We start from the raw sequence: 57404 nt of genomic DNA, 5'->3' as shown, positions 1-57404 counted from the left end.
TGGGCCACCGACCCCGCCAGCCGGGCGCCGGAAGCGCCCAGGGGATGGCCGATCGCGATCGCGCCGCCGCGGGGGTTGACGATGCCGGGGTCGAGGTCGGGCCATTCCGCGAAGCACCCCAGGACCTGCGCGGCGTACGCCTCGTTGAGCTCGAAGTGCGTCAGGTCGGCCAGGGAGCGGCCCGCCTTGGCCAGGGCGCGGCGCACCGCCTCGACCGGGCCGAGCCCGAAGAGGTCCGGCTCGATCCCGGTGGCCGCCGACGCCCGTACGCGCGCCAGCGGCTCGCGGCCCGTCTCGCGCAGCCCCTCCTCGTCGCACAGCAGCAGCGCGGCGGCGCCGTCGTTGAGCGGCGAGGAATTGCCCGCGGTGACCGTGCCGCCCTCCTTGCGGAAGGCCGGCTTCAGCCGGGCGAGCGCCTCGGCGGAGGTGTTGTCGCGGACGGTCTCGTCGCGCGGCAGCTCGATGCCCGGCAGGGGCACGACCTCGGTGTCGTACGCGCCGTCCCGCCACGCCCGCACCGCCTTGCGGTGGCTGGCGAGGGCGTAGGCGTCCTGCTCCTCGCGGGGGATGGCGTACTTGTCGGCGATCAGCTCCGCGCCCTCGCCCAGCGGCACCGTCCAGCGCGGCTCCATCGCGGGGTTGGTCATCCGCCAGCCCAGCGTCGTGGAGTACAGCTGCTGGTGGCCCGCGGGGAAGGCCCGGTCGGCCTTCGGCAGCACATAGGGGGCGCGCGTCATCGACTCCACGCCGCCCGCCACCACGACCGACGCGTCGCCGAGGGCGATGGCCCGGTAGGCGTGCACGACGGCCTCCAGGCCGGAGGCGCACAGCCGGTTGACGGTCACACCGGGCACGGACACCGGCAGCCCCGCCAGCAGCACGGCCATCCGGGCGACGTTGCGGTTGTCCTCGCCGGCGCCGTTGGCGTTGCCCAGCACGACGTCGTCGATCCGGGCCGGGTCGAGAGCGGGCGCCCGGTCGACGACGGCGCGCACCACGTGCGCCGCCAGGTCGTCGGGGCGTACGGAGGCGAGGGCGCCGCCGTACTTGCCGACCGGGGTGCGCACGGCGTCCACGATGTACACAACCCGGATGCGGTCGTTCATGGCTGCTCCCGACTGTTGTTCGCCCAGTGAACTTTCGTTCATAATCGACTCCGTGCCGAGTCTCCGTGTGCCGCCGACCGCTGTCAACGGTGCCGACGCGCCCGCCCTCGTGGGCCCGCTGGTCAGGGGGCTCACGGTGCTGCGCGCCCTCGCCGCCCACGAGGGCCCCGCCCGGCTCCGCCCCGCCGACCTCGTCCGCGCCACCGGCCTGGCCCGCTCCGTCGTCGACCGCGTCCTCGCCACGCTCGAACACCTCGGCCACGTACGGACCGACGGCCGCGACGTCGCCCTCGCCGCGGGTCTGATGGAGCTCGGCAACGCCTATCTGACGTCCGGCGGGCCACCGGCGCTCGCCCCGCACGCGCGGCGGCTGGCGGCCGCGCTGGACGAGCACGTCTCCGTCGCCGTGCCCGACGCCGACGGCGTACGGATCGTCGCCAGGGCCGCCCGCCCCCGGGCCGTGTCCGTCGCCCTCCGCGTCGGCGACCTCCTCCCCGCCGACCGCTGCGCCCCCGGCGCCCTCTTCACCGCCCCGCCGACCGGACAGCCGGTGGACGACTGGGCGGTGGACGACCAGCTCCTCGAACCCGGCCTGGTCGCCGTGGCCGTCCCCGTCCGCGACCCCGCCGGGCGCGTCGCCTGCGCGGTCACCGTCACCAGCCACACCAGCCGCCACACCGCCCGCTCCCTGCGCGAGGCCGCCCTGACGCCGCTGCGCGACGCGGTCCCCGCGATGGAGGCCGCCCTGACCGCCGGTGGCGCGTTGTCGCCCGCACCGGCAGAGGCAGCGGTCCACCGGGACGACGGCGCCCCGCTCCAGTCCCTCGCCCGGGGCCTGACCGTCCTCGCCGCCTTCGGCCGGGCCGGCGAGGCGGGCCGCGGTGCCACGCTCGCCGAGCTCGCCGCGGCCACCGGGCTCCCGCGCGCCACCGCCCGCCGCTCGCTCCGGACGTTCACCGAGCTGGGGTACGTCGCCGCCGACGGCCGTCACTTCCGGCCGCTGCCACGGGTACTGGAGCTGGGCCACGCCCCGCTGGGCGAGCTCACCTTCACCGACCTCGTCCGGCCCCACCTGCGCGCACTCGTCGACCGCGTCGGCGAGTCCGCGTCCATGGCCGTGCTCGACGGCGAGGACATCCGTTACGTCGCCCGCGTCCCCACCGTCCGCATCATGAGCGTCGACATCACCATCGGTACGCGCTTCCCCGCGCACGCCACCTCCATGGGCCGCGTCCTCCTCGCCGGACTGGAGCCGGACGCGCGCCGGGCCTGGCTGGAAGGGGGAGCGGTGCACCGGGCCCCGACCCGGCGCACCGTCACCTCGCCGGCCGAGCTGTCCGCCCTCCTCGACCGGATCGCCGAGGACGGCCACGCCCTCGTCGACCAGGAGCTGGAGGAGGGCCTGCGCTCGATCGCCGTGCCGGTCACGGACCGCGCCGGACGGGTCGTCGCCGCGCTCAACGTCGCCACCCACGCCGGCCGCGGCACCGTCGCGGACATCCGCCGCGACTTCCTGCCCGCCCTCCGCGAGGCCGCCGCCCGCATCGGCTCCGACCTGCGCGCGGCCTCGGCGCACCCGCCCGGCATCGGCCGACCGGCCGGGAGCGGGCCCGAGGGCGTTTGAGAGAGTGGGCCCATGAGCGCAGCGGACACTCCCGGGCACGACACGGCCCGGCACCACGTGGTCGTCATCGGCGGCGGCATCTCCGGGCTGGCGGCGGCCCACCGCCTGGTGGCGGGCGGGGCGCGCGTCACCGTCGTGGAGGGCTCCGGCCGCCTCGGCGGCAAGCTCCACGCGGGCGAGATCGCCGGCGTGCCCGTGGACCTGGGCGCCGAGTCGATGCTGGCCCGGCGGCCCGAGGCGGTCGCCCTGGCCCGCGCCGTCGGCCTGGCCGACCGGCTCCAGCCGCCCGCCACCGGCGGCGCGACGCTGTGGACCCGCGGCGCCCAGCGGCCGATGCCCACGGGCCACATGATGGGCGTGCCCGGCGACCTCACCGCGCTCGCCGCCTCCGGGGTGCTCTCCGCCGAGGGGCTCGCCCGCATCGCCCGCGACGAGGAACTGCCCCCCACCGAGCTCGGCACGGACATCGCCATCGGCCGTTACGTCGCCGCCCGGGTCGGCCACGAGGTCGTGGACCGGCTGGTCGAGCCGCTCCTGGGCGGCGTCTACGCCGGGGACGCCTACCAGATCTCCCTGCGCACGGCGATGCCCCAGCTCTTCGAGGCGGCCCGCACCCACCGCTCGCTGACCGAGGCCGTGCGCGAGCTCCAGGCCCGCTCCGCCGGGCGGCAGCCCGCCGGCCCGGTGTTCATGGGCATCGACGGCGGCATCGGGCGGCTGCCGCTCGCCGTCGCGGACGCCCTGCGCGCGGCGGGCGCCGAGATCCTCCTGAACTCCCCGGTCCACGACCTGCGGTGGACCGGCCGGGTGTGGCGGGCCGCCCTGGCGGACCGGACGCTGGAGGCCGACGCGGTCGTCGTGGCCGTGCCCGCGCCCGAGGCCCGGCGCCTGCTCGCCGACGCGGCCCCCGGCGCCGCCGCCGAGCTGGCCACCGTGCGGTACGCCTCCATGGCCCTGATCACCATGGCCTTCCGCCGCCCCGACGTCGCGGACCTGCCCGTAAGGAGCGGCTTCCTCGTGCCGCCCGTCGAGGGCCGGAAGATCAAGGCGTCGACGTTCTCCAGCCACAAGTGGCGCTGGGTCGCCGACGCGGACCCGGACCTGTTCGTCCTGCGTACCTCGATGGGGCGGTTCGAGGACGAGGAGGATCTGGGGCGCGAGGACGCCGAGCTGGTATCGATGTCGCTCACGGACCTCGGCGACGCCGTGGGCCTCGCCGCGGCCCCCGTGGAGACCCGCGTCACCCGCTGGAACGGCGGACTGCCGCAGTATCCGGTCGGCCACCTCGACCGCGTCGCGCGGATCCGCGAGCACGTCGCCCGCGTCCCCGGGCTGCGGGTGTGCGGCGCGGCCTACGACGGTGTGGGCATCCCGGCCTGTATCGCCGGCGCGCACCGGGCGGCCGACGAGACCCTGGCGACCCTGACGGCGGGCGCCGGAACGAACGAGTGAGAATAGGGACATGACTGACGCCCCCGAGAAGACCCCGAACGCCGGCAAGAAGGCCAAGGACCTCAACGAGGTCATCCGCTACACCCTCTGGTCGGTGTTCAAGCTCCGCGACGTCCTGCCGCAGGACCGCTCCGGCTACGCCGACGAGGTCGAGGAGCTGTTCGCACAGCTCGCAGAGAAGGACGTCACCGTGCGCGGCACGTACGACCTCTCCGGCCTGCGCGCGGACGCCGACGTCATGATCTGGTGGCACTCCGAGACCTCGGACGCCCTCCAGGACGCGTACAACCTCTTCCGCCGCACCAAGCTCGGCCGCGCGCTGGAGCCGGTCTGGTCGAACATGGCGCTGCACCGCCCCGCGGAGTTCAACAAGTCGCACATCCCGGCGTTCCTCGCCGACGAGACCCCGCGCGACTACGTCAGCGTGTACCCGTTCGTGCGCTCGTACGACTGGTACCTGCTGCCCGACGAGGACCGCCGGCGCATGCTCGCGGACCACGGCAAGATGGCGCGCGGTTACCCCGACGTGCGGGCCAACACGGTCGCGTCCTTCTCGCTGGGCGACTACGAGTGGATCCTCGCCTTCGAGGCCAACGATCTCTACCGCATCGTGGACCTCATGCGTCACCTGCGCGCCTCCGAGGCCCGCATGCACGTCCGCGAAGAGGTGCCGTTCTACACCGGTCGCCGCAAGGCCGTCGCCGAGCTGGTCGCCGGTCTGGCGTAACCGCCGAGGCGGCGGGCGCCGCCCCGCGGGGGCGGCGCCCGTGGTCCACCCCGGGCGTCACCCTTCCTCGGTGCCGGCCGTCGCCGCCGGTTCCGCGCGCGGCGCGCACCACGCGCGCCGGGCCGGGACCGCACCGGTCAGCAGATACCTCTCCGTATAAGCGTTGACGCAGGCGTTGGGCCCGAACGCGATGCCGTGGGTGCCCGAGCGCCGCTCGGTGACCAGCGCCGAGCCCGGCAGCCTGCGCTGGAGCTCCAGCGAGCCCGGGTAGGGCGTGGCCGCGTCCCGCTCGGCGGCCAGCACCAGCGTAGGCGGCAGCGCGTGCCGAGCCACCCGGATGTCGAGCGGCTGCTGCCGGGGCGTCGTCCAGAACGCGCACGGCAGGTTCATCCAGGCGTTCGCCCACGTCTCGAACGGCGCCCGGCGGGCGAGCAGGGTGTTGTCCCGGTCCCACACCTCCCACGACCGCGGCCAGGGCGCGTCGTTGCACTCGACCGCGGTGTAGACGGCGTTGGCGTTCTCGTCGGACCGCGCGGACGCCGGGTCGGGCATCGCGAGGGCGCGCAGCGGTTTGTCGTCGCCGCGCAGATACGCCGAGAGGGCGTGCGCGTGGCTCGCCCAGTGGCTGTCGGCGTAGCCGACCTGGAGGAACGCGCTCTGGAGCTGCCCGGGGCCGATCCTGCCGCCGACGGGCCGCGCGGTCAGCCGCCGACGGGCCCGCTCGTAGGAGTCGCGCACCTCGTCCCGGGTGCGGCCGAGGTGGTAGACGCCGTCGTGCCGGGCCACCCAGCGGCGCCAGTCGCTCCACCGCCGCTCGAAGGCCGCGGACTGGTCGAGGTTGCTCCGGTACCAGATCTTGTGCGGCGAGGGGTTGACCACGCTGTCGAACACCATGCGGCGTACGTGCCCGGGGAACAGCGTGGCGTAGAGCGCGCCGAAGTACGTGCCGTAGGACGCCCCCATGTACGTCAGCCGCTTCTCGCCGAGCGCGGCGCGCAGCACGTCGAGGTCGCGGGCGTTGTTCAGGCTGGTGAAGTGCGGCAGGTCCGGGCCGATCCGGCGGGCGCACCCGCGCGCGTACGCCCTCGCCTGCGCGATCCGCCGCTTCTTGTACGCCTCCGAGGGGTGCTCGGGCGCCAGGGTGGGGGCCTTGGTGAAGCGCGCCGGTGACACGCAGGAGATCGGCGCCGAGCGGCCGACGCCGCGGGGCGCGTACCCGACGAAGTCGTACGCCTTGGCCGTCGCCTTGTACCGCTGGACGCCGGCGAGCAGCGGGAAGAACATCCCCGATCCGCCCGGTCCGCCGGGGTTGTAGACGAGCGCCCCCTGGCGCTCGGCGCGGGTGCCGGTCGCGCGGGCGCGGCTGACGGTGAGGGAGATGTGCTTGCCGGAGGGGTGGGCGTAGTCCATCGGCACGGAGACGGTGCCGCACCGGACGGGTGCGGGCAGTTGCTCGGCGGCCGGGCAGGCCGTCCAGCGGATGCCGCGGGCGGCGGCCTGCCGCGCGGCGGTGGCCACGCCCCGGGCCTCCTGGACGCCCGGGGACCCGCCCTCGTCGAGGGCGCCGGCCGGCACGGTGGTGAGCGCGGAGAGGACCAGCGATCCGAGGGCTCCGTACAGGGCTGCTGCTCTCACTGGCCATCCCTTCTCGGCTTATGCGACAAAAGGGATAATTCGCGCGGGGGTTGGCGAAGTAAAGCACCGACGCCCGTGTCGGTCGCAATGGGCTCGTTGGGATCAGCGGGCGGTCAGTACCGGTGGTCGCGCAGATGGGCGCAGAGCGCGGCGCGCAGCTCGGGGTCGGCGAGGGCCTTGCGGCCGCGCACGGCGAGCGCCGTGAGGAAGCCCGTGTCGTCGCCGTCCCGCGCGGGGGAGCGGGGCGACGCGGTGGTGATGCGGTCCAGCAGCTCCTGGCCGGCCGGCGAGGCCCAGGGCGTGTAGGGATAGATCTCGATCCGGGCGATCAGCAGGCATGCGGATGTCAGCAGCAACGGCAGCGCGAACCAGGCCACCGCCTGTCCCCGGCCCGTCGTCTCCGGCGGCACCATCAGCACGGCCGCCGCCGCGGCCACCACCACCAGCGCGCAGGCCCCGCGCACCTGGCGGACCGCCGCCGAGACGTTCGTACGGGCCGGGTCGGGCACCGCGAGCCCGGCCGCGACCAGCCGGTCGGCCAGCGCCCGTACGGCGTCGGCGGCGGCGTGCGCGGCGCGGACGGTGGGCACGGGGGACTGGCCGCCCGGCCCGATCGCGGTGATCAGCGAGCGCTCCAGCTCGTCATGGCCGACCGGGTCGACGACCGTGGCCCACCCGGTGTGCGCCAGCAGCACCCGCCGCTGGCGCCCCATCGTGACCAGCGCGAGGTCGGTGACCCGCTGGGGGCCACCGGCCAGGAACGCCGTCTCGTAGAGGGTCAGGGTGTGGGTGCGGGCGGCGTCCGGGGCGTGCTCCGCCGGCCGGGCCGCGGCGGCCGCGGCGAGACACAGCCGTCCGCAGGTGAGGAACGCCACGGCCCAGGCGACGAGCAGGAAGATGACCCACATGGCGGTTTTCTACTCGATCCGCCCATGATCCCGCCATCGTTTGTTCATAATTCGGACACACGGTCGGCGTGCCGTGAGGCGGCCGTCGGCCGTCCGTCGTCGTGACCGGTCAGCCGCAGCGACGGCCCGCGTTGATGCACCGCACGGCGTCCGCCATGAGGCGGGCCGGCATCACGTTCTCGAAGTCGGCGTGATCCGTGACGGGCTTGCGGAGCTGCTCGGGGAAGCTGTCCACGGCGAACACCGGACCCGGGGGCACGCTGTAGGTGAGCGTCATGCGCAGCTGCGGAACGGCCTTGAGGCCCCGCCCGCAGCGGCCGGTGGCGGCTTCGGGGAAGGCGATGTGGGCGCGGTGGTCGGCGCTGTCCTTGGCGCGCCCGTCCCAGCAGCTGGGGAAGTCCAGCAGGCGCATCACCCGGCTGCCGCGCGGGCACAGCGGGTACGCGTCGCTGAGCAGGCGGTCGGTGAAGCCGGTGCAGGTCCACTGGGCGCGGGCGTTGCCCGGCCCGTTGGTGAACGCCTTGGCGTCGCCGGTGATCACACGCAGCGCCTCGGGCATCGCGGTGACCTTCGCGGCGGGGCTGCCGCGGAAGGTGAGACCGACGCTGTCGGGCAGCAGGACACGCCCGCTGTTGGAGGCGTCGCCGCCCTTTCCCTCGCGCTTCCGGTCGCCCTTCTCGGTGACGACCCGCAGCACGGGCCAGAAGTACGTCGACTTGTCGCCCTGGGAGCAGGTCGTGCCCGCGGCGCGCAGGGAGTCGTCGGTGGAGAAGGCGTCCGTGGAGAGGTTGCCGACGTAGTCGTGGAGGTGGTGGGCGCCGTTGGTCACGCCGGGGGTGACGATGAAGTTGTCGGGATTGTGGTGGCCGTTCTGGTTGCGGCCGCAGCGGGTGGTGAAGGTGCCGGTGGACGCGTCGGGCCCGGGCCGGGGCGTACGGGCGTTGGGCCGGACCCGCCTGATGTCGGTGAAGTCGGCGCGGGCGGGGCCCGCGTGGGCGTGATTGTCAGTGGTGTCTGTCACTGTGGGTGACGGGGTCGGATGGGCGGAGGCGCTGCCGGTGACGGCGGCGAAGGCGCCCGCCGATCCCAGCAGCGCGAGTAAGGCGATCAGGACGAGGTGCTTGGCGCCGAGCCGGCGCCGATGAGCGGGGGGCATGGCGGACTCACTTCTTCTCGGTGGACTGGGTGGGCTGGCCGGACGGGGTGGGTTGCGTGGGCTGGGTGGAGTCGTGCGGTTCGTCGGCGGGTTCGGTGGGTGACGCGCCACGGGTCGCGGCAGGGGGGAGCGCGGGGATGTCGGTGGAACGGGGCCCGGGCACCGGGGCCGTGCCGAACGACGACGGAAGGGAGAGCCGCGGCTTCGTACGGGCCGCGACGGCGTCGAAGTCGACCAGACCGGTGTCCTCCAGCACCTTGATGTGGTCGAGGACCGTCGTGTTGGCGTCGTCGGCCAGCTCCCGCACGGCGGCGTTGCGGGTCGTGGCCCGCACCTGGGCGACGACGGTGAAGACCGCGCCGTGGGCGATCCGCAGGATATTGGTGAACTCCCGGTCGTACGCGCCGCCGTGCGCGCCGCTGAGCCGGGTCAGCCACTGGCGCTGCTGGGCGCTGGGCTGGCTGGGCAGTTCGAGCCCCAGCCGGCTCGCCACGTCGCGGACGTGCCGGTCGAGCGCGGTGTGGCCCTCGACGAGGTGTTCGCCCGCCCGCCGCACGCTCGCGCTGGTGCCGCGCTCCTCGGCCTGCTGCCCGGCGGGCAGCTCCCAGAGACCGGCCAGCCTGACCCGGTCGACGAAGTCGCGGTCGAGCGCGGACAGCGGCCCGTACGCGGTGGTCACGGTGGACGCCGTGAGATCGACGGCTCCCGTGCCCGTGCGGTCGCGGTACGACCACAGGGGGAACAGCAGGGCGGTCACGGTCGCCGCGAGAGCGGTGACGACCAGGCCCGTGCCGGTGAAAGATCGCATGATGCCTCCTCGTGCGGCACCGCACGGTAGGCCCTGCGCGCTGATCCTCGAGGGGCTTCCGGCCGACCGGGCGGCGGGCAGGCTTCCGGATCCAGGGCCTGGCCTGCGCCTCCGCCCCTCCGCGGATTCCTTCTGGGCGCGTGTGGCCTGCGTCACTGCCGGAGGAAGAACGCCCGTGCCGGGTGGGGCCGTTGGTACGTTGGCCGATTTCACCCGCGCCCCCGGGCCGGCTCCGGGCACTGGTGAGGCCCCGCGATCGGGGGGATGTCGCGGGGCCTCGGTCGGTGAACGGCCGGCGGACCGGGTTGGTTCCCGCGCTTATGCGGCAATATGGCGGGTGGGGGTGGTGCGCGTGCGGGACCGGCCGGACGGCAAGATGAGCGCGAACGGTAAGAGCTACGACCCCGAGAGGCTCTTCCTGCCGCCCGACGACGACCTCGCCCCCAACCGGCCGGGCGAGACGCTCCGGGCGCGTCTCGACGCCTCGGGCGCCGGCCGTGCCGCGCTCGCCTTCGCCCGCCTTCTCGGCCGGCGGCCGCCGGAGGACGCCTGGCGTCGCGCGCTGGCCGCCGAACAGGCCGTCGGGGCGGCCCTGGAGGAGCTGACGGCCGGCGGCTGGGATGTGGTCCACTCGATCGTCCTGCCGGGCGACGCGGTCATCTCCCACCTGCTGATAGGTCCCGGCGGCGTCTTCGCCGTCGCCGCGAAGGCCGGCCGCGCCACCCGCGTCCAGGTGGGCGAGACCCTCGTCCGCCTCTCCCGCGAACGGCAGCCGCTCCCGTACGTCCGCGAGATCCGGCACGCCGCGGCCCGCGCCTCGAACGTGCTGACGCGCGGCTGCGGCTTCCTCGTCCAGGTGCGGCCGGTCCTGGTGATCGTGGGGGCGGCGAGCGTGGAGGTGGTCCCGGCGCTGGACGACGTGGAGGTGCTGCGCGAGACGGAGGTGGCCGGCCTCGGCGGGACGGCGGGCGAGCTCCACCCGCGCCGGGCCGACCGCGTCCACACCGTCGCCCGCAATCGCAGGGTGTGGCTCTGGGCGTGACGCGCGGTCGTCCGCGGGGGCCGGGAGCTTCGGCCGCGTACGCCCGCCCGACCCCCGGGCACGTGTCAGGGCAGCGGCTGGCGCGGTGCGGGGAAGGTGCCGGTCAGGAGGGCGCGCAGCAGGGCCTCGTCCGGGGCGGGCAGCTCGGCGACGAAGCGCGCCAGGACGACCTCGCGGTCGGCCGTGCCGTCGAGGATCTTGCGCATCCGGCGGGCGGCCAGCCCGGCCTCGTCGGTCACCGGCGCGTAGGCGTAGGCGCGGCCGCGCGGGGTGCGGGTGAGCACCTCCTTGCCGTGCAGCCGGGAAAGGATCGTCACCACTGTGCTGTAGGTCAGCTCGCCCGCCAGCCGGGCCTGGACCTCGCGGGGCGTCAGCGGTCCCTCGGCCCGCTGCAGCGCGGCGAGCACCTCGCCCTCCAGCGCGCCGTTCGCGCGGCGTCGGCCGTGGCGCGGCACGACGGGGGCCGGTGTGACGGTTTCCATACGGGCGTGTTCCTTCTGCTGTCCCGAGGGGTTTCGCGCAGGCGTGACCCGGGACGTGCGGCATTTACAGGGATGTAGAAACGATACGGTACCCGAACAGACCTCCTGATTCGGAATCCACGGACATCTGCCGTCTCCCATCACCCTTCGCGAGGCCATAGGGTCGAGCGGTGTTCGAACGACGAAATGGGACGCACGCCCGGAACCACGCCGCCCCGGGTCGCCGGAGGCGTGCCGCCCCTCGCAAGCGCAGGCTGCGTCCCGCCTACCCCCGGCCGGGGCGGCAGGGCTTCCGGCGCTGGGTGCCGTCGTGGCGCCAGACACTGGGAGCCTTCCTGTCCGTGGGCGGCATCCTGACCGCCCTGGTGGCGATCATGTACATACGGACCGACATACCCTCCGACCTCAACGCCTTCGCCACCCAGCAGGACAACGTCTACTACTGGGCCGACGGCACCGAGATGGCCCGTACCGGCGAGGTCAACCGCCAGGACACCGACCTGAAGAAGGTCCCCGAGGCGGTCCGCTGGGCGGCGCTGGCGGCCGAGAACGAGACCTTCTACTCCGACAGCGGCATCTCCCCGAGCGGCATGGTGCGCGCCGTCTCGAAGATGGTCACCGGCGGCAGCACCCAGGGCGGCTCGACCATCACGCAGCAGTACGTGAAGAACGCCTATCTCAACCAGCAGCAGACCTTCACGCGCAAGCTCACCGAGATGTTCATCGCGATCAAGCTGGACAACAGGATGAGCAAGGACGACATCCTGGAGGGCTACCTCAACACCAGCTGGTTCGGGCGCGGCACCTACGGCATCCAGCGCGCCTCCCACGCCTACTACGACAAGGACGTCTCGCAGCTGAACGCGAGCGAGGGGGCGTTCCTCGCGTCGCTGCTCAAGGGCGCCGGCATGTACGACCCGGCCCTCGGCGGCAAGAACCACGAGCGCGCCGTGGAACGCTGGAAGTGGATCCTCGACCGGATGGTGAGCATCGGCAAGCTCTCCAAGGAGGAGCGGGCCCGCTACACCACCTTCCCCGAGCCCAAGGCGCCGCCCAAGCCCGCCGGGCTGACCGGCCAGACCGGCTACCTCGTCGAGACGGCGCGGGCCTACGTCAGCGCCCACACCGAAGTCTCCGACCACGACTTCGACCTCGGCGGCTACCAGATCCGCACCACCTTCGAGAAGCCGCGCATGGACGCCCTGAACAAGGCCGTCGAGGAGGTGAGCGGCCGCTTCGACCCGGAGAAGCGGGACAGCGACCGGGACGTGCGCATCGGGGCCGCCTCGGTCACCACCGACGGGCGCATCGTCGCCCTGCACGGCGGCCCGGGCTATCTCAAGCAGGGCTTCAACGACGCCAACTCCTCCGTCGTCCCGGCCGGCACGGCCTTCACGCCGTTCGTGTACGCCGCCGCCCTGCGCGACGGCGTCCAGCTCGAACGCGGCAAGCCCCGCACCCCCGTCTCCCCGGCGACCGTCTACGACGGCGACAACAAGGTGTCGCTGCGCACCCCCGAGGGCCCCTACTGGGACCGCTCCGGGAAGATCGTCAAGGGGGTCAACGACGGCGACAGGTCCTGGGGCAAGATCAGCCTGAAGGAGGCGGTCGCGCAGTCCGTCAACACCCCGATGATGCAGCTGGGCATGGACGTCGGCTTCGACCAGGTCGGTGACACGGCCGTCCGCGCGGGACTGCTGAAGGACAGCCTCGGCACGAAGGTGCCCGCCTTCTCCCTGGGCAACACCACACCCAGCGCCATCCGCATGGCCGGGGCGTACGGCACTTTCGCCGCCCGGGGCCTGCACAGCGAGCCGTACTCCGTGGAGAAGCTGAGCCGCAACGGCAACGCCGTGCCCGTGGAGAAGCCGAGCGCCGAGCGGGCCCTGCCCGCCCGGGTCGCGGCCGCCGTGGACGACGCCCTGCGCGACGCCGTCAAGCGCGGCAGCGCCACCACGGCGCGGGCGGCCGGGGCCGACGCGGCGGGCAAGACGGGGACGGCGCAGGACAACAAGTCGGCCTGGTTCGTCGGCTACCGCGGCAAGCTCTCGACCGCCGTCTCGCTCTCCCGCATCGACCCCCGGACGCAGGAGCTGCGGCCGCTGGACGGCCTCGGCGGCGCCGCGAAGACCACGCCGGCCAGTACGTACCCGATCGACATCTGGACGAAGTACATGACGGCGCGGCAGAACTGACGCCCGCCCGGCGCCGGGTCCGGCGGACCCGGCGCCCGCCGCTACTTCTTGACGAAGGTGGACCAGTCCGGCGCCTGCGCCGGGTCCAGGCCGCGCAGCTTCGTGAGCACCTTCGGGTCCTGGGCGTCCAGCCAGTCGGCGAGCTGCTTGAACGACACGCACCGCACGCCGTCCCGCTTGCACACCGACTTCATGACGTCCTCGATGGCCTTCATATAGATGCCACCGTTCCAGTCCTCGAAGTGGTTGCCGATGAACAGCGGCGCCCGGCTGCCGTTGTAGACGCGCTCGAAACCGTTCAGATAGCCGTCGCGCGTCAGCTTCCGCCACTCGGCGTACTTCGCGGGGTCGCCCTTGGTGTTGTCACCGGACTGGTTGTAGAGGAAGTTGAAGTCCATCGACAGGACCTGCTTCTCGCTCTTGGGGTACGGAAGCAATTGCAGCGGGAAATTCCAGATGCCCTTGGTCTGCGAGGGCCAGATCTGGAAATCGCCGGGCGAGCTCGCGTCGTACCGCCAGCCGTAGGACTTCGCGGCGGTGAGGAGGTTCGGCTGCCCCTCCAGGCACGGGGCGCGGCCGCCCACCAGCTCCTTCTTGAAGTCGAAGGGCAGCGGGGGCAGATGCTTGTAACCGGTGTTCGTCTTCCAGTTCTGCACAAAGGAATACGACTGGTCGATCTCGCTCTTCCACTCCGCCACGCTCCAGTCGCCGCCACCCTTGCCGCCGCAGAAGTGCCCGTTGAAGTGCGTGCCTATCTCATTGCCGTCCAGCCACGCGCCCCGCAGCTGCGTCAGCGTGTCCTTGATGTGCGCGTCGGTCGCGAAGGAGATCGCCGCGTCGCCCGGCTTGTGCTGCGGCGGCTTGTACAGCGTCGCCTTCGACTTCGGCAGCAAATACATGCTGGTGAGGAAGAACGTCATCTGCGCGTTGTTCTGCTTGGCCGCCTCGCGGAAGTGCGAGAAGAGGTGGTCGTCGCCCTCCAGCGCGCCGTCCCAGGAGAAGACCACGAACTGCGGCGGCTTCTCGCCCGGCTTGAGCTTCTCGGCCTTCGGCTGCTTGGGCTGCGGCCCGGTGGAGGACGTCGAGCCGTCCCCGAGCACCCGGACCTTGCCGTCCCACTTCTCCTCGGGCTTCCCGCTCGGCGTCGACGCCTCGTCCGTCTCGCTCTCCGGAGCGTTCTTCGCCTTGTCCTTCGCCGGTGTGGAGGCGGCCCGGGAACCGCCCTTCGCGTCGGCGTCCTCGCCGGAATCGCAAGCCGAGAGCCCGAGCCCGAGGGCGGCCACGGCGCCCACGGTGACCAGAGCCGTCGCGCCGCGTACGGTCCTTATCGACAACTTCTTACCCCCTGGCGCCAAAACAGATGTTCTGACGCCAGTATCACAGGTCGTACTGTCGCTCCGGCTCCCAGTCCGCCTCCCGGTCCGCCCGTCAGCCCGGCAGCCGGTCCCGCGGCGATGCCGGATGACGCCACATCGACCATCGGCGACCCGGAGCCCGACATCTCTGATCGTGGGATTATCGTGAGATCGACTTTTCCATGGAGACCTGGGCCATGATGAGTGCCGACCCTATGGGGGTCAGGACGTGTCTGACCGCTTTGCCCACACGATGTGTAGCGACCAGGCCGCCGTTGCGCAGGGCGGCCACGTGCACCGACGCGGTCCCCGCGCTGACGCCGAGCCGATCGGCCAGGTCACCGGTGCCACAACCGTCGCCGATGTTCAGGAGTGCTGCCGCGCGGCCCCGGCCGAGCAGCGCGCCGAGCCGACCGGGGGCGGCCGCCTCGTTCTCGTCCCACAGCGTGCGGTGCCCGGCCGCGGGGTAGGTGATCAACGTTCCGGCCTCGTTCGCCAGAAGCACCCCCGTCTTCCGGAAGACCGAGGGCACGAGGATCAGCCCGGGCTCCCCGGTTCCCGTCTCGCCCCAGGTGTCGCGGACCGTGAGACCGGGCAGGCGGTCCACGACATGGCGCACTCCGAAGGCGGCCAGGTCGTGTGCACGGAGCGCGACATCCGCCTCCAGAGTGGTTCTGATCCGGGACCAGTCGCCGATGAGGCAGTCCTGGAAGAAGTCGCGCACCGGCTCCTGGAGCGGCCCGAGGGCCGTGAAATCGAGTTGATGGCGATTTGTCGCTTCTCCCTGGTGGCAGAGCAGCTGCTCGGCCACTGAACGAATCCGCTGCCGTACCACGGCCGGAGGCAGACCGGGCGCGTGACGCTGCGCGGATCGCGGGATGCGCCGACGCCGGCTCTGCGGGGCCGGCCACTGCGCTCGAAGGGCTTCGGCTGCTGCCAGCACCTCCAGCATCGGTGAGACGAGGAAACGGCAACCGGACAGAGCGCGCGCCGGGACACTCAATTCCGGCTGTCCGTTGTGCTCCGGCCGAGGACTACGCGCTTCGCTCATGGACGGAAATGACATTCACCAGCTTTTCGAGCTGCTGAATGATCTGCTCCAGGGGACGCCCCGCCACATCGACGACGATGGTCATCTGGGAGATGGCGGGCTCGTCGGCCGGGTTCACCGACAACGAATCGATGTTGAATCCCCGGCGGGAGAAGAGTCCCGCCACCCGCGTGAGGGCGCCGGCCTTGTTCTCGACGCGGACGGAGAGGGTGTGCTTCGGCATGAGTGTTCCTACTCTTCGTCGTCACCGAAGTCGGGACGGAGATCGCGGGCCGCCATGATGTCGTCGTTGGAGGTGCCCGCGGCGACCATCGGCCAGACCATGGCGTCCTCATGGACGATGAAGTCGATGACGACAGGCGCGTCGTCGAGCGCCATCGCCTTCTCGATCGTCGCGTCGAGTTCATCGGGAGATTCGCACCGCAGGCCGTGACAGCCCATGGCTTCGGCGAGTTTGACGAAGTCCGGGACGCGGGTACCGGCGCCGGGACCGCTCCCTGCCGCCTCACCGGAGTGCAGCACGGTGTTGGAGTACCGCTGTCCGTAGAACAGCGTCTGCCACTGGCGCACCATGCCCAGGACGCCGTTGTTGATGATCGCGACCTTGATCGGGATGTTGTTGAGCGCGCAGGTGACGAGTTCCTGATTGGTCATCTGGAAGCAACCGTCGCCGTCGATCGCCCAGACCGCCGCTTCCGGCCGCCCGACCTTGGCGCCCATCGCGGCCGGGACGGCGTAACCCATCGTGCCCAGACCACCGGAGTTGAGCCAGCTATGGGGGCGGTCGTACTCGATGAACTGCGAAGCCCACATCTGGTGTTGGCCCACGCCCGCGGCGACGATCGTGTTGTCGCCGGTCAGCCGGCCGATGCGCTGGATCACCTGCTGAGGAGAGAGCGTGCCGGCCGGTGCTGGTTCATGTCCCAACGGGTATGTCCCGCGCCAGGTGTTCAACTGCCCCCACCAGTTCGCGTAGTCGCAGGCGGACTCGTCGTGTTCGAGTTCGTCACGGACGGCGGTGATGAGGCCGGCCAGCACATCGCGGGCGTCGCCGACGATGGGAACATCCGCGAAGCGGTTCTTGCCGATCTCCGCCGGGTCGATGTCGGCATGCACGACGGTGGCGAGCGGTGCGAAGCTGTCCAGCACGCCGGTGACCCGGTCGTCGAACCGTGCGCCCAGGGCGACGATCAGGTCCGATTTCTGGAGGGCCGTCACAGCGGCGACCGTCCCGTGCATCCCCGGCATGCCCAGGTGTTGCGGATGGCTGTCGGGAAAGGCGCCGATACCCATGAGAGTCGTGGTGACAGGAGCCCCGGTGAGTTCCGCCAGTACCTTCAACTCGTCGGTGGCCCGGGCCTTGAGCACACCGCCACCGACATAGAGCACCGGACGCTCGGCGCGGGCGAGCAGCCGGGCGGCCTCCTGGATCTGTTTGCGGTGCGGCGTGACCGCGGGCCGGTAGCCCGGGAGCCGGTGCTCGACCGGCCGGCGGAAGACGGTGTCCCGCTGCAGCGCGTCCTTGGTGATGTCGACCAGGACCGGCCCGGGGCGGCCGGTGGAGGCGATGTGGAACGCCTCGAAAATCGCACGGGGGATGTCGTCCGGATCAGTGACCAGGAAGCTGTGCTTGGTCACCGGCAGGGTGATGCCGCAGATGTCGGCTTCCTGAAAGGCGTCCGTACCGATCGCCGAGCTGATCACCTGGCCGGTGATCGCCACGAGCGGGACCGAGTCCATATAGGCGTCGGCGATCGGGGTCACCAGGTTTGTCGCTCCTGGTCCACTGGTGGCCATGCAGACGCCGACCTTGCCAGTGGCTTGGGCGTAACCTGTCGCGGCATGGCCGGCACCTTGCTCGTGCCTGACCAGAATGTGCCGCACCTTGGTCGAGTCCATGAGGGCGTCGTACGCCGGCGTGATCGCTCCCCCGGGGATGCCGAACGCGGTGTCGACGCCCACTTCTTCAAGGGATCGGACGAGGGACTGGGCACCCGTCATGGTTTCGGGCGGGCGTGGGGAGGCGGGTGTTCGCGCGGTCTGGGTCATCGGTTCCGGGTTCTCTCGTGGTGTCACCGCGGGCGGGCGGACGGAGTTGTCCGGCGGCGGCGAAGGAAGAGGGTGGCCAACACGCCGCCCAGACGCGGGCACGTGATCCGCGTGCACGTCTCGACGAAGTGCACGAGGGGGAGCCCGTCGATGCACATGATGCATTTCCGCTGGTGAGCGGGTTTTGATCTTAAACACAGGTGTCCGATTATCGAAGCACTCGTCTCAGATGATGAGAGCATCCGCAAAGGTCACAGGGGCGGGCCGACGGCAGGACGCCACGAGGCCCCTGTGCCGTCGACGAGGCTCGGGGCCTCACCGCGGCGGCACAGGGGCCTCGTTGATGGAGCGGCAGATCAGCCGTTGATCAGGTGGTCGGTGCCGGGCACCAGGTGGTCCTGATGGGGCGTCATGTCGTCGACGTTCACCGTCTTGATGATCCAGCGGGTCTGCAGCGCCTCGGGGTCGCCCACGGTCACGACTTCCTTGGCGTGGATCGTGTGGTTGTTGTACGTGATCACGAAGTCTCCGGGCTCGATGAAGACCCGCTGCTTCAGCCTGTGCAGGGTGTCGGCGACCTTGGGGACGATGCCCTTGGCGGCGTCGGTGACTCCCACCGTCCGGTTCTCGAAGAACCGCAGGTCCTCCGGGCCGCGACCGCCGATGATCGGGTGCAGGTCGGCTTCGCCGAGCTCCACCCGCCCGCCGCCCATGGTGCTCAGGTCGTCGAAGGGCGTGTAGAACTCGGGCGAGCGTAGCAGCGCCATCTCCTCGTCGGTGAAGCAGCGGATGACGTCGATGTTCCGGACGAATGAGGTGTAGACCTCGTTCACGGGGTTGCTTCGCATCCCCACCATGTACACCTGGTCGGGGCGCACGAAGTGATTGGCGAGGTCCTTGTGGAAGTGGATCTGGTTGAGGGCCTTCTGCGACTGGCTGCTCTGCAGGCGCCGCTGGGGGTAGATGTCCTGGAAGACATCGCCGTCGTTGACGTTGACGTACCCGATCGCCGGCGTGTTCGCCAGCTGGGCGAACAGCGCGAGGAACCCTTCGGCGACGAACGTCTTCTTCAGCTCGTACTTGGAGCGCACCGGCTGGTCGAAGTCGAACGCCGGGACATCGCGGTCGTGCGGCACGTTCTTCAGGACGACCACGGGCTCGGCGGCGCGGTCGCGGGTCGCCAACGAGTCGACGTAGACGCGGAAGCGCTCGGGGACCGCGCCGTCGGCGATGAGCTGCCCCACCTGGAAGCGGTGGGCCTCGTAAAGACGGTACGGGTTCGCGGTGACGCCGTCGAGCGCGGCCTCCAGGGCCTCGCGCTCCGCATCGGTGAATACGAACTCCGGATTGATGGTCCAGCTGGTTCCGACGGTGACTTCGGCAGTCATGTGCGCCCCCTTGGCTAAATCCCCCACCGCTGTGGGGGTGTTGCTCGATCCAGTGCGCGACGCGATCAGCGCCGCGCACCTCGGCGGGGAGCCAAGCCCACCCCTGGTGCTCTGTCCATGTATTTGAGACAGAGTCAAAAAGTGGGGCGGGCGCGATGTGATTCAAGCCACCCGCTCTTGATCTTCTTTGGGCTTGACTGCTAGCGTCTGAATCCAGCAAGCCCAAAATAGCTTGCGTTTTGGGGCGCACAAGGCCACGACCCGGAAATACGCTCTGATTTCCCTCCCGCTGCGGTATGGAAAAGCGGACCTTTCCTTGCCGATCGCCTGGTCAGCGGAGCGCCGCGCCCCCGAAAGAAGATCGAGAAGTACATGTCGCCAACGACGAGTCGACCGAAACTCTTGTCGCGCACCTACGGTGTCGTGGCCACCGCCTACCTGAGCCTTTTCATGGTCTCCGCGGACAATTCCATCATCAATACCGCGGTGCCCAGAATATCGGCGTCATTGGGGGCGGGAACTCCGGACGTGCAAATGGCGATCGATGCCTACATGCTGGTGTTCGCCTCGTCATTGATCATCGCGGGCAGCTTTGTCGACCGGATGGGCACGCGCCGTTCCTATGCCGTGGGAATCGGCGTTTTCACCACCGCCTCGTTGCTGGGAGCATGTGCCCCCTCGGTTCTCGCGCTGATCCTGTCCCGCGCGGGGATGGGTGTCGGGGCGGCGTTCATCGTGCCGAGCATCTTCGGACTGTTCGCCCAGGAGCTGACCGACAGCGGCCGGCGACGCGTACTGGCGCTGTGGCCGGCGGTCGTCGGTCTCGGCGTGGCCGTCGGACCGGTGCTGGGCGGCCTGCTGTTGACCCGCTTCTGGTACGGATCGATCTTCATGCTCAACGTCCCGGTCGGGGTGCTCGCTCTGATCGGTACCGCCACCCTGATCCGGCGCGGTGATCCGGCGCCCACCGCGAGGCGTCCCGACCCCGTCGGAGCGGTGCTCCTGCTGGCCGGCGTCGCGATGCTCGCCTCGGCGATCATCTTCGCCGTCGACGATCGGATCCCCGGACCGCTGCGCTTCGGTCTCGGCGCCATCGGCCTGCTGACCCTGATCGGGTACACGGCCCATGAACGGCGCACGGACCGACCGCTGTTCGACCTCGGCTACTTTCGCGAGCGGAAGTTCACCGGAGCCGTCGTGGCCATGTCCGGACTCTTCTTCGCACTCTTCGGCACGGTGTTCCTCGCCGGGCAGTTCACCCAGTACGGCTTGGGCTGGAGCCCTCTGCTGGCCGGCGCCGGCCTGCTCCCGCTCGCGGTGGGACTGACGGTCGCCTCGCTGTCCTGCATCCGGGTCAGCGCGCGGATCGGGGTCAAGGCGACCGTGACCGGCGGGCTCGGCCTCGGCGCACTGGGATGCCTGCTCTGCGCGACGGCCGCCGCGGATCTGAGCTACCCCCTGCTCGCCGCGGGGCTGCTGAGCTGCGGACTCGGCATGGGGTGGTCCGTCGGTCCCGCACTGACGCTGATCGTCACCAGTCTCCGGCCGGCCGACACCGGTGTGGGTTCCTCCGTGAACGCCATGTTCCAGCAGATCTTCGGTGCCGGGGGCGTCGCGGTGATGGGTCTGGTGTTCTCGGCCTGTTACGAAGCCGAGGCCGCCTCGACCCCGGGCCTTCCGGCGGCAGCCCGATCGGTCGCCGACGGCCATGCCTTGCTCGCCCATGTGCAGGGGCAGTCCCCGACGTGGTTCGCGGACGGATTGAGTTCCGGCCTCCTCACGGCCTGGATCCTCGGCGCGGTGGTGGCATCGGCCGCCGCGGTCACCGCTCTGGCGGTCCTACCCGCCTCCGCTCCCGCTCCCGTCACGACCACCGCCCCCGCCACTCCCGGCCCGCGAAAGGTGAACGCCTGATGACTTCGGACAAGGGCACCCTGCTGTACTCCGCGATCGCCGCGCATGCGAGCGAACGCCCCCACAAGACCGCTCTGTCTCGCGGCGAGCACCGACTCACCTTCCACGAACTCGCCGGTGCCGCAGACGACCTGGCCCGCCGTCTGGCCGAACTCGGTGTCGCTCCGGAGGCCGTGGTGGTCATTGACCTGCCCGTCGGCTTCGACACCGTGGTCGCGATGGCCGCGGTCAGCCGACTCGGCGCGGCCTTCACCTTGCTGGAGCCGGATCTGCCGGTCTCCCGCAAGCAATTGATCATCGATGACTGCCGCCCGGTCGCGTTGGTCACGGAGTCCGGAGTGACGCCCGGTCCACGACCGGGGACCCGACTGGACGAGCGGCTGGTGCCGCGGACCTCGCCCGCCGCATACGTCGGCTACACCTCGGGATCGACCGGGGTCCCCAAGGGCGCCGTCATCGAGCAGCTCGCGCTGGAGAACCACGTGCGCCGCACCGTCGAGTGGTACGGCCTGACCTCGTCCGACACCCGGTTGTTCTTCTCCTCGATCGCGTTCGACCTGGCGCTCGAACAGATCTGCACATCGATGTTCGTCGGCTGTGAACTCGCCTTCCGCGACGAGACGTTCGTGTACGGCGGAGCCGAGGACTTCCTGTATCACTGCCGTCGACTCGGTGTCACCGTGCTGAGCCTGCCGACGGGCGTGTTCAACGGATTCGGCGCCGAGCTGGCCGAGGTGGCCGATCACCGCGCTCCGGACCTGCGTCTTGTGATGGCCGGTGGGGAAGCGCCGACCCGGGCCGCGGTGGCGGCGTGGGCGACGGTCGCCCCCGGAGGCACCCGCGTGGTGAACGGGTACGGACCGACCGAAACGGCCGTCGTCGTCTGCTACCGGGACCTGATGCCCGGCGACGCCATCGCGATCGGCGACCCGATCGACGGTGTCCGCTTCCGCCTGGAGCCGCTGAGCGACGCGGGCGACGTGGGCGACGCGACCGAGCTGGTCATCCAGGGCGTCGCGGTCGGCCGTGGTTACCTGGGTCATGCGGCGTCGTCCTCGGCGTTCCGCATGCTCGACGGGGTGTGGTCGTACCACACCGGCGATGTGACCACAGCACGGCGTGACGGGGGTTACGACCTGCACGGACGCTTCGACGCACAGGTCAAGGTGCATGGCGGGTTCCGGGTGGAACTCGGTGAGATCGTCTCCCGGCTCCTGGCCGTCGACTTCGTCCTCGACGCGGTGGTCGTCCCGTTCGACGGCGCCGGCAGTCGACTGCTCGCCGCGTTCGTCCGGCTCGACCGGAGCCTCGCGCCGCAGGCGGATGCCGAGGCGGCGATCGTGCGGCGACTCTCGTCCGTTCTGCCCGAGTACATGGTGCCCGCGCGTGTCAGCGTGCTGGACGAGTTCCCGCTGACGTCACGCGGCAAGGTCGATCGCGCCGCGCTGCTCGACCGGGCTCAGGCGCTCCCGGGCGCGGACGGCGAGCAGGACGCCGATCCGGCCGATGTGAGCGCACAGCTTCGGCTCGCCTGGCGACGGGTGCTGGGCACCCCGCCCCCGGACGAGTCGGCGAGTTTCTTCGCGGTCGGCGGCAACTCGATCAGAGCCATCGAGCTCATCACGCAGGTGCGCGGCCGGCTGGGGGTGCGGCTGCGCGCGGCCGAGCTGTACCGGACTCCCCGTTTCGACGCGCTGGCGCGTCTTCTGACCGATCGCCGTGCGGGCATACCCACCGCACACCACACCACCGGCACCACCCTCGTGACGATGCGTCCGGGGGGCAAGGACAGGCTGTGGGTCTTCCTTCCGCCCTTGTCCGGAGCGGTCACCCGATACGCGGCGCTGTCCAGAATGCTGCCCGCCGAGGACACCGTATGGGCCATGGAGACCCCTCCCGAGCTGTCCGGCAAGGGCATGGCCGCACTCGCCGACGGACTGGCCGAGGTCCTGCTGGCCCAGGGCGCCGATCAGTACGGAACCGTCTGCGTGTCCGGGTTCTCCTTGGGTGGTGTGTTCGGTTACGAAGTGGCCCGTCGGCTGCACGACAGCTGCGGCGACGCGGTGCGTGCCCTGCTCATCGACCCGCCGGACCCCGGTGCACACCGCGTGAGCGTGCACGACGCCTTCGACATCTTCGTCCGTGTCGGGTGGTCGATCACCACTCCCGCGCAGCAGTTCGTCGACGAGCACGGCGACTTCGACCTCGCCGCGGTCACCGTGGCGGCCAAGAACGCCGGGACACTGGCCCGGGACGCCGACCAGCAGGAGATCGAGGACGCCTGGGCGGTGTACGAGTCGAACGCGCGGATCCTCGACGGCCTGCTGCTGAGCCCTCCCCAGGGCCTGCGGGTCCGTCTGCTGCAGGGCGACACCGGTGGCGAGATCGACTACGGCCGCCGGGGACCGACCACCGTCACCCTCGACGGCGGCGAACCGTGGTCGGGCGGACGCGCCGTGGGGCAATGGCGGGACATCCTGTCGGACGACGCCGTGGACCGGTTGCCGGTCGATCACTTCGCCCTGCTCGAATCCCCCAACGACGAACTGGTCCGGGACTGGCTCGTCACCCACATGCGGCGCTGACTCGAACCGGCCGCAGGACGAGAGCGGGGATCGCGCCGGGTTCACACCTTCCGACTACTTCCACGTGGCTTGAGGTCTCCCGTCTGCCACAGACGGGAGGCGCGGCATGTTCGTGCGGGTGGGGCGCCCCGGCCGGGTGGCGCGCGACACCATCCGCAGGGGGAGAAGCTGCCCGGCCACGGGCGTCGTAGGCGCGGGAGCGGGCGGTAGCGCCCGCCTCCTGCGACCGCGGGAGTCAGCCCGGCAGCCGGTCCCGCAGCGCCGGGTGGTCCGCTACGACCGTGCACGACCCCGGCGCGATCTCGGTGAACCCCGCGTCCCGCACCACCGGCAGCCCACTGGCCGTCAGGCCGGCCCACCGGCCGGGCTCGGCCGTCCGTACCGCCAGCGCGAAACCGGCCTTCCGCCAGGCGTCCCGCGCCCCGGCGTCCAGCTCCCACCACGCCAGCTGCGCGCCGTGCCCCGCCTGCGCCATGGCCTTGCCGGCCGACATCTCCAGCTCCGGGTTCAGCCACAGCACCGGCACCGACGCGTCAGGCGCCACCGGCGGCCCGGGGTCGTCCAGGTCGGTGCCCGACACCTGGAGCTTCACCAGCTCCTTGGGCCAGCCGTCCAGCGGTACGGGCGGGAAGACCCGCACCTGAGCCCGCTCGCCCTCCACCGTGATGCCCGGCAGCCCCGACGCCTTGCGCCACTCCGCGCCCCGCGCCCGCCGCACCACCTTGCGGATCCTGGCGTCCTGCCAGTCCCGCACGGCCCGCGCCCACTCGCCGTCGCCCTCGCCGTCGGCACCGGAGAGCGACCGCTCGTCCGACAGCAGCGTGAGCACCGCGCGCGCCGCGGTCTCCAGCGCGTCCGTACGAGCGGGCGGCTCGGCCTTTTCCATCCGGACGACGAGCGGCAGGACGAACTGCGGTGCTTCGTCCCGGGGGTCGTCGGTCTCGGTGGCGGGGGCGGAGGAAGTGGTGTCAGGGCTGGTCACCTCCCCAGTCTGCCAGCCGTCCGGTGAGCGCTCGGCCGGGCCCGTTAGGGTGACCGCATGAGACTCAGGGGGGTCGGGCGCCGCTACGGACCGGGTGGCCCGTGGGTACTGCGCGACATCCATCTCGACGTGCCGCGGGGCGCCCTGCTCCGCGTCGAGGGCGCCAACGGCAGCGGCAAGTCCACACTGCTGCGCCTGCTCGCCGGCATCGACGCCCCCACCGCCGGCCGCGTCACCGGCCGGCCGCGCACCGCGTACGTCCCCGAACGCTTCCCCGCGGCCATGCCCTTCACCGCCGCCGGATACCTCACCCACCTCGGCCGCGTCCACGGGCTGAGCCGCTCCGACGCCGCGCGCGCCGCCCGGAGCTGGCTGGAACGTTTCGGCGCGGGGGAGCACGCCCGTACGCCCCTGTCCGAACTGTCCAAGGGCACGAGCCAGAAGGTCGCCGTCGCCCAGGGCCTCCTCGCCGAGTCCGGCCTCCTGGTCCTCGACGAGGCATGGACCGGCCTGGACCGCGCCTCCCGCGCCGTCCTGGACGGCGCGGTCGCCGACCGCGTGGCCGCCGGGGCGACGGTCGTCTTCGTCGACCACGACCCGCGGCGCCTGGCGGGCGCGGCGGACGCGGTCTTCCGGGTGGCGGACGGGCGGGTGGCCGAGGCGGCGCGGGACGCCGGGGCCCTGCCGGGCGGGGTGCCGACCGCCGGGCCGCCCGTCGCGGAGCCGGGTGCCACGGTCCGGCGTGCCGGTGCCGGTGCCGGTCCGCGTCCCGGGGCCGAGGGGGCGCTGGGTGCCACCACCCCGCGAGCCGCCCCCGGGCTCCGTGTCCCGGCGGAGGCCGAGCGGCTGCCCGGCGCCCGCCCGGCCGGGGCGGATCGGGCTGCCGGCTCCCGGCCCCGCGTCCGCGTCGAGGCCGAAGGCCCGCCCGGCGCCCGGCTGCCCGACGCTCTGCCCGGTGATCCGCTGCGGGAACCGGCGCCCTCCGGCGACGGCGCGGCCGCCCGGACGGCCACCGCCCGGCTGACCGTCCCGGCCGCGTACTCCGACGCCTTGCTGCGCGCCCTGCTCGAAGCGGCCTGGCACATCCGAGCCGTGACGCCCGTGCACCCCGAACGTCCCGAAGGAGAGCCGGGCCGATGACCGCACTGTTCCGCTATCAGGCCGCCCTGCTGCTGCGCTCGCACCGATGGCTGCCGCCGCTGCTGCTCTACGGCATCTTCATGGCCGTGGGCGTGCAGGGTGGGCAGCCCGTCCTGGACTGCTTCGGCTGGGCCGCCGCCGCGCTGTTGCCCACGGCCGCCTGGCTGGTGCGCGTCTGTGTGACCAATGAGCCCGCCGCGGCCCGCGACTGCGCCGCCGCGGCGGCCGGGCCCGGGCGCGTGCACCTCGCCGCGATCCTCGCCGCACTGTCCGCCTCGACCGCCCTCGCCGTCGCCGGCACCGCCCTCGTCGCCGCGATCTGCGACCCCCGCGGCGCCGATCACCAGGTGGCGGTGGACCTCTGGCCGGCGACCGCCGCGGGCCTGCTGGCCGCCGTCGCGTGCGTGCTGCTCGGCACGGCCGTCGGCGCGCTGTGCAACCGGCCCCTGCTGCGCAGCACCGCCTGGGCCGTGCCCGCCACGATGCTCGCGGCGTTCCTGGTGCTCTTCGCCGGGGTGTCGCCCGCGAACGCCGCCGTGACGGGCCTGGTCACGGGCTCCCGCAGCGGCACGGTGTCGCTGTCGCCGCTGCCGGTCCTGGAGGCGGGGCTGCTGGCGGGGGTGGCGGTGGGGGTGGCCTGCCGGGTCGCCTCGCGGCGGGCGTGAGCACGGGGCTCCGCCCCGGACCCGGGTCCTCGATCGCCGGGCCGGGCTTGATGTGGTGCGGGTCCGCTTGCAGCGGTGGCCTGCCGGTGGCGGGGCGGCGGGCCTGAGAACACGGGGCTCCGCCCCGGACCCCGGTCCTCAAACGCCGGACGGGCTGGTTTGGCATGGGCCCGCTCGTAGCGGACGGAGGGCGGGTCGGCAGTTCCCTGGCGACGGGTCCTGGGGTCGCACCCTGGGCCGACCCGCGGCGAACGCGCGCCCCCGACGGCCGTCAGGCGAGCGCCGGACAGGCCGTACACCAGGCCCGTCCGGCGTTTGAGGACACCACCAGGTGCGGGCCGCCGCTCCGCGCGCCCCGGCCGGTCGTCGGGCAGGCGCGGACAGGCCGTACATCAAGCCCGTCCGGCGATTGAGGACACCACCTCGGTGCGGGTCAACGACTCCGCCTAGTCAGCGACCAGCGACTTCGCGTCGCGCGCCAGCGCCGTCAGCCGCGAGATCGCCCGGAAGTACTTCTTGCGGTAGCCGCCGTTCAGCATCTCCTCGCTGAACAGCTCGTCGAACGGCCGCCCCGACGCCAGCACCGGCACCTCGCGGTCGTACAGCCGGTCGGCGAGGACCACCAGCCGCAGGGCCGTGGACTGGTCGGCGACCGGCGTCACACCGGTCAGGCACACGGCCCGCACGGAGTCGCACATCGCGCCGTAGCGGCTCGGGTGGACCTTGGAGAGGTGGTCGAGCAGCGCGGGGAAGCCGTCCAGGGAGGCGCCGGGCGTCGCGTGCGCCGTACGGGTGACGGTGTCGTCGTCGTACGGGGCCGGCGCCTCCGGCAGGCCGCGGTGGCGGTAGTCCTCGCCGTCGATGCGCAGCGAGCGGAAGTGCGCGGACAGGCCCTGGATCTCGCGCAGGAAGTCGGCCGACGCGAAGCGGCCCTCGCCGAGCTTGCCCGGCAGCGTGTTGGAGGTCGCGGCGAGCGCCACGCCCGCCTCGACGAGCTTGCCCAGCAGGGTCGAGACGAGCACGGTGTCGCCCGGGTCGTCCAGTTCGAATTCGTCGATGCACAGCAGCCGGTGGTCGCTGAGGGTCCGTACGGTCTGCTGGAAGCCCAGCGCCCCGACGAGGTTGGTCAGCTCCACGAAGGTGCCGAACGCCTTGTGCTCCGGCGCGGCCGGCGTGGCGTGCCACAGGGAGGCCAGCAGGTGGGTCTTGCCGACGCCGTAGCCGCCGTCGAGATAGACGCCGCGCGGACCGGTGGCGGCGGGCTTGGCCTCGCGCCGGAACCAGCGCTTGCGGCCGGTGCCGCTCGCGCTCGCGCCGCCGAGTCCGGCGGCGAAGTCGCCCAGCACCCGTACGGCCTCGGCCTGGCTGGGCTGATCGGCGGCCGGGATGTAGTTGTCGAAGCGCACCGAGTCGAAGCGCGGCGGCGGCACCATCTCGGCGACCAGGCGGTCGGCGGGGACGTGCGGGGCGCGCGAGGTGAGCGCGATCGGCGCACCGGGCACGGGCCCGGCCGTGGGCTCGGCTATGGGACCGGAGCCGTCGGCGGACGGCGAGACGCTGGAGGCGGAGGCGGTGGAGGACGACACAGCGCTCCAGCCTAGCCGCTGTCCGCGCACCGCCGGGCCCGGGAACAGCGAGCCATGTCACACTGCCGCTTATGCGACGCCTGTTCCCCCTTCCTGTTGACCCGCTCGACCCGTCCGACACCGAAGACCGCACCTGGGACCTGGCCGAACTGGCCGAGGCCTACGCCTACCCCGAGACACCGGGCGGCGCCGCGGGGCAGGGCGGACACGGATGGCTGCGGGCCAACATGGTCTCCTCCCTCGACGGCGCGGCCCATCACGAGGGGCGCTCCCAGCCGCTTTCCTCCGACGCCGACATGCGCATCTTCGGCACGCTGCGGGGCCTCGCCGACGCCGTGGTGGTGGGGGCCGAGACCGTACGGCAGGAGGGGTACCGCCCCGCGCGGGCCCGCGCGGCGTTCGCGGCGCGCCGGGCGGCGCTCGGTCAGGGCCCGGCGCCGGCGATCGCGGTGGTGAGCGCCGGGCTCGATCTGGACTTCACGCTTCCACTGTTCACCGAGCCGCTCGTGCCGACCATCGTGCTGACCGGTGACGGCGCGCCCGAGGACCAGGTCGCGGCGGCGCGCGCGGCGGGCGCCGAGGTGATCGTCGCGGGCGAGGGCCGACGGGTCGACCCCGGGCTCGTACCGCAGGTCCTGGCCGAACGGGGCCTGACGCGGCTGCTGACCGAGGGCGGTCCGCGGCTGCTGGGTCAGTTCGTGGCGGCGGGGGTGCTGGACGAGATGTGTCTGTCGCTGGCACCGGTGGCGGTCGCGGGAACGGCGGCACGGATCGTGAACGGCCCTTCGATCGCGGTGCCGGAACGATTCACCCTGGCGTCGGTCATAGAAGAATCGGGTTTCCTCTTCACCAGGTACCACCGGATCTGACAATCGGCGGAATTCCCCGTTCCGGTTGCCGGTCGATGGGCAGAATTGAGTCAGACGCGCCCCCAGGGGCACGAGGTCAGAACAGGCGGGCCCAGGGGGGCACGCGCAGGATGGTTTCTGTTGGGCCCGGTGGCCCACGTAGGAGAAGGGCTCCCACCGTGTTCACGAGCGTATTGATGATCGAACAGGCGCTGTCCGCCGAGGACGTCGACTTCGTCACCAGCCTCCACGACGACCAGATGTCCTTCGTGGTGCTCATGCAGCCCAGAGGCGCCGAGGACCGGCTGCTGCGCGCCATCGACGACGTCGCCCTCGGCGAGCTGGAGCAGGCCGTCCACGAGGCCGACGAGCCCGAGGGCGAGCAGGCCCGCCGGCCCGCGGCGATGGCGCTGGAGCACTCGCTGCGCCTGCTCCGCGACGCCGGCAACGAGGCCGTCGGCCAGCTCATCGACGGGCACCCGCTCGACCTGCTGAGGTCGGTGGTCGAACAGACTCACGCGGACGAGGTGATCGTGCTGACCGCCCCGCACCTGGTCGAGGAGTTCTTCCACCGCGACTGGGCCTCCCGGGCCCGCCACAAGGTCGGGGTGCCCGTCCTGAAGCTCTACGCCCACAACGACGCCGACGAGGAGTGATCCCTCGACAGTCGCCCCCTCAAGGGCCTCAGGCCCCGCCCAGGCGGCCGTCGCCCATCGCCAGCACCCGGTCGGCACGGCCGAGCAGCCCCCGGTCGTGCGTGACCAGCACCGTCCCCGTGCGATGCCGCCGCGTCACCTCCGCCAGCAGGTCCACCACCCGCTCACCGCGCTCGTGATCGAGCGCCGAGGTCGGTTCGTCCACCAGGAGGACGGACGGGCCGCCGAACAGCGCGCGGGCGATGTTCACGCGCTGCCGTTCACCACCGGACAACCGGTGCGGGCGGCGGCGCCGCTTCGCCGCGTCCAGACCGACCGACTCCAGCAGCTCGGTGGCGCGCCCCCGCGCGGCCCGCACGCTCCCGCCGCGCAGATGCGCCACGGCCAGCAGCTGTTCCTCGGCCGTCAGCGACGGCAGCAGATTCGGCTGCTGGAACACGATGCCGATCCGCTCGCGGCGCAGCGCCGCGCGCTCCTTCTCGCCCATCCGCGCCGTGTCCCGCCCGGCCACCAGCACCCGGCCGCGGTCCGGCCGCAGCAGCGTCGCCGCGACCGCCAGCAGGCTCGACTTCCCCGAGCCCGACGGGCCGACGACCGCCACCAGCTCGCCCGGCGCCACGGTCAGGGACACCGCGTCCAGGGCCGTCAGCCGGCGGTCACCGTCCGGATAGGTGAGTCCGACGTCCTCCAACGCCAGGACAGCGGTCGCAGCGGTGGTCATCGGTTCGCTCCCAGCGCGGTCAGCGGGTCGACGGACGTGATGCGGCGTACGGCCAGCGCGGAGCCGGCCAGCCCCAGCACCACCATCGCCACCAGCGGTACGGCCACCGTGGCCGCGCCCAGCTCGAACGGAACCGCCGCCGACGCCAGCGCGCCGCCGCCCGCCCCCACGGCGGCGCCCAGCGCGGCCCCGCCGACCAGCACGGCGGCCGCCTGCCCGAGGGCGTCGCGCACCAGATAGCCGCCGCTCGCCCCCAGCGCCTTGAGCACCGCCACCTCCGGGCGCCGCTGCACCGTCCACACGGTGAAGAAGGCCCCCACCACCAGCGCGCTCACCACGAACAGGAAGCCCTGGACGAGCCGGAGCGTGCCGTGCTCGGCCGCGTAGCCGTCGATCCCGTCGAGCGCCGCGTCGGTCCGCACCGCCTTCGTGGACCGCGCGACGGCACCGACAGGGCTGCCCCCGCCGGTCACGGCGAGCGCGGTCGGCCCCGCCTGATGACCGACCCGCTGCCAGGTCGCGAGCGTCGTCCACACGCTCGGGGCGTGCCCGTGGCTCCGGTCGGCGGTGATGCCCGAGACGGTCAGCTCCTCGGTACCGAGGGTGACCCGGTCGCCCACCCGGATGCGGCCCTCCCGTGCGACGCACTCGCTCACCGCCAGCCCGCCGTCGCCGGGCCCGGAGCCCGACACCAGGCCGGGCCGCAGCCACTCGGACGTACCGAACGCGCTCACCGACGCGGCCCTGCCGTGCGCCGTCAGCCGGGTCATCGCCACACCCAGCGGCTCGGCCCGGCCGACCCCCGGCGCCTCCCGCCACGCCCGCAGCTGACGGCCGTCGACGGTGCTGTTGGAGAACGACACCTCGGGCTCGGCCCCGGCGGGCGCCCCGAAGACGATCCGGTCCGCCCGCAACCCGGCCACGGCCGACGTCGCCTCCCGGGACAGACCGTCGGTCAGGCCGTAGAGGAAGACCACGAGCGTGGTGATGAGCGCGACGACGGCCCCCATGAGGGCGAACCGCCCCCGGGCGAAGCGGATGTCACGCAGCGCGACGAACACGGCAGGAAACCTTCTCGGACGACTCGGGCAACGACCCCTCCACGATCGGGCCCGGGCGCCGCGCCGCCATCAGGGCAAGGAGCGGTCTTCGGCTCGTCCGTACGGTGCGGCCGGAAATCAATCGAACGGTTGATGGGTACGGCGGAGGAGCGTCCGGAGCGGACCCGTACGCTCGATGGGGTGAGTCGAACGAGCGCATCCCTCTCCGCCGCGACCGGTACATCCGGCCGCCGGTACGGCGCGGGCGCCCGGCTCCGCACCCGGCGGCGGCCCACGGCCCCGGCCCCGGACGGTGCCAGGGCGGGATGCGCGAGCGACGAGCACCCCGTCGCCGAGATGCCCGCTCTGAGGCTGGTCCGGCTCGCACTGCACTGCGCGTTCTACGCCCTGCTCGCCATCGCCCTCGCCCCCGCCGCCGCGGGGATGAAGCCGACCGCCCCCCTGCTCCCCGGCATCGCGCTCGCCACCGCCTACGCCCTCGGCGTCATCCGGCGCGCGCCCCGCCCGGGGCTCTGGCTCGCCGTCGTCACCGCCTTGTGGCTGGTGCTCCTGGCCATGGACCACCGCTTCAGCTACATCGCCTTCCCGCTCTTCTTCCTCTTCCTGCACGCCATGCCGGTCCGCTGGGCGCACCCCGCCATCGCCGCGGCCACCGCCGCCGTCGTGGCCGCCCAGGCCGCCGCGCCCGGCGGGCTCACGGCCGCCAAGGTCATCGGCCCGGTCGCGGGAGCGGCGGCGGCCGTCCTCACCGGCTACGGCTACGCCGTCCTCTACCAGGAGAGCCGCCGCCGGCAGCACCTCATCGACGACCTGGTCCGCACCCGCGACGAGCTCGCCGCCGCCCAGCGCGAGGCGGGCCGGCTCGCCGAGCGGCAGCGCCTCGCCCGCGAGATCCACGACACCCTCGCCCAGGGCCTGTCCAGCATCGTCCTGCTCGCCCGCGCCGCCGAGACCGCCGACACCGACACGGCACGCGCGCGCATGCGCGAGGTCGGCCGGACCGCCTCCGACAACCTCGCCGAGGCCCGCCGCTTCGTCCAGGCCCTCACCCCGCCCGCCCTCGACGACGCGCCCCTGCCCGAGGCACTGCGCCGCGTCACCGCGGGGACGCTGCCCACCGCGGCCTTCCACCTCGACGGCGAGCCCTGCCCCCTGCCCGTGGAGACCGAGGTGGCCCTGCTACGCCTCACCCAGGAGGCGCTCGCCAACGTCGCCCGCCACGCCCGCGCCGACCGCGCCGCCGTGACCCTCACCTACCTCGACGGCCAGGTCACCCTCGACGTCTACGACGACGGCGTCGGCTTCACCCCGGACGCCCCCGGCGCACCGGACGGCCGCCGCACCTTCGGCCTCCACGGCATGCGCGAGCGCATCGCGGAGCTCGGCGGCACCCTGACCGTCGAGTCCGCCCCCGGCGAGGGCACGGCGGTCGCCGCGGCGCTGCCCGTACGTCCGGACGCGCCCGCGCACCCGCACGGCTCCACCGAGGGCACGGAGGCGGCGTGAGCGGCGTCATCCGCGTGCTCCTCGTCGACGACCACCCCGTCGTACGGCGCGGCCTGCGCGCCATGGTCGACGACCTGCCCGACGTGACGGCCGTCGGCGAGGCCGCCGACGGCGGCGAGGCGCTGCGCCTCCTCGACGGCGGCGCCCGGCCCGACGTCGTCCTGATGGATCTCCAGATGGGTGCCGGCATGCACGGTGTGGAGGCCACCCGCCGCATCACCGCCCTGCCCGACCCGCCCGCCGTGCTGATCCTCACCACCTACAGCACCGACGCCGACATCCTCGCCGCCGTCGAGGCCGGTGCCACCGGCTACCTCCTCAAGGACGCCCCGCCGGAGGAGGTCGCCGCCGCCGTCCACGCCGCCGCGCGCGGCGAGACCGTCCTCGCCCCGCCCGTCGCCGCACGCCTGCTCGGCCGCGTACGGACCGGCGGCAGGCCCGCCCTGTCACCGCGCGAGACCCAGATCCTCGGGCTCCTCGCCGAGGGACTGGCCAACCGGCAGATCTCCCGCCGCCTCTTCATCAGCGAGGCGACCGTCAAGACCCACCTCGTGCACATCTACGGAAAGCTCGGCGTCGACAGCCGCACCGCCGCCATCGCGGCGGGCCTCACGACGGGTCTGATCCGCCCGGTGTGACGCCGGTACGGCACCGGTGGGACGGGCGCGGGCGGGACTGTCGGTGGCGGGTGCGAGAATCGGTCCCCGTAGCCCCACCGCCAACCCCCAGGGAGCACCGCACATGGCACCGGCCGTCCCCACGACGATGGACCGACCGCACTTCATCGGCATCGGCGGCGCCGGCATGTCGGGCATCGCGAAGATCCTCGCCCAGCGCGGCGCGGCCGTCGCCGGCAGTGACGCCAAGGACTCCGCGACCGCCGAGGCCCTGCGCGCCCTCGGCGCCACCGTGCACATCGGCCACGCCGCCGCGCACCTGGCCGAGGACGCCAGCTGTGTGGTCGTCTCCAGCGCCATCCGCGCCGACAACCCCGAGCTGGCGGCCGCCGCCGAGCGCGGCATCCCCGTCGTGCACCGCTCCGACGCCCTCGCCCGCCTGATGGACGGCCTGCGCCCGATCGCCGTCGCCGGCACCCACGGCAAGACGACCACGACCTCGATGCTCGCGGTCTCCCTCGACGCCCTCGGCCTGGCCCCGTCGTACGCCATCGGCGGCGACCTCGACGCCCCCGGCTCCAACGCCCGGCACGGCGACGGCGAGATCTTCGTCGCCGAGGCGGACGAGAGCGACCGCAGCTTCCACAAGTACGCGCCCGAGGTCGCGATCATCCTCAACGTGGAGCTCGATCACCACGCGAACTACGCGTCGATGGAGGAGATCTACGAGTCCTTCGACACCTTCGTCGGCCGCATCCGGCCCGGCGGCACGCTGGTCGTCTCCGCGGACCAGGCCGGCGCCCGCGAGCTGACCGAGCGCGTCTCGGGCCGCTACGACATCGAGGTCGTCACCTACGGCGCGGCCGAGGACGCCGACGTACGGGTCCTCAAGGTCAACCCCCGCGGCCTGACCAGCGAGGTCACCGTCCTCCTGGGCGGCAAGATGCTGACCTTCACCGTCTCCGTGCCCGGCAGCCACTACGCGCACAACGCCGTCGCGGCCCTCGCCGCGGGCGTCGCGCTCGGCATCCCCGTGCACAACCTCGCCTCCGCGCTCGGCAAGTACACCGGCGTCAAGCGCCGCCTCCAGCTCAAGGGCGAGGCCGGCGGCGTCCAGGTCATCGACTCCTACGCCCACCACCCGACCGAGATGACCGCCGACCTGGAGGCCATCCGGGGCGCGGTCGGGGACACCGCGCGCGTGCTGGTCGTCTTCCAGCCGCACCTCTTCAGCCGCACCCAGGAGCTCGGCACGGAGATGGGCCAGGCCCTCGCCCTGGCCGACGCCTCCGTGGTCCTGGACATCTACCCGGCCCGTGAGGACCCGATCCCCGGCATCACCAGCGCCCTGATCATCGACGCGGCCCGGGAGGCCGGGGCGGACGTCCGCCCCGAGGCCGACATGGCCGCGATCCCGGACGTCGTCGCGGGAATGGCGCGCCCGGGCGATCTCGTTCTGACCATGGGAGCGGGCGATGTGACGGACCTCGGTCCGAAGATCCTGGCCCGCCTGGAGAGCTGACACCCGGCAGGAACGGAAGGAACGCGCGACATGTCGTACGAGGTCGAGAAGACGGACGAGCAGTGGCGCGCGGAGCTGACGCCGGCGGAGTACGAGGTGCTCCGCCGGGCCGGCACCGAGCCCGCCTTCCGCGGTGAGTACACCGACACGACCACGGCCGGTGTCTACTCCTGCCGCGCCTGCGGCGCGGAGCTGTTCCGGTCGACGGAGAAGTTCGCGAGCCACTGCGGCTGGCCGAGCTTCTACGACCCCAGGGACTCCTCCGCCGTCGAGCTGATCGAGGACCGCTCGCACGGCATGACCCGCACCGAGGTGCGCTGCGCACGCTGCGGCTCGCACCTCGGCCACGTCTTCGAGGGCGAGGGCTACCCCACCCCGACCGACCAGCGCTACTGCATCAACTCCATCTCGCTGCGCCTGGAGCCGGACGCGGGCTGAGCCGCGCGCGGCCCGTTCCCGGCGGCCTACTTCTTCGCGCCGGCCAGGCCCTTCTTGAGGTCGTCCGCGTTCATGACGGGGTGCAGCTCGATCTCGGCCTCCAGTTCGAGGAAGAGCTGCTCACAGATGGCGGGCATCTGGGAGGCGTCCTCCATGTCGAAGACCATGAGACAGGTGCGGCCGCCGTCCAGCGCGGTGAAGTAGGCGGCCTCGGGGTGGAGCTGTGCCATCAGCCCCTCGATGACCTTCCCCAGCGAGCCGCTGCGGAACGCCTCGTTCCCGGCACGGGTGTCCATCCGCGCTCTCAGCAGGGTGCGCATGGCGCATCACGCCCTTCGGTACGACGCACCGCACCCGGCGCTCCGGCTCCGCGCTCACTGAGGCGCGGATACGCCCTCCTCAAGGGTCTCTCCGGTGGCCCCCGACCGCAACGGCCGTCCCTCGTCAACCGCGCCGCAGCACGGCCGCCGACTCGGCCGGCAGCAGCAGCGGGCCGCCGTCGGCAGGCAGCTCCACCGGCCGCCAGGCGGCCAGCACCTCCGTGGGCCGTGCCGCGCCGAGCGGTACGGCGGCGGGCCGGCCCGTCGGGTTGACGGCGACGCACAGCGAGCCGCGCAGCAGCACGGTCGTCAGGTCCTCGGCGACGGTGACGGCGGTGTCCGACAGCGGCGCGGTGGCCGGCTCGGCGCGCCGCAGCGCGATCAGGCGCCGGTGCCACTCCAACAGCTCCCGGTGCGGTGCGCGCTCCGCCTCGCCCCAGTCCAGGCAGGAGCGCCCGCGCGTGGCCGGGTCCTGCGGGTCGGGGATGTCCTCCGCCGCCCACCCGTGCGCAGCGAACTCCCGCCGCCTCCCGGTGCGTACCGCCTCGGCCAGCGGCGGGTCCGTGTGGTCGGTGAAGTACTGCCAGGGGGTACGGGCGCCCCACTCCTCGCCCATGAACAGCATCGGCGTGAAGGGCCCGCACAGCACCAGCGCGGCGGCGCACGCCAGCAGACCGGGGGAGAGGTGTGCCGAGAGCCGGTCGCCCAGGGCCCGGTTGCCGATCTGGTCGTGGGTCTGCGCGTAGCCCAGGAGCCGGCAGGCGGGCGTCTTCGGATCGAGGGGTCGGCCGTGGCGGCGGCCGCGGAAGGCGGAGTGGGTGCCGTCGTGGAAGAAGCCGCCGGTCAGTGTCTTGGTCAGGGCGTGCGCCGGATCGGCGGCGAAGTCGGCGTAGTAGCCCTGGGCCTCACCGGTCAGCGCGGTGTGCAGGGCGTGGTGGAAGTCGTCGTTCCACTGCGCGTGGATCCCCTGCCCGCCGGCCTCGCGCGGGGTGGTGGTGGCCGGGTCGTCGAGGTCGGACTCGGCGATGAGGAACAGCGGCCGCCCCAGCCGCGCGGCCAGCGCGTCGACGGCGCCGGACAGCTCGGCCAGGAAGTGCTTCGGCCGGGTGTCGGCCAGCGCGTGCACCGCGTCCAGCCGCAGCCCGTCGAGGCGGTAGTCCCGCAGCCAGGCCAGCGCACTGCCCGTCAGATACGCGCGGACCTCGTCGGATCCGGGGGCGTCGAGGTTGACGGCGGCGCCCCACGGCGTCTCGTGGGTGTCGGTGAAGTACGGGCCGAACGCGGGCAGATGGTTGCCCGACGGCCCCAAGTGGTTGTGCACCACGTCCAGGACGACTCCGAGCCCCAGCGCGTGCGCCGCGTCCACGAACCGCAGCAGCCCCTCCGGACCGCCGTAGGGCTCGTGCACGGCCCACGGCGCCACCCCGTCGTACCCCCAGCCGTGCCGTCCCGGGAACGGGCACACCGGCATCAGTTCCACATGGGTGATCCCCAGCTCCGCGAGATGCGGCAGCCGCCCGGCCGCCGCGTCGAAGGTGCCCTCCCGGGTGAACGTCCCGACGTGCAGCTCGTACAGCACCGCACCGGGCAGCGGCACCCCCGGCCAGTCCCGCCGCCACGGGAACCGCCCGAGGTCCACGACGGCGGAGAGCCCGTCCGGACCGTCCGGCAGCCGCCGCGAGCGCGGATCGGGCAACACCGGCCCGCCGTCGAGGGCGAAGCCGTAGCGACTGCCCTCGGTCGCGGAGGCCCCACACCGCCACCAGCCGGCCCGGGCCGGATCGGGCTCCATGGGGTGCTCACCACCGTCGACGACCAGAGCGACCCGCCCGGCCCCGGGCGCCCACAGCTCGAACAGCACGGCCGGCTCCTCTCGACGAACGTGACGGTGGTGACAGCGCCGTCGCCCACCGCTGGGAAGCACCATGGTGCCGCGTCGACGCGCTGTCCACCGCCGGTTCTACTGCTGGTGCAGCCCGCGCCCCGCCAAGGACAGGAAGGCCTCGCCGACCGCTTCGGAGAGCGTCGGGTGCGGGTGGATGTGCTGGGCGACGTCGGTGGGCTCCGCGTCCCAGCCCACGATCAGCTGGCTCTCCGCGATCATCTCCGAGACGTGCGGGCCCACCAGGTGGACGCCCAGCACCGTGCCGCCCCGCTCCGCGACGACCTTCACCACGCCGCCCTGCCCGTGCACCATGCCCTTCGCGACGGCCGTCAGCGGCATGGAGTTGACCTCGACGTCATGACCCCGTTCGCGGGCCTCCGCCTCGGACAGGCCGACGGACGCGGTCTGCGGGCTGGAGTAGGTGACACGCGGCACGGCCGCGTAGTCGACCGGCCGGGGCGTCCGGCCCGCGAGGGTCTCGGCGACCAGGAGGCCCTCGGCGAAGGAGGCGTGCGCGAGCCCGAGCGAAGGGGGCGGCAGCAGGTCGCCGACCACGTGGACGCCCGGCACGGACGTCTCCAGGCGCGACCAGTCGGCGGGGGCCACAAAGCCCCGCGCGTCGGTGGCCAGACCGGCGGCCGCCAGGCCCAGGCCGTCGGTGACCGGCACTCGGCCCACGGCCACCAGCAGCCGCTCGGCCTCCACGGTGCGCGTCTCCCCGCGCGCGGTACGGACCACGGCCCGCACTCCGCCCTCCGTCACCCGGGCGTCCTCCAGCCGCGCGCCCACCTGGACGTCGATGCCGCGCTTCTTCAGACCCCGCGTCAGATGGCGGCTGACATCGGCGTCCTCCAGCGGCAGCAGCCGCTCGGCCGCCTCCACCAGCGTCACCTCGGCCCCCATCGACCGGTGCAGGGACGCGTACTCCACCCCGATCGCGCCGCCGCCCAGGACGATCACCGAGCCCGGCAGCCCCGGCGCGAACAGCGCGTCGTCGCTGGTCACCACCCGCGCGCCGTCCGGCTCCAGACCGGGCAGCGTCCGCGGCCGCGAACCCGTGGCCAGCACGACGCCGCGCCGGGCCGTCCAGACCGTACCCGCCTCGGCGCCGGAGTCGATACGCACCGTCCGCGCGCCGGTGAGCGACGCGGAACCTCGCACCACGCGTACGCCCGCGTGCGCCAGATGGCCCTCCACACCGCGATGGTTGCGCGAGACGATGTCGTCACGGGTCGCGGTGAGCGCCGACCAGTCGACCGAGTCCAGCGTCGCCTTCACGCCCCACCGCTCGCGCGCCTCCGCGATGCCGTCCACCAGCTCGGCGGCGTGCAGCATCGCCTTGCTCGGGATGCAGCCGCGGTGCAGGCACGTACCGCCCACCAGATCACGTTCGGCGAGGACGACGTCGAGTCCGAGCGCGGCGGCCCGCAGGGCGGTGCTGTAGCCGCCGGTGCCGCCACCGATCACGAGGACATCCGTGGAGTGGTCACGTATTTCTGCCATGCCCCAACCCTGCGCCCGTCAGGGATTATGAGTCCAACGCAATGTTTCGATCGAGGCGATGACAGCCCTTCATGAGCTGTCCGTCCACGGGGGGTCCCATGAGTCTGCGGCAGATGGAGTACCTGGTCGCGGTGGTCGAGGAGGAGTCCTTCACGCGCGCCGCCGACGCGCTCAACGTCACCCAGTCCGCCCTCTCCCACCAGATCAAGGCGCTGGAGCGGGAGGTCGGCGGCGCCCTCCTGGAGCGCCGCACCCGCGGCATCGGGCTCACCCCCATGGGCCGCGCCTTCCTGCCCCACGCCGAACTGGCCGTCCGCAGCGCCGAACAGGCCCGCCGCGCCGCCAAGGCCGCCGCCGGCGCGGCGGGCGGCGAGCTCCACGTCGCGTCGCTGCACGCCCTCGCGGTCGGCGTGCTGCCACCGGTGTTCGCCCGCTGGCGGCGCGAGTTCCCCGCCGTCCGCCTCCATCTGCACGAGTACGCCACCACCGAGGAGCTACGCGACCACATGGAGCGCGGCGTGGCCGACATCGCGGTCGGCCCGCGCCCGGAGGACTGGCCCGGCCCCGTCGTGTCCCTGGGCCACGAGGAGATCACGCTGATCACCGCCGCCGACGACCCGCTGGCCGACCGCACCGAGCCGGTACCGCTGCCCGAGCTCGCCGACCGCGACTGGGTGCGCTGCGCCCTCGAACCGCTCGTCCAGGGGCGGCGCTGGCTGGACTGGGTCTGCGCGCAGGGCGGCTTCACGCCCCGTACGGCCGTGTGGACCGAGCACTCCTCCACCGCCGTGCGGATGGCCGTGGCCGGCGTGGGTCTCGTCGCCGCCCCCGTGCACATGGCACGCGATGTGCCCGGTGCCGTGGTCGTGCCCGTGGACCAGCCCTGGCGGCGCGAGCAGACCGCCTTCTCCCGCGTCGAACTCACCGGGACGACGGCCGCCTTCGTCGCCCTCTGCCGCGAGCTGACGTTCCCGGGGTAGCTCACGCCCGTACGAGCAGCGCCACCGGCCAGGGGCCCAGCAGCTCGGCCAGCTCCACGCGCCCGGCGAAGACCCGCCCGGTCAGCAGTTCGCGCCAGTCGCCCCCGCCGGGCAGCGGCAGGGCCGTCCCCCGCCAGCCGCCCGCCTCCGTCAGCCGCCGGTGCAGCCGGGTCACGGCGGAGACCACCTCACCGGAGCGGGCGAAGGCCACGCAGTGACCGCAGGCCGGGCCGAGCGGGGCGAGCGGCTCGTACGAGGCGCCGGGGCCGAACCAGCCGGGGTGCGCGCGCCGCAGCCGCAGCGCCGCCCGGGTCAGGCGCAGCTTCTCGGCGGACAGCCCGGTGGGCTCCTCGCCCGGAAGGTCCGGCACCCGCCGGTTGTCCGGGTCGACCAGGGCGGCGTACAGGCGCTCGGTGCCCATGTACAGGTCCGGCACGCCCGGCATGGTCAGGTGCAGCAGGGCCGCGCCGAGGGTGTTGGCCCGTACGGCCGGGCGGAGGGCCTCCTCCAGGGGGGCGAGCGCCGCCCGGTCCGGGCCGCACGGGCCCGCCGCGATCCACGCCTCCACCGCCGTCTCGTACGCGCCGTCCGGCTCGGTCCAGGTGGTGGTCAGCCCGGCCTCGCGCACGCTCTTGAGGACGGCCGGGGCGAGCCGGTCCGTGTCCGGCGCCCCGAGCCCGAAGGCGCTCTGCCAGGCCAGCCACGCCACATGGGCGTCGGGCGCGGCGGCCCCGGCCGACAGGCGGTCCAGCAGCGCGGCCCAGGCGGTGGGGCATTCGGTCAGCGCGGCGATCCGGGCCCGTACGTCGGCGCTGCGCTTGGTGTCGTGGGTCGACAGCACCGTGCCGGTGGCCGGCCAGTCGCGCTGGAGCCGGGCGCAGTAGGCGTGGAAGGCGGCGGGGGAGACCGCGGGGCGGTCGGGGACGCCGCCGACCTCTGTGGCCGACAGCAGGGGCGCGTGGCGGTAGAAGGCGGTGTCCTCGACGGACTTGGCGCGCAGCGCGGACGCGGTCTGGGCGAAGCGGGCGCAGAAGTCCCGGTGGTCCGGCCCGGTTCCCAGGCGGCCGAGCGCCGCGTCCCGGACGACCTCGACGACCTCCGCCTCCCGCGGCACGGCGAAGGCCGCACGCGCCCCCTGGGCGGCCTGGTCGAGCAGGGTGGCGTCCACGGGGGCGGCGGGCTCCCCGGGGACGGCGTAGGGCCGGTAGACGGGGAGCCGGACGAGGATCTCGCGCAGGGCGGTGCGCAGGGCCCAGGGGGCGTGGTCGCGCAGCGGGTGGGCGCTCTCGCAGACCCGGGCGGCGGTGCGCACCAGCCGCTCGGTCTCGGCGGCGAGCTCATGGGTGATCACCTTGTAGGCGGCGCGGCGCACGGTCGCGGGCCAGTCGCCGCCGCGGTCGGGCGGCAGCCCGGTGAAGGCGCGGTAGGCGGCGCCCAGTTCGGCGGCGCCCTCGGGGTCGGTGAAGAGGCCGTCGAGGTGGCGCAGGGCGTCGTAGCCGGTCGTACCGGCGACCGGCCAGTCGGCGGGCAGCCGTTCGTCACCGCTCAGGATCTTCTCCACGACCGTCCACCGGCCCTGCGTCGCCTTCGCGAGCCGCCGGAGGTAGCCGGCCGGGTCGGCGAGCCCGTCCGGATGGTCGACGCGCAGCCCGTCGATCACCCCCTCGCGCAGCAGCTGGACCACCTTGGCGTGGGTGGCCTCGAAGACCTCGGGGTCCTCCACCCGGACCGCGATCAGCTCCGAGACGGTGAAGAACCGCCGGTAGTTCAGCTCGGTGCGGGCCAGCCGCCACCAGGCGGGCCGGTACCACTGGGCGTCCAGCAGCTCGGGCAGCGGCAGCCGTTCGGAACCGGGCCGCAGCGGGAAGACGTGGTCGCGGTAGCGCAGCACCTCCTCGGCGCCGCTCTCCACGGCCCCGCTCTCCACGGCCCCGCTCTCCACGGCCCCGCTCTCCACAGTGCCGCTCTCCACCGTGAAGTGCGTCAGCTCCTCGCCCAGCCGGCCGGCCAGCACCGGCAGCAGTACCTTCCCGCCGTGCTCGGACCAGTCGATGTCGAACCAGCGCGCGTACGGCGAGGCCGGCCCGTCCCGCAGGACCTGCCACAGCGCGCCGTTGAGCCGCAGCGGCGCCGGCGCGGCCATGTGGTTGGGGACGATGTCGAGGATCAGGCCGAGCCCGTGCGAGCGGGCGGTACGGGCCAGGGCGCGCAGCCCCTCCTCACCGCCGAGCTCCGCCCGTACGGCCGAGTGGTCGACGACGTCGTAGCCGTGGGTGGAACCCGGCACGGCCTCCAGCACGGGCGACAGGTGCAGGTGCGACACCCCGAGGGCGGCGAGGTGCGGCACGGCTCGCTCGGCCGCCCGGAAGGGGAAGCCGGGCTGGAGCTGGAGCCGGTAGGTGGCGGTCGGCGGTGCGGCAGCGCTGTCGGGCGTCATGGGAACGTACGTACCCGCAAACGGGCCGTCATGCAGCGGCGGACTACGCCGGGCGCTGCAACACCACCAGACTGCGGTCCGTCAGCGTCAGGTGGTCACCGGCCTGGACCTTCGGCCCGTCGGTCTCCACGCCCCGGGGTCGGGCGGTGTCGACGACGACCTGCCACTGCCGGCCGTGGTCCACCGGCACGACGAAGTCGAGCGGCTCGTCGTGCGCGTTGAACATCAGCAGGAACGAGTCGTCGACGACCGGCTCGCCGCGCGGACCTGGCTCGGAGATCGCCCCGCCGTTGAGGAAGACGGTCAGCGACTTGGCGTGCGAGGCGTTCCAGTCGGCGTCACGCATCTCCTCACCCTCATGGGTGAACCACGCGATGTCGGAGAGCTCGTCGTGCGTGCCCTGCACCGGGCGGCCGTGGAAGAAGCGGCGGCGCCGGAAGACGGGGTGGTCGCGGCGGAGCCACACCATGGCGCGGGTGAACTCCAGCATCCGCCGGGACCGGGCGGAGGAGGTGTCGGCCGGGTGCGGCCAGCGCACCCAGGAGATCTCGTTGTCCTGGCAGTAGGCGTTGTTGTTGCCGTGCTGGGTGCGCGCGAACTCGTCACCGTGGCTGAGCATCGGCACGCCCTGGGAGACCATCAGCGTGGCGACGAAATTGCGCATCTGCCGCTCGCGCAGGTCGAGCACGTCGGGGTCGTCGCTGTCGCCCTCCACGCCGCAGTTCCAGGACCGGTTGTGGCTCTCGCCGTCGCGGTTGTCCTCGCCGTTGGCCTCGTTGTGCTTGTCGTTGTACGAGACCAGGTCGTGCAGGGTGAAGCCGTCGTGACAGGTGACGAAGTTGATGGAGGCCAGCGGCCGCCTGCCGTCACCCTGATAGAGGTCGGAGGAGCCGGTCAGACGGGAGCCGAATTCGGCCAGGGTCGCCGGCTCGCCCCGCCACAGATCCCGTGACGTATCCCGAAATTTGCCGTTCCATTCGGCCCACAGGGGAGGGAAGTTCCCCACCTGATAGCCGCCCTCCCCGACGTCCCACGGCTCGGCGATCAGCTTCACCTGGCTGACGACCGGATCCTGCTGCACCAGGTCGAAGAACGACGACAGCCGGTCCACCTCGTGGAACTGCCGCGCCAGCGTCGCCGCCAGGTCGAAGCGGAAACCGTCCACCCGCATCTCGGTCACCCAATAGCGCAGCGAGTCCATGATGAGCTGGAGGACGTGCGGGCTGCGCATCAGCAGGGAATTGCCGGTGCCTGTCGTGTCCATGTAATAGCGGGGGTCGTCCGTCAGCCGGTAGTACGAGGCGTTGTCCAGCCCCCGGAAGGACAGCGTCGGCCCCAGGTGGTTGCCCTCCGCGGTGTGGTTGTAGACCACATCGAGAATGACCTCGATGCCCGCCGCGTGCAGCGCCCGCACCGCCGACTTGAACTCCAGCACCTGCTGACCCCGGTCGCCCCAGGAGGCGTAGGCGTTGTGCGGGGCGAAGAAGCCGATGGTGTTGTAGCCCCAGTAGTTGGCCAGCCCCGAGTCCGCCAGCCGGTGGTCGTTGACGAACTGATGGACCGGCATCAGCTCGATCGCGGTGACCCCCAGTTCCGTCAGGTGCTCGATCACCGCGGGGTGCGCCAGCGCCGCGTACGTCCCGCGCACCTCCTCCGGCAGCGCGGGGTGGCACATCGTCAGGCCCTTTACATGGGCCTCATAGATGACCGTACGGTGATAGTCGGTGCGCGGCGGCCGGTCGTCGCCCCAGTCGAAGTACGGATTGACCACCACGGACGTCATCATGTGCGGCGCGGAGTCCATGTCATTGCGCTTCTCCGGCCGCCCGAAGTGGTAGCCGTAGACCGCCTCGCCCCAGTCGACGGCGCCGCTCACCGCCCTGGCGTACGGATCGAGCAGCAGCTTGGCGGAGTTGCAGCGGTGCCCGCGCTCCGGTTCGTACGGGCCGTGGGCGCGGAAGCCGTACCGCTGGCCCGGCATGATGCCCGGCAGATAGGCATGGCGCACGAACGCGTCGCTCTCGCGCAGCTCCACCGCCGTCTCCGAGCCGTCGTCGTGCAGCAGGCACAACTCGATCCGCTCGGCGGCCTCGGAGAAGACCGCGAAGTTGGTGCCGGCGCCGTCGTACGTGGCGCCGAGGGGATACGCCTGTCCCGGCCAGACCTGCATGAGTCGACTCTTCCATGATGTCGTGGGCTTCTCGGCACCGAACCGGCATCCTTGCCCAACCGGAGCCGTCGAGCCGCCCTTTCGGCAGATCTTCCCCAAAAGGAGCGCACCCACGGCCCCCTCCGGCTCGTCCAACCGGGTGACTGGCCCGTACCCGCCCCTCACCGGCCGGTTTCGATGCCCCGCGAACACCCGGGCGCGCACCTGCCGCTATGAAACCGCTCACTCCGCGCCCGCGGGCCGAATACAACCCCTACCAAGGACGGGAGAGTTGGTGGAGGACCGGCCGCGTCCGGGTGCAGGGCCCGCCGCCCGCACAGTAGTCTGCCTTGATCGTTGGACGGGGGCGGAAGGCGGTGCACTGGTGACCTCGGGCGGGCTGGAGCTGCCCTCTGGAGACGGCTGTCCCGGGGGAGACGGCTCGGCCGGAACACCACCCGGCGCGGTGTCCGTGGCGCGTCCGATGGAGATCGGCGCGGCGCTGGACTGGGACGCCGACGCGTGGGGTGAGGTGCGCACCCGCGCACGACGGGCGGGCCGGGCCTACATCTGGCTGAATCTCGTCGAACAGCGGCTGCGCGCGGTCGTCGCCGCGGTGCTGCGGCCCGTCTACGAGCCGGTGCACGGCGAGGACGAGTGGGTCGTCGCCGCGGCCGGCCCGGCCGGGCAGGAGTGGGTGCAGCGCGCCGTGGCGGTCCGGGAGGTCAGCCGCCGCAAGGGCTATCTGCTCGACCCGGCCGACGACAACGTCCTGAGCTTCCTCACCCTGCCGCAGCTGCGCGAGCTGCTCGTCCAGCACTGGCCGTGCTTCGAGCCGTATCTGGACGACCGGCGCGAGCTGGAACTGGCGCTGGACGAGTTGGAGGTGACCCGCAATGTCGTCTCCCGCAACCGCGCCCTGTCCGAGACGGTCCTCGCCCAGGCCGAGCGGGCCTCGGCGCGGCTGCTGAACATCCTCGGCGGCGGCAGCGGCGCCGGCGCGCCCTCGGCCGACCGGCTGCCCATCGACGCCGTCGAGGACCTGGTGGGCGACCGCTACGCCGACGTCGTGGGGGTCCATCCCGACCGGGTGCGGCTCCAGCGGCAGCTGCCCGTGGAAGACCTCTTCGGCAGCGCCCGCCGCCTTGACGCGGTCGGCATAGGCCTGAACCTCCTCGTGCAGAACTACTCGGGGCGGCGCCTGGTCCGCCTGGCGGAGGCCGGCTGCCGGGCGCGGCTGCTCTTCCTCAACCCCGCCAGCAGCGCGGTGCGCCGCAGGGAGCGGGAACTGGGCATCAAGAAGGGCGAGATGAGCCGGTCCGTCGAGATGAACATCATGCACATGCGGCGGGTGCGGGACCGGCTGCGGGACACCGCCGCCTTCGAGATCCGCGTCTTCGACGAGACGCCGCGCTTCACCGCCTATCTCGTCAACGGCGACGGCTCGGACGGACTGGCCGTGGTCCAGTCGTATCTGCGCAAGGCCCGGGGCATGGAGGCGCCGGTGCTGGTGCTGCGCGGCGGGAGCGGCGTGGTGCGGGAGGGCCGGGAGCCGGAGCACGGACTCTTCGAGACCTACCGCGAGGAGTTCGAGAGCGTCTGGACGGACTCGCGGCCGGTGTCCTGACAGGTGCCTCGCGGGGCCGCCTTCTGACGGGCGGCCAAGTCCGTTGTCAGTGGGGCGTGCGACGCTGGGTACCAGTCGGGGGAAGCACCACGAAGGGGGACCGCGATGGGGTGGCACCAGGAGCTGCTGATCGGATTCGACCTGGAGACGACGGGCACGGATCCCGCCGAGGCGCGGATCGTCACGGCGGCCGTCGTCGAGGCCAAGGGCGGCGAGGTCATCGGGCGGCGGGAGTGGCTGGCCGATCCGGGCGTGCCGGTGCCGGCCGAGGCCGCGGCTGTCCACGGCATCACCAGCGAGCGCGCGGCGCTGGGCAGGCCCGCCCGCGAGGTGGTCGAGGAGATAGCGGCCACGTTGACGGCTCACTGGTCGATGGGCGTGCCCGTCGTCGCGTACAACGCCTGCTTCGACCTGACGCTGCTGGCGGCGGAGTTGCGACGGCACGGGCTGCGCTCGCTCGGCGAGCGGCTGGCCGAGTGCGGGGTGGCGGGAGCCGCCTGGGGCACCGGCGGCGAGGAGACGGGCCCGGTCGTCGACCCGTACACCATGGACCGCGCCGTCGATCGCTACCGCAAGGGCAAGCGCACGCTGGAGGCGGTCTGCGGGGTGTACGGGGTCGTGCTCGACGGCGCGCACGAGGCGGGCGCGGACGCCCTCGCGGCGGTGCGGGTCGCCCGGGCGGTGGCCGAGCGGTATCCGGACATAGCGGACGCGGAGCTGTGGGACCTGCACCGCGACCAGAAGCGCTGGTACGCCGACTGGGCCACGGGCTTCGAGAAGTGGCTGCGGCGGCAGGGCAACGCGGACGCGGTGGTCGACCCCCGCTGGCCGTTGCGGTAGCGCCCGTCGGCGGGGGAGAGGTGCCGGGCCTCCCGGCGGGTTCTCAGAACGGGCGCCAGCGCACCGTGGTGTCGCCCTCGCGGAGGGACGCGACCCGGCGGCCGAACTCCGCGCGGGCGGCGGCGTTGCCCGGCGCGTGCTGGGCCACCCACGCGCAGCTCGCCGTCTCGCGCGCTCCGCGCAGGACCGCGCAGCCGTCCCATTCCCTTACGTCCCACCCGTAGGTGTCGATGAAGGCGTCGTAGGCCGTCGACAGGCCGTACCGGTCCCGGCTGAGGGCGAGGACGACCAGGTCGTGCTCCCGCAGGTCGTCCGAGAAGGTCTCCAGGTCGACCAGGACAGGACCGTCCGGGCCGATGTGCACATTGCGCGGCAGGGCGTCGCCGTGGATCGGGCCGGGCGGCAGATGGGGCGTCAGCGTGGCCGCCGCCGCCGCGAAGCCGTCCCGCCGCTCGCGGAGGTAGGCCGCGTCGGCGGGGTCGACGGCGTCCCCGGCCAGCCGCAGCCACCGCTCGACACCACCGAGCAGCTCCCGCCGCGGAAGGGCGAAGTCCGGCTTCGGCAGGGCGTGGACCAGTCGCAGCAGGGCGGCCAGGTCCTGAGGGTTGGCGGGGCGCATGGCCTCGGGGAGCCGGTGCCACAGGGTCACCGGGTGCCCGTCGGCCTCGCGGACGTCGGGCTCGGCCGCCCGTACGGCCGGGATGCCGAGGTCCGCGAGCCAGACGGCGACGCGCAGCTCATGCCGGGCCCGGTCCCGCAGCGAGGCGTCGCGCCCCACCTTGGCCACCAGCCCGCCGGCGGCGAAGACCGCGTTCTCGCCGAGGGCGAGGAGCGTCGCGTCCGCCGCGGACACCTCCGGCACGGCCGCGGCGAGGAGCTCGCGCGCCCGTCGTTCCGTGAAGGGCGTGTTCGCCACGCCCTGTGCGTCCATCGCGTCGTACCTCGCTTGCCGTACGTGCCGTACTTCCGGAACCGGTCGCTTCCCAGTCTCCCCGCACGCCCGACGTCGCTCGCGGCCGGGGCGGGCAACGGTCCGGCAATTCAGTTGCACGATACGTATCGTCTCGTCTAGCGTCTGGATCATGAACCTTCCCGAGCGCGCCCACATCGCCATGTTCAGCATCGCCGCCCACGGGCACGTCAACCCGAGCCTGGAGGTGATCCGCGAGCTCGTCGCCCGCGGCCACCGGGTCACCTACGCCATCCCCGAGTCCTTCGCGGACCTCGTCGCCGCCACCGGCGCCGAGCCGCGCGTCTACACCTCCACCCTGCCCGTCGACGACGACCCCACGTCCTGGGGCAGCGAGACGATCGACCACATCGAGCTGTTCCTCGCCGACGCCGTCCAGACGCTTCCGCAGCTCATCGAGGCGTACGAGGGCGACGAGCCGGACCTCGTGCTGTACGACATCACGGCCTGGCCGGGCCGCGTGCTCGGCCACCGCTGGCAGGTGCCGGCCGTGCAGCTGAGCCCCAACCTCGTCGCCTGGGACGGCTACGAAACCGAGGTCGCCGCGGCCGTCTTCGACCCGATCAAGCGCTCCCCGCGCGGCATCGCCTATTACGAGCGCTTCACCGCCTGGCTCGCGGAGAACGGCATCGACACCCACCCCGACGACTTCATGGGCCGCCCCGACCGCTGCCTCGCCCTCATTCCGCGCGCCATGCAGCCGCACGCCGACCGCGTCGACGAGAGCGTCACCACCTTCACCGGCCCCTGTCAGGGCGACCGTGCCCACCAGGGCACGTGGCGGCGGCCCGCCGACGCGGAGCAGGTGCTCCTCGTCTCGCTCGGCTCCACCTTCACCAAGCAGCCCGACTTCTACCGCGAGTGCATCGCCGCCTTCGGCGACCTGCCCGGCCGACATGTCGTGCTCCAGATCGGCAAGCACGTCGACGCCGCCGAACTCGGCCCGATCCCCGCGAACTTCGAGGTCCGCACGTGGGTGCCGCAGCTGTCCGTGCTCCAGCAGGCCGACGTCTTCGTCACCCACGCCGGCATGGGCGGCTCGCAGGAGGGTCTGGCCTGTGGTGTGCCGATGGTCGCGGTGCCGCAGGCCGTCGACCAGTTCGGCAACGCCGCGCTGCTCCAGGAGCTGGGGGTGGGCCGGCACCTGCCGATGGAGGAGGCCGACGCCCGGTCGCTGCGCGAGGCCGTGGAGGCGCTCGTCACGGATCCCGCCGTGGCCCGCCGGTGCGCCGAGCTCAAGGCGGAACTCGCGGCCGAGGGCGGCACGCCCTACGCGGCCGACCTCATCGAGGCCGAGCTGGGTCGCTGACGGGCCATCAGCGAGGAAACGCCTTACGAATAAGGCTCGTTACTCATATGTCGTTCAAGTAAATCCTGACAGTCGATGTCGGTCGGCTGTCCAATTTGCCGCCGTTCAGCGGGATTTGAAAATACGCAATGACGTTGCGTATGTCACACATTCTCGCGGATCTTGAATTGAGCGCGTCAATCCTGACAGGGTTTCGTCCACCCGGAGCACGGGCTTCCGTCGCTTCGGGTGCGTTCGACCAAACGCGCATTTCCCCCCCACATTTCCGCACGAGGAGGACACCTCGTCATGGCATCACACAAGCGCGCCGGAAAGCGACGGCTCGTACTGGCGATATCCGCCGCGGCCGCCGTCACCGCGGGAGCCACCTTCATGGTGCTGCCCGCCGGCGCCGCATCCGCCCCCGCCGAGGGAACCGTCTACGGCGCCGACGCCACCGGCGCGATCGACGGCAGCTACATCGTCCTGCTGAAGGACGGTGCGCACGCGAAGGGCGCCACGGGCGCCGCGTCGGTCTCGGTCAAGGGCAAGGACCTCGCCTCGCGTTACGGCGGCAAGCTCAACCGCACGTACGACTCGGCCGTCAACGGCTTCTCGGCCAGCGGCCTGGACCGGACCGAGGCCAAGCGCCTCGCGGCCGACCCGTCCGTCGCCAAGGTCGTCCAGAACCACCGCTTCAGCATCAACGCCACCCAGGAGGCCCCACCCTCCTGGGGTCTGGACCGGATCGACCAGGCCGAGACCAAGGGCGACGGGAAGTACGCCTACCCCGACGGCGCCGGTGAGGGCGTCACCGCGTACGTCATCGACACCGGCGTGCGCATCAGCCACAAGGACTTCGGTGGCCGGGCCGCGTACGGCTTCAACGCCGTCGACAACAACGACAACGCCGAGGACGGCAACGGCCACGGCACCCATGTCGCGGGCACCATCGCCGGGACCGCGCACGGCGTCGCCAAGAAGGCGAAGATCGTGGCCGTGCGCGTGCTCGACGCGAACGGCTCCGGCTCCACCGAGCAGGTCGTCGCGGGCATCGACTGGGTCACCAAGAACCACAAGGGCCCCTCGGTCGCCAACATGAGCCTCGGCGGCGGGGCGGACGAAGCCCTCGACGCGGCCGTGCAGAAGGCCATCGGCTCCGGTGTCACCTTCGCCGTGGCGGCGGGCAACGAGTCCACCGACGCCGGCAAGGGCTCCCCGTCCCGGGTGAAGGAGGCCATCACCGTCGCCTCCAGCACCAAGGACGACAAGCAGTCCGACTTCTCCAACTTCGGCAGCGTCGTCGACCTCTACGCCCCCGGCTCGGACATCACCTCCGACTGGAACGACAGCGACTCCGGCACCAAGACCATCTCCGGTACGTCCATGGCCACCCCGCACGTCGTGGGTGCCGCCGCGGTCTACCTGAGCGGTCACAAGGACGCCACGCCCGCGCAGGTCGCGGACGCGCTCGTCAAGGGCGCCACGGCGGACAAGATCGGCAACGCCAGCGAGGGCACGGCCAACAAGCTGCTGAAGGTCGTCCAGTAACACCCCACACCCCTTGAGGCGGCCCGTATCCGGCCGTCCGGCCGGTCGCCGCGCCCCACCCCCACGGGGCGCGACGGCCGGCCTTCCTGCGTGCGTGCCCTGAGGGAAGGCGGCGTCCGGTCGGCGGGATCGCGGCTCCATGGAGCCGGTCAGCCCTTGAACGCGTCCGCGTGGTCGGCGGCCCAGTCGGCGAAGGAGCGGGCCGGGTGGCCGGTCAGCTTCTCGACGGTGTCGGTGAGGGGGAGCGGGGAGTTGTCGGCCGCCTGCCACATGTCGAGCAGCGCGTCGGCGTAACGGCCCGGGATGTGGGCCGACATCCGGTCCTTCCACGCGTCGCGGGTCACGGCGGCGACCGTGATCGAGCGGCCGGTGACCTCGTTCAGACGGTCGATCTGGTCCCGGAAGCTGAGCGACTCGGGGCCGGTGAGGGTGTGCGCGGCGTGGCCGGGGGCGGGTCGCTCCAGAACGCTCATGGCGACCTCGGCGATGTCCATCTCGTGGATGGGGTCGGTGTGCGCGTCGGGGTAGGGGAACTCCATCCTGCCGGTGGAGCCGATCTCCCGGGACCACCGCAGGGCGTTGGCCGCGAAGGAGCCCGGCCGCAGGATCGTCGAGTCGATCGGCGAGGCGGTCAGCGCCCGCTCGACCACCGCGTGCCGCTGGGCGACGGGGTCGGTGGCGGCGTCCGGCGCGAGCACCGCGCTCGTGGACAGCAGCACGATGTGCCGGACGCCGGCCGAGGCGGCCTCCTCCAGGAAGGCGTCGATGTGCGAGCCCTGGGCGTAGAGGAACACCGACGTGACGCCCTTGAGGGCGGCGGGGAAGGTGGCGGGGTCGTCGAGGGCGCAGCGCACCGACGGCACGCCGTCCGGCAGGGCGAGGGCGTCGGAGGTGCTCGACGCCGCTCGTACGTCGTGGCCGTGCGTGTTCAGGAGGCTGACGAGGGCGCGGCCGACGCGGCCGCGGCTGCCGGTGACGAGGATGGTCATGGCGGGAGGATCCTTCGGGATATAGGGATGGCGCTGGGCGCTAAAATGGTCAGGCGGCGCACATGTTGCGTCGCGCAAACATTGTGACGCAGTTAGATTGCGTCGCGCAAGTAATTATCCGAGGCGGACGAAGGCGGACCGGTGCCGAAACGGGCAGAGCTGCTGGCGCGGATCATCGACGAGAGCAGGCGGCACTACGCCGCGTGGACCCTCTTCAACCAGGCCCTCGCCGACCATGTGGGCGTACACCCCACCGACCTCCAGTGCCTGGGCCTGCTCGACATGGCGGGCGAACCCCTGACCACGGGCGAGATCGCCAAGCGCACCGGCCTCACCCCGGGCTCGGCCACCCGGCTCGTCGACCGGCTGGAGAAGGCCGGGCTCGCCGAACGCCGCACCGACCCCGAGGACCGCAGGCGCGCCCTGGTCGCCCTCGTGCCCGGCGCGCTGGCCCGGATCAGTGACGCGTGGGAGACCCCGGGCACGGCCTTCGGGGAGGTCCTGGCGGGCTACGCGGACGAGGAGCTCGCCGTCATCGGCGACTACCTCGCCAAGGCGACGGAGGTCGGCCGCGCCCAGGCGGAACGCCTGCGGGGGAGCGGGCCGCGCGGCTGAGTCCGGCGCTGGTGCGTGCGGGTCGGGCCGTACGGGCGGGGCGTACGCGTTGGGGCGCGTCGGGCGTACGCGTTGGGGTCGTACGCACCGGGCCGTACGCGGCGAGCCTCGAAGCCGCCCGCCGTACGTGCCGGCCGTGCCCGCCGTACGTGCCGGCCGTCCCTGCCGTACGAGCCCTACGAGCCGGCCGCGCCGGCCCTACGCGTCGAGCGCGACAGCCCCCTCGCGCGCCGCCACCGCCTCGTCGTAGCGCCGCAGCAGCAGCGACACCAGCTCCGGTGCCGGACCCAGCACGTCCGCCACGATGTCCGCCCCCGCCTCCCGGGCGCCGAGCGCGATCCGGTCCGGCAGCCTCCCGGGCGCGATGACATAGGGGGCGACCACCACGCTGCGTACCCCCTCGGCCCGCAGCGCCCGCACGGCGTCCTCGGTGCGGGGCGGGGAAGCGGAGGCGAACGCGGGCCGCACGGCACACCAACCGGTGCGCCGCCACTCCCGCGCGATATCAGCGGACACCGCGCCCGCCTCCGGGTCGGAGGAGCCCGCCGAGGCCAGGACGACCCCGGTCGAGCCCTTGTCGCCGGGGCACACCCCGGCCTCGTACAGCCGCCGTTCGAGCGCGGCGATCAGCAGCGGCGAGGGGCCCAGCACCTGGGCCTGACGCACCCTCAGCCGAGGCAGCCCGGCCGTCGCCCGGCGCAGCACGCCCGGGATATCGGTCTTGGCGTGGAACGCCCGCGTCAGCAGCAACGGCAGCGCGATGACGTCCACCGCGCCCTCCGCCGCCAGCCGCTCCAGGACCCGCGGCACGCTCGGCACGCAGAAGTCCAGGTAGCCGACCTCGACGCGGAGCCCGGGCCGCAGCTCCGCGGCCCGCGCGCGGAGCTCGTCCACCGTCGCCGCGTGCCGCGGATCGCGGCTCCCGTGCGCGATGAGGAGAAGGACCACGGCGCCCACCTCCTACCGGCCGGACGCCGCCAGCCCCCGGCCGCGCAGCACACGGCGCTCCAGCGGGCTGAAGACGATCAGGTCGATGGCGATGCCGACGAACAGGATGAGCAGGATTCCGAGCAGCACCCCCGGCATGTCGGAGTCGGTACGGGCGTTCTCCAGGTACTGCCCCAGCCCCAGACCGAGATCGGGCGAGGAGGCGATGAGCTCGGCGGCCATCAGCGAGCGCCAGGAGAACGCCCAGCCCTGCTTGAGCCCGGCGATATAGCCCGGCAAGGCGGCCGGCAGCAGGATGTGCCAGGCGCCGCGCGCCCCCGTCGCGCCCATCGTGCGCCCGGCCCGCAGATACAGCGGCGGCACCTGGTCGATGCCCGAGACCAGGCCGTTGGCGATGGAGGGCACGGCGCCCAGCAGGATCACCGCGTACATCGCCGAGTCCGTGATGCCCAGCCAGATCACGGCGGCCGGCACCCAGGCGACGGACGGCAGCGACTGGAGCCCGGAGAGGATCGGCCCGATGGCCGCCCGTACGAACCTCACCCGGGCCACCAGCAGGCCGAGCGGGGTGCCGATGGCGAGCGCGGCGAGGAAGCCGAGCAGACCGCGCGAGACGCTGGTCCACACGATGTCCAGCAAGGTGCCCTGGAGCCACAGCTCGGTGAGGCTGCCCCACACCGCCGACGGGTCCGGCAGCTTGTAGTCGTCGGTGACCTCCGCCAGGACCAGCAGCTTCCAGACGGCGAGCACCAGCGCGACGGCCACCACGGGCGGCAGCACCTTGTGCAGCAGGACCTGCGTGAACGGGGTGCGGGTGGCCTGCACGGCGTCCAGGGCGTCGAGCCCGGCCTCCAAGCCCGCCAAGTCGTGGGACTCGGCGGGCGGATGGGGCGGGTGGGACGCGGGCGTCTCAGTGCTGGCCATGGCGGCGGATCTCCTTGCGCAGTTCCTCGGTGATCTCCACGGACAGGTCCGCGACGGCCGCGTCCTCGATGCGACGCGGCTGGGGTATGTCCACCGCCCACTGCCGGGCCACCCGGCCCGGCCGGGAGGACAACAGCACCACCCGCTGACCGAGCCGGACGGCCTCCCGGACGTTGTGGGTGACGAACAGCACCGACAGCCGCGTCTCGGACCAGATCCGGGTCAGCTCGTGGTGCAGCACATCGCGGGTGATGGCGTCCAGCGCCGCGAACGGCTCGTCCATCAGCAGCAGCCGGCTGTCCTGCGCCAGCGCGCGGGCCAGCGCCACCCGCTGCCGCATCCCGCCCGACAGCTCGTGCACCCGCTTGCCGTACGAGCCGCCGAGCCGTACGAGCTCCAGCAGCCGCTCCGCCTCCGGCCGCCGTGCGGCCCTCGGCACACCGCGCAGCCGCAGCGCCAGTTCGATGTTCCGGCCCGCGGTCAGCCACGGGAACAGCGCGTGCTCCTGGAACATCAGCGCCGGACGGCCGCCGGGCACCTCGATGGAACCGGCGGTCGGCCGGTCCAGACCGGCGACCAGGTTCAGCAGGGTCGACTTTCCGCAACCGGAGGCGCCCAGAAGGCAGACGAATTCGCCGGGGCGCACATCGAGGGTGATGTCGTCGAGGACGGGCTGTGCCGCGCCGGGGCGGCCGAAGCTCTTGTGGACGTGGTCGATCCGGACGGCCGCGGGCGCGTCGTCCGCGACCTCGGCCGGGCCGGCCTTGTCGGTGGTCAGTGCCGGGGCCATCCGGTCACCTCCTGGGGTGGGGCGGTTTGGGCGCTGTCAGTCGCTGGTCACTGCTTGCCGAGCCCGGCGGCGTCGGCCGCCTTCCTGCCGTCGGCCTTGAGGATCTTGTTGAGCGTGGTCAGGTCGTAGATGCCCGACAGGTCCGGCTTCTCCAGCAGCCCCGCCCGTACGGCGTGGTCGGCCTCGGCCCGCAGGGTCGACGCCAGCGGGTCGTCGGTGACCTCGATGCCGCGCCAGGCGGGATCGAGCACCTCGGCGGGCAGCGCCTTGCCGGAGAGCTTCTTCAGCGCCGCGTTCGCGGACGCCTTGGCCTTGTCCGGGTTGGCCTTGATCCAGGCGTTGGTCCGCACCGAACCGCGCAGCACGGCCTCCACCACATCGGGGTGCTCGCCGAGGAACTTCTGCGACACGACCACATTCGTGATCACGAACTTCTTCTCCGGCCACAGCGTCGCCTCGTCCAGCAGCACCTTCCCGCCGTCGGCGACCAGCTTCGACGCGGTCGGCTCCGGCACCCAGGCGCCGTCGACGGAACCGGATTTGAAGGCGTCCGGCGTCACCTTGTTGTCCGTACGGACCACGGAGACGTCGCCCTTGCCGGTCTGCGGGTCGACCTTCCAGCCCTTCTCGGAGACCCAGTTGAGGAACGCCACGTCCTGGGTGTTGCCCTTCTGCGGGGTGGCGATCCTCTTGCCCTTGACTTCGTCGAGTGACGAGATCTTCTTCGGGTCGACGACCAGCTTCACCCCGCCGGACGCCGAACCGGAGATGATCCGCAGGTTCTTGCCCTTGGACTTCACATAACCGTTGATGGCGGGCGACGGGCCGATCCAGCCGATGTCGATCGAACCGGCGTTGAGCGCCTCGATCTCGGACGGCCCCGCGTTGAAGGTCGTCGAGCGGACCTTGGTGCCGCCCAACTCCTTCTGGATCAGACCCTCCTGCTCGCCGACGAGCGGCGTGGCGTGGGTGATGTTGGGGAAGTAGCCGATCCGTACGGTGCCGGTCGAGAGCTTGCTGCCCTTGACCGCGGCGTTCTCGCTCGTGTCGTCCTTCTTCTCCGAGCCGTAGCCGCAGGCCCCGAGCGCGCCGAGGAGCAAGGGCAGGGCGGCCACGGCGGCCAGGGCACGGCGGGATGGGCGAGCGGCAGGCACGAGGGAGGGTCCTCTCGACGACCCGGGCGTACGACTGAGGCACACCCGGCAGTTGAACAAGGGCTGCGGGGGACGGGAAGGCGGCGCGAGTTGCGGCAGCGTCAACAGGTCATGTCAGAAGTCCCAGCCCTCGTCGGAGGCCACGGGTACGACCGGGGTGGCATCGACGGCGAAGGCTGCCCCTGCCATGCCCGCGGTCAGCGTCGTCCCGTCGGCGGGGTCGATGAGGAGGAAGGAGCCGGTGCGGCGGGAGTGGGTGTAGGGGTCGAGGGCGAGGGGTTCGGCGGTGCGGAGGGTGACTTGCCCGATGTCGTTGGCGGTCAGTTCACCCGGTGCCGGGTGTTGGGAGAGGTCGTCGAGGGTGAGCCGGGAGGGGATGTCTTTGACGATGGCTTTGACGGTGCGGGTGGTGTGCTTGAGCAGGACCCGGTCACCGGCCCGCAGGGGCTGGTCGGCGACGTGGCAGACCGTGGCGTGGATATCCCGGGTGGTTGCCGGCGCGGTGGTCGTGGGGGCGATGAGGTCGCCGCGGGAGATGTCGAGGTCGTCGGCGAGCTGAAGCGTGACCGACTGCGGCGCCCAGGCGGCGTCCACGCCGGTGCCGAGTGCGTCGATCGCGGTGATCGTGCTCGTACGTCCCGAGGGCAGGACCGTGATCGGGTCGCCGACACGCAGGACGCCGGAGGCGATCTGACCCGCGTAGCCCCGGTAGTCCCGGTATTCGGGTGTCTGCGGCCGGATGACGTACTGCACGGGGAACCGCGCAGCCTCAGCCGTGGGATCGGCGACGACCGGGACGGTTTCGAGGTGTTCGAGGATGGTCGGGCCGCCGTACCAGTCCATGTGCGCGGACGGCGTCACCACGTTGTCCCCGGCCAGCGCCGAAATCGGGACCGCGGTCACCTCCGCCACGCCGAGGGAGGCGGCATACGCGGCGAACTCCTCCGCGATCGCGGCGAAGACCGGCTCCGCGTAGCCGACCAGGTCCATCTTGTTCACCGCCAGGACCAGGTGCGGGACGCGCAGGAGGGCGGCGACGGCGGCGTGGCGGCGGGTCTGCTCGACCACACCGTTGCGGGCGTCGACCAGGACTACGGCGAGGTGGGCTGTGGAGGCGCCGGTGACCATGTTGCGGGTGTACTGCACATGCCCGGGAGTGTCGGCGAGGATGAAGCGGCGGCGGGGGGTGGCGAAGTAGCGGTAGGCGACATCGAT

General features: G+C 72.7%; 47 protein-coding genes and 1 pseudogene (1 of these 48 running past the window's edge). 21 read left to right on the top strand and 27 right to left on the bottom strand.

All coding sequences use genetic code 11. The features are described 5' to 3' along the window. On the bottom strand, nt 1-1106 hold the 5' portion of the coding sequence (locus tag ACZ303_RS22015) for a thiolase family protein (RefSeq protein ID WP_467341507.1). Its footprint begins 88 nt before the window's first position; only the first 1106 of its 1194 coding nucleotides appear in the window; it begins with the start codon at nt 1104-1106; its stop codon lies off the left edge, out of view. 52 nt (nt 1107-1158) lie between these two features. On the opposite strand from ACZ303_RS22015, the gene ACZ303_RS22010 reads away from it, so the two are divergent. Genes ACZ303_RS22010 through hemQ form a run of 3 tightly spaced genes read left to right on the top strand, consistent with a single transcriptional unit; the run spans nt 1159 to nt 4909 of the window. Next, a complete protein-coding gene (locus tag ACZ303_RS22010) occupies nt 1159-2730 on the top strand; it encodes an IclR family transcriptional regulator domain-containing protein (RefSeq protein ID WP_467341505.1) in 1572 nt (523 codons plus the stop codon). Between the two features lie 12 nt (nt 2731-2742). Beyond that, entirely contained in the window at nt 2743-4182 is a 1440-nt protein-coding gene (gene hemG, locus ACZ303_RS22005) for a protoporphyrinogen oxidase (protein WP_467341503.1), read from the top strand. A 10-nt stretch (nt 4183-4192) separates the two neighbouring features. Then, complete coding sequence (gene hemQ / locus ACZ303_RS22000; protein WP_467341501.1) at nt 4193-4909, top strand: hydrogen peroxide-dependent heme synthase; 717 nt, start codon at nt 4193-4195, stop codon at nt 4907-4909. Between the two features lie 57 nt (nt 4910-4966). On the opposite strand, the gene ACZ303_RS21995 is transcribed toward hemQ, so the two are convergent. From ACZ303_RS21995 to ACZ303_RS21980, 4 genes are all read right to left on the bottom strand, one after another. Next, nucleotides 4967-6544 carry an alpha/beta hydrolase gene (locus tag ACZ303_RS21995; RefSeq protein ID WP_467341500.1) on the bottom strand — a complete coding sequence of 526 codons (1578 nt, stop codon included), beginning with the start codon at nt 6542-6544 and terminating at the stop codon, nt 4967-4969. A gap of 113 nt (nt 6545-6657) precedes the next feature. Next, nucleotides 6658-7452, bottom strand: coding sequence for a TIGR04222 domain-containing membrane protein (locus ACZ303_RS21990; RefSeq protein ID WP_467341498.1), 795 nt, complete (start codon nt 7450-7452; stop codon nt 6658-6660). 109 nt (nt 7453-7561) lie between these two features. Further along, on the bottom strand, nt 7562-8608 hold the full coding sequence (locus tag ACZ303_RS21985) for a DUF1996 domain-containing protein (protein ID WP_467341497.1): 1047 nt from the start codon (nt 8606-8608) through the stop codon (nt 7562-7564). A 7-nt stretch (nt 8609-8615) separates the two neighbouring features. After that, nucleotides 8616-9416, bottom strand: coding sequence for a DUF4142 domain-containing protein (locus ACZ303_RS21980; protein WP_467341495.1), 801 nt, complete (start codon nt 9414-9416; stop codon nt 8616-8618). A 376-nt stretch (nt 9417-9792) separates the two neighbouring features. Here ACZ303_RS21980 and ACZ303_RS21975 point away from each other — a divergent pair, with 376 nt between their 5' ends. Continuing rightward, nucleotides 9793-10458, top strand: coding sequence for a nuclease-related domain-containing protein (locus ACZ303_RS21975; protein ID WP_467341493.1), 666 nt, complete (start codon nt 9793-9795; stop codon nt 10456-10458). Between the two features lie 65 nt (nt 10459-10523). Here ACZ303_RS21975 and ACZ303_RS21970 read toward each other — a convergent pair whose 3' ends face one another. Further along, nucleotides 10524-10940 carry a BlaI/MecI/CopY family transcriptional regulator gene (locus tag ACZ303_RS21970; RefSeq protein WP_467341491.1) on the bottom strand — a complete coding sequence of 139 codons (417 nt, stop codon included), beginning with the start codon at nt 10938-10940 and terminating at the stop codon, nt 10524-10526. Between the two features lie 341 nt (nt 10941-11281). On the opposite strand from ACZ303_RS21970, the gene ACZ303_RS21965 reads away from it, so the two are divergent. Further along, nucleotides 11282-13135, top strand: coding sequence for a transglycosylase domain-containing protein (locus ACZ303_RS21965; RefSeq protein ID WP_467341489.1), 1854 nt, complete (start codon nt 11282-11284; stop codon nt 13133-13135). A gap of 41 nt (nt 13136-13176) precedes the next feature. Here ACZ303_RS21965 and ACZ303_RS21960 read toward each other — a convergent pair whose 3' ends face one another. From ACZ303_RS21960 to ACZ303_RS21940, 5 genes and pseudogenes are all read right to left on the bottom strand, one after another. After that, complete coding sequence (locus ACZ303_RS21960; protein WP_467341487.1) at nt 13177-14469, bottom strand: polysaccharide deacetylase family protein; 1293 nt, start codon at nt 14467-14469, stop codon at nt 13177-13179. Between the two features lie 181 nt (nt 14470-14650). Continuing rightward, on the bottom strand, nt 14651-15301 hold the full coding sequence (locus ACZ303_RS21955) for an ArsR/SmtB family transcription factor (RefSeq protein WP_467341485.1): 651 nt from the start codon (nt 15299-15301) through the stop codon (nt 14651-14653). Between the two features lie 235 nt (nt 15302-15536). Then, a pseudogene (ilvN, locus tag ACZ303_RS21950) lies at nt 15537-15764 on the bottom strand (acetolactate synthase small subunit); the annotation flags it as partial. Nucleotides 15765-15772: 8 nt separating this feature from the next. Beyond that, nucleotides 15773-17590 carry an acetolactate synthase large subunit gene (locus tag ACZ303_RS21945; protein ID WP_467341483.1) on the bottom strand — a complete coding sequence of 606 codons (1818 nt, stop codon included), beginning with the start codon at nt 17588-17590 and terminating at the stop codon, nt 15773-15775. A gap of 356 nt (nt 17591-17946) precedes the next feature. Continuing rightward, nucleotides 17947-18978, bottom strand: coding sequence for a hypothetical protein (locus ACZ303_RS21940; protein WP_467341481.1), 1032 nt, complete (start codon nt 18976-18978; stop codon nt 17947-17949). Between the two features lie 372 nt (nt 18979-19350). Here ACZ303_RS21940 and ACZ303_RS21935 point away from each other — a divergent pair, with 372 nt between their 5' ends. Both ACZ303_RS21935 and ACZ303_RS21930 read left to right on the top strand, forming a co-directional pair. Beyond that, nucleotides 19351-20892, top strand: a complete 1542-nt coding sequence (locus tag ACZ303_RS21935; RefSeq protein WP_467341479.1) for an MFS transporter — start codon at nt 19351-19353, stop codon at nt 20890-20892. Further along, entirely contained in the window at nt 20892-23477 is a 2586-nt protein-coding gene (locus ACZ303_RS21930) for an AMP-binding protein (protein WP_467341477.1), read from the top strand. Before ACZ303_RS21935 ends, ACZ303_RS21930 begins: the two co-directional genes overlap by 1 nt. Nucleotides 23478-23712: 235 nt before the next feature. Here ACZ303_RS21930 and ACZ303_RS21925 read toward each other — a convergent pair whose 3' ends face one another. Continuing rightward, on the bottom strand, nt 23713-24459 hold the full coding sequence (locus tag ACZ303_RS21925; protein WP_467341475.1) for a peptidyl-tRNA hydrolase: 747 nt from the start codon (nt 24457-24459) through the stop codon (nt 23713-23715). A 57-nt stretch (nt 24460-24516) separates the two neighbouring features. Here ACZ303_RS21925 and ACZ303_RS21920 point away from each other — a divergent pair, with 57 nt between their 5' ends. Continuing rightward, a complete protein-coding gene (locus ACZ303_RS21920) occupies nt 24517-25599 on the top strand; it encodes an ATP-binding cassette domain-containing protein (protein ID WP_467341473.1) in 1083 nt (360 codons plus the stop codon). Beyond that, the gene (locus ACZ303_RS21915) at nt 25596-26264 is read left to right on the top strand and encodes an ABC transporter (protein ID WP_467341471.1); all 669 of its coding nucleotides are present in this window, start codon (nt 25596-25598) and stop codon (nt 26262-26264) included. Before ACZ303_RS21920 ends, ACZ303_RS21915 begins: the two co-directional genes overlap by 4 nt. 446 nt (nt 26265-26710) lie before the next feature. Here the strand turns inward: ACZ303_RS21915 and zapE are convergent, their stop codons facing one another. Then, nucleotides 26711-27850, bottom strand: a complete 1140-nt coding sequence (gene zapE, locus ACZ303_RS21910; RefSeq protein WP_467341469.1) for a cell division protein ZapE — start codon at nt 27848-27850, stop codon at nt 26711-26713. Between the two features lie 71 nt (nt 27851-27921). Here zapE and ACZ303_RS21905 point away from each other — a divergent pair, with 71 nt between their 5' ends. Both ACZ303_RS21905 and ACZ303_RS21900 read left to right on the top strand, forming a co-directional pair. Then, nucleotides 27922-28719: a pyrimidine reductase family protein gene (locus ACZ303_RS21905; RefSeq protein ID WP_467341467.1), complete on the top strand. Its 798-nt coding sequence runs from the start codon at nt 27922-27924 to the stop codon at nt 28717-28719. Nucleotides 28720-28877: 158 nt separating this feature from the next. After that, nucleotides 28878-29354 carry an indole-3-glycerol phosphate synthase gene (locus ACZ303_RS21900; protein WP_467341465.1) on the top strand — a complete coding sequence of 159 codons (477 nt, stop codon included), beginning with the start codon at nt 28878-28880 and terminating at the stop codon, nt 29352-29354. A 28-nt stretch (nt 29355-29382) separates the two neighbouring features. Here ACZ303_RS21900 and ACZ303_RS21895 read toward each other — a convergent pair whose 3' ends face one another. Continuing rightward, entirely contained in the window at nt 29383-30075 is a 693-nt protein-coding gene (locus ACZ303_RS21895) for an ABC transporter ATP-binding protein (protein ID WP_467341463.1), read from the bottom strand. Beyond that, nucleotides 30072-31136 (bottom strand): ABC transporter permease, encoded by a 1065-nt coding sequence (locus ACZ303_RS21890; RefSeq protein WP_467341461.1) that lies wholly within the window; start codon nt 31134-31136, stop codon nt 30072-30074. Before ACZ303_RS21890 ends, ACZ303_RS21895 begins: the two co-directional genes overlap by 4 nt. A 336-nt stretch (nt 31137-31472) precedes the next feature. On the opposite strand from ACZ303_RS21890, the gene ACZ303_RS21885 reads away from it, so the two are divergent. From ACZ303_RS21885 to msrB, 4 genes are all read left to right on the top strand, one after another. Next, nucleotides 31473-32642, top strand: coding sequence for a sensor histidine kinase (locus ACZ303_RS21885; RefSeq protein WP_467341861.1), 1170 nt, complete (start codon nt 31473-31475; stop codon nt 32640-32642). Continuing rightward, nucleotides 32639-33280, top strand: coding sequence for a response regulator (locus ACZ303_RS21880; protein WP_467341459.1), 642 nt, complete (start codon nt 32639-32641; stop codon nt 33278-33280). Before ACZ303_RS21885 ends, ACZ303_RS21880 begins: the two co-directional genes overlap by 4 nt. Nucleotides 33281-33383: 103 nt before the next feature. After that, a complete protein-coding gene (murC, locus tag ACZ303_RS21875; RefSeq protein ID WP_467341457.1) occupies nt 33384-34781 on the top strand; it encodes a UDP-N-acetylmuramate--L-alanine ligase in 1398 nt (465 codons plus the stop codon). Nucleotides 34782-34811: 30 nt separating this feature from the next. Then, nucleotides 34812-35219 (top strand): peptide-methionine (R)-S-oxide reductase MsrB, encoded by a 408-nt coding sequence (msrB, locus tag ACZ303_RS21870; RefSeq protein WP_467341455.1) that lies wholly within the window; start codon nt 34812-34814, stop codon nt 35217-35219. Between the two features lie 26 nt (nt 35220-35245). Here the strand turns inward: msrB and ACZ303_RS21865 are convergent, their stop codons facing one another. From ACZ303_RS21865 to lpdA, 3 genes are all read right to left on the bottom strand, one after another. Then, nucleotides 35246-35539, bottom strand: a complete 294-nt coding sequence (locus ACZ303_RS21865) for a hypothetical protein (RefSeq protein WP_467341453.1) — start codon at nt 35537-35539, stop codon at nt 35246-35248. Nucleotides 35540-35663: 124 nt separating this feature from the next. Further along, entirely contained in the window at nt 35664-37400 is a 1737-nt protein-coding gene (gene treZ, locus ACZ303_RS21860; RefSeq protein ID WP_467341451.1) for a malto-oligosyltrehalose trehalohydrolase, read from the bottom strand. Nucleotides 37401-37499: 99 nt separating this feature from the next. Further along, a complete protein-coding gene (lpdA, locus tag ACZ303_RS21855) occupies nt 37500-38927 on the bottom strand; it encodes a dihydrolipoyl dehydrogenase (RefSeq protein ID WP_467341449.1) in 1428 nt (475 codons plus the stop codon). 98 nt (nt 38928-39025) lie between these two features. Here lpdA and ACZ303_RS21850 point away from each other — a divergent pair, with 98 nt between their 5' ends. After that, nucleotides 39026-39907, top strand: a complete 882-nt coding sequence (locus ACZ303_RS21850) for a LysR family transcriptional regulator (protein ID WP_467341447.1) — start codon at nt 39026-39028, stop codon at nt 39905-39907. Nucleotide 39908: 1 nt separating this feature from the next. On the opposite strand, the gene treY is transcribed toward ACZ303_RS21850, so the two are convergent. Both treY and glgX read right to left on the bottom strand, forming a co-directional pair. Continuing rightward, nucleotides 39909-42344, bottom strand: a complete 2436-nt coding sequence (treY, locus tag ACZ303_RS21845) for a malto-oligosyltrehalose synthase (protein ID WP_467341445.1) — start codon at nt 42342-42344, stop codon at nt 39909-39911. Between the two features lie 43 nt (nt 42345-42387). Continuing rightward, on the bottom strand, nt 42388-44514 hold the full coding sequence (glgX, locus tag ACZ303_RS21840; RefSeq protein ID WP_467341443.1) for a glycogen debranching protein GlgX: 2127 nt from the start codon (nt 44512-44514) through the stop codon (nt 42388-42390). Between the two features lie 364 nt (nt 44515-44878). Here glgX and ACZ303_RS21835 point away from each other — a divergent pair, with 364 nt between their 5' ends. Both ACZ303_RS21835 and ACZ303_RS21830 read left to right on the top strand, forming a co-directional pair. Continuing rightward, nucleotides 44879-46120 (top strand): SAV2148 family HEPN domain-containing protein, encoded by a 1242-nt coding sequence (locus tag ACZ303_RS21835; protein WP_467341441.1) that lies wholly within the window; start codon nt 44879-44881, stop codon nt 46118-46120. A 105-nt stretch (nt 46121-46225) separates the two neighbouring features. Continuing rightward, on the top strand, nt 46226-46960 hold the full coding sequence (locus ACZ303_RS21830; protein WP_467341439.1) for an exonuclease domain-containing protein: 735 nt from the start codon (nt 46226-46228) through the stop codon (nt 46958-46960). A 43-nt stretch (nt 46961-47003) separates the two neighbouring features. On the opposite strand, the gene ACZ303_RS21825 is transcribed toward ACZ303_RS21830, so the two are convergent. After that, on the bottom strand, nt 47004-47891 hold the full coding sequence (locus ACZ303_RS21825) for a phosphotransferase enzyme family protein (RefSeq protein WP_467341437.1): 888 nt from the start codon (nt 47889-47891) through the stop codon (nt 47004-47006). Nucleotides 47892-48042: 151 nt separating this feature from the next. Between ACZ303_RS21825 and mgt the strand changes: the two genes are divergently transcribed. Together mgt and ACZ303_RS21815 are read left to right on the top strand one after the other, a co-directional pair. Beyond that, complete coding sequence (mgt, locus tag ACZ303_RS21820) at nt 48043-49239, top strand: macrolide-inactivating glycosyltransferase (RefSeq protein ID WP_467341435.1); 1197 nt, start codon at nt 48043-48045, stop codon at nt 49237-49239. Between the two features lie 288 nt (nt 49240-49527). Then, a complete protein-coding gene (locus tag ACZ303_RS21815; protein ID WP_467341433.1) occupies nt 49528-50769 on the top strand; it encodes a S8 family peptidase in 1242 nt (413 codons plus the stop codon). Nucleotides 50770-50918: 149 nt separating this feature from the next. Here ACZ303_RS21815 and ACZ303_RS21810 read toward each other — a convergent pair whose 3' ends face one another. Beyond that, the gene (locus ACZ303_RS21810) at nt 50919-51758 is read right to left on the bottom strand and encodes an NAD(P)H-binding protein (protein WP_467341431.1); all 840 of its coding nucleotides are present in this window, start codon (nt 51756-51758) and stop codon (nt 50919-50921) included. Nucleotides 51759-51899: 141 nt separating this feature from the next. Between ACZ303_RS21810 and ACZ303_RS21805 the strand changes: the two genes are divergently transcribed. Further along, complete coding sequence (locus tag ACZ303_RS21805) at nt 51900-52373, top strand: MarR family winged helix-turn-helix transcriptional regulator (RefSeq protein WP_467341429.1); 474 nt, start codon at nt 51900-51902, stop codon at nt 52371-52373. Nucleotides 52374-52571: 198 nt separating this feature from the next. Here the strand turns inward: ACZ303_RS21805 and ACZ303_RS21800 are convergent, their stop codons facing one another. The 5 genes from ACZ303_RS21800 to ACZ303_RS21780 all read right to left on the bottom strand — a co-directional run. Beyond that, nucleotides 52572-53330, bottom strand: a complete 759-nt coding sequence (locus ACZ303_RS21800) for a sirohydrochlorin chelatase (RefSeq protein ID WP_467341427.1) — start codon at nt 53328-53330, stop codon at nt 52572-52574. 3 nt (nt 53331-53333) lie between these two features. Beyond that, nucleotides 53334-54245, bottom strand: a complete 912-nt coding sequence (locus ACZ303_RS21795) for an ABC transporter permease (protein WP_467341425.1) — start codon at nt 54243-54245, stop codon at nt 53334-53336. Then, on the bottom strand, nt 54232-55035 hold the full coding sequence (locus ACZ303_RS21790) for an ABC transporter ATP-binding protein (protein ID WP_467341423.1): 804 nt from the start codon (nt 55033-55035) through the stop codon (nt 54232-54234). Before ACZ303_RS21790 ends, ACZ303_RS21795 begins: the two co-directional genes overlap by 14 nt. A 47-nt stretch (nt 55036-55082) precedes the next feature. Continuing rightward, entirely contained in the window at nt 55083-56189 is a 1107-nt protein-coding gene (locus ACZ303_RS21785; RefSeq protein ID WP_467341421.1) for an aliphatic sulfonate ABC transporter substrate-binding protein, read from the bottom strand. Nucleotides 56190-56303: 114 nt separating this feature from the next. After that, nucleotides 56304-57404: sulfate adenylyltransferase subunit 1 (locus tag ACZ303_RS21780; RefSeq protein WP_467341419.1), on the bottom strand; the 1101-nt coding region annotated here is incomplete at its 5' end.

The organism is Streptomyces sp. NPDC023527, assembly GCF_055560115.1.
The sequence above is the reverse complement of the archived record's forward strand: the minus strand, read 5'-3'. Positions and strand labels throughout refer to the sequence as shown.

Coding starts and splice junctions, on each gene's coding strand:
- hemG (WP_467341503.1), top strand. CDS start 2,743: ATGAGCGCAGCGGACACTCCCGGGCACGACACGGCCCGGCACCACGTG.
- hemQ (WP_467341501.1), top strand. CDS start 4,193: ATGACTGACGCCCCCGAGAAGACCCCGAACGCCGGCAAGAAGGCCAAG.
- ACZ303_RS21990 (WP_467341498.1), bottom strand. CDS start 7,452: ATGTGGGTCATCTTCCTGCTCGTCGCCTGGGCCGTGGCGTTCCTCACC.
- ACZ303_RS21985 (WP_467341497.1), bottom strand. CDS start 8,608: ATGCCCCCCGCTCATCGGCGCCGGCTCGGCGCCAAGCACCTCGTCCTG.
- ACZ303_RS21980 (WP_467341495.1), bottom strand. CDS start 9,416: ATGCGATCTTTCACCGGCACGGGCCTGGTCGTCACCGCTCTCGCGGCG.
- ACZ303_RS21975 (WP_467341493.1), top strand. CDS start 9,793: ATGAGCGCGAACGGTAAGAGCTACGACCCCGAGAGGCTCTTCCTGCCG.
- ACZ303_RS21970 (WP_467341491.1), bottom strand. CDS start 10,940: ATGGAAACCGTCACACCGGCCCCCGTCGTGCCGCGCCACGGCCGACGC.
- ACZ303_RS21945 (WP_467341483.1), bottom strand. CDS start 17,590: ATGACCCAGACCGCGCGAACACCCGCCTCCCCACGCCCGCCCGAAACC.
- ACZ303_RS21940 (WP_467341481.1), bottom strand. CDS start 18,978: ATGACTGCCGAAGTCACCGTCGGAACCAGCTGGACCATCAATCCGGAG.
- ACZ303_RS21935 (WP_467341479.1), top strand. CDS start 19,351: ATGTCGCCAACGACGAGTCGACCGAAACTCTTGTCGCGCACCTACGGT.
- ACZ303_RS21930 (WP_467341477.1), top strand. CDS start 20,892: ATGACTTCGGACAAGGGCACCCTGCTGTACTCCGCGATCGCCGCGCAT.
- ACZ303_RS21920 (WP_467341473.1), top strand. CDS start 24,517: ATGAGACTCAGGGGGGTCGGGCGCCGCTACGGACCGGGTGGCCCGTGG.
- ACZ303_RS21915 (WP_467341471.1), top strand. CDS start 25,596: ATGACCGCACTGTTCCGCTATCAGGCCGCCCTGCTGCTGCGCTCGCAC.
- ACZ303_RS21905 (WP_467341467.1), top strand. CDS start 27,922: ATGCGACGCCTGTTCCCCCTTCCTGTTGACCCGCTCGACCCGTCCGAC.
- ACZ303_RS21895 (WP_467341463.1), bottom strand. CDS start 30,075: ATGACCACCGCTGCGACCGCTGTCCTGGCGTTGGAGGACGTCGGACTC.
- ACZ303_RS21885 (WP_467341861.1), top strand. CDS start 31,473: ATGCCCGCTCTGAGGCTGGTCCGGCTCGCACTGCACTGCGCGTTCTAC.
- murC (WP_467341457.1), top strand. CDS start 33,384: ATGGCACCGGCCGTCCCCACGACGATGGACCGACCGCACTTCATCGGC.
- msrB (WP_467341455.1), top strand. CDS start 34,812: ATGTCGTACGAGGTCGAGAAGACGGACGAGCAGTGGCGCGCGGAGCTG.
- ACZ303_RS21865 (WP_467341453.1), bottom strand. CDS start 35,539: ATGCGCACCCTGCTGAGAGCGCGGATGGACACCCGTGCCGGGAACGAG.
- lpdA (WP_467341449.1), bottom strand. CDS start 38,927: ATGGCAGAAATACGTGACCACTCCACGGATGTCCTCGTGATCGGTGGC.
- ACZ303_RS21850 (WP_467341447.1), top strand. CDS start 39,026: ATGAGTCTGCGGCAGATGGAGTACCTGGTCGCGGTGGTCGAGGAGGAG.
- treY (WP_467341445.1), bottom strand. CDS start 42,344: ATGACGCCCGACAGCGCTGCCGCACCGCCGACCGCCACCTACCGGCTC.
- glgX (WP_467341443.1), bottom strand. CDS start 44,514: ATGCAGGTCTGGCCGGGACAGGCGTATCCCCTCGGCGCCACGTACGAC.
- ACZ303_RS21830 (WP_467341439.1), top strand. CDS start 46,226: ATGGGGTGGCACCAGGAGCTGCTGATCGGATTCGACCTGGAGACGACG.
- ACZ303_RS21825 (WP_467341437.1), bottom strand. CDS start 47,891: ATGGACGCACAGGGCGTGGCGAACACGCCCTTCACGGAACGACGGGCG.
- mgt (WP_467341435.1), top strand. CDS start 48,043: ATGAACCTTCCCGAGCGCGCCCACATCGCCATGTTCAGCATCGCCGCC.
- ACZ303_RS21815 (WP_467341433.1), top strand. CDS start 49,528: ATGGCATCACACAAGCGCGCCGGAAAGCGACGGCTCGTACTGGCGATA.
- ACZ303_RS21810 (WP_467341431.1), bottom strand. CDS start 51,758: ATGACCATCCTCGTCACCGGCAGCCGCGGCCGCGTCGGCCGCGCCCTC.
- ACZ303_RS21795 (WP_467341425.1), bottom strand. CDS start 54,245: ATGGCCAGCACTGAGACGCCCGCGTCCCACCCGCCCCATCCGCCCGCC.
- ACZ303_RS21790 (WP_467341423.1), bottom strand. CDS start 55,035: ATGGCCCCGGCACTGACCACCGACAAGGCCGGCCCGGCCGAGGTCGCG.